Source organism: Fibrobacter sp. UBA7003, assembly GCA_002449765.1.
In the GTDB taxonomy this organism is placed as follows: domain Bacteria; phylum Fibrobacterota; class Fibrobacteria; order Fibrobacterales; family Fibrobacteraceae; genus Fibrobacter.
In genome coordinates this window covers 171,063-228,733 of record DJXN01000014.1, presented here as the reverse complement: position 1 = coordinate 228,733, position 57,671 = coordinate 171,063, and the positions used below count along the sequence as shown (strand labels likewise).

Here is a 57,671-nt window from a genome sequence, read left to right as displayed (position 1 = left end):
TCGCTGGCCCCGCTCATGCAGCCTGCGAAGGAAGTAGGCGGCGACTTCTACGATTTCTTCAAGATTGACGAGAATCACCTCGCCGTTGTGGTGGGCGACGCTTCGGGCAAGAGTGTCCCGGCGGCGTTGCTCATGATGGTGTCCCGCATCGTAATCCGCACCGTGGCCATGCATCTCCAGTCGGTTACGGAAATCCTCGAGGAGACGAACTACGAGCTGGCGCGACGGAACAAGTCCGTCATGTTCGTGACCGCGTGGATGGGAATACTGGACTTGCGTACCGGCCATGTGGACTTTGCATCGGCTGGGCATAACCCTCCGGCGATCCGCCACAAGGACGGAACCGTGGAATATGTGAAGAGCAAGTCGGGACTCGTGCTCGCAGCCGACGAAAAGACGACCTACAAGCAGCAGTCTTTGGACCTTGCTCCGGGCGACATGCTGTTCCTTTACACCGACGGCGTAACCGAGGCGACGAATGCCGAGGAAGTGATGTTCGGAACGGTGGGACTGCAGAAGGCCCTTTCGGAAAGCGGCAACCGTCCTCCTGTTGGTGCATGCCATTTCGTGAAGGAACGTATCGATGAATTCGTGAACGGCGCTCCGCAGTTCGATGACATTACCATGCTTGCGGTGCAGTTCATCGGTTCCAAGGATAACGAGTGGGAAAAGCACGAAATTGTCGTGGATGCGAAACTCGAAAACCAGCCTTCCCTGACGCAGTTCGTGGAACAGGTGCTCGAACCTTTGGGTGGCTCCATGAAGTCGCAGATGCAGATCGATGTCGCTATTGACGAAATCTTCAGCAACATCGTCAAGTTCTCGGGCGCGAACCAGGTGACGTTGACGGTCGAGACATGCAAGTCCCACCTGATGGCGCGTCTCAGCTTTATCGATGGCGGAAGCCCGTACGATCCGACTAGCGCGAAGGAACCCGATGTGACGCTCTCGGCAGAGGAACGCAGCATCGGCGGGCTTGGATTGTTCATCGTGAAGAAGACGATGGACGATGTGGCTTACCGTCGCGATGGAAGCAAGAACATTCTCACCATTACAAAGAAACTTTAAACGGCAACAACTTAGTGAGGTTATCATGCAGATAGTCAAAACACAGCAAGACGCAACCCTGACTCTCGCTCTCGAAGGGCGCCTGGATACGCTGACGTCGTCCCAGCTCGATGCCGAGATCCAGGGAAAGCTGGACGGTATCACGAGCCTCGTGTTCGATTTCGCAAAGCTCGCCTACATTTCTTCGGCGGGCCTCCGCATTCTGCTTGCGGCCCAGAAGGTCATGAACAAGCAGGGCTCCATGGTCATCAAGAATGCGGGTCCGGAAATCCGCGAAATTTTCGACGTGACCGGATTCAGCGACATTCTGACCCTCGAATAGCGGATCGCTCTTCGTGTTTCTTATAAAATAAGGCCCCGGCGGGTACTGCCGAGGCTTTTGTTGCTTGCCGGAAATGGATTCGGCTATGTGGTGCGCTACGGTTTTGCCGGGGGAGGCGGGTTGTCGCCGTGGCGCCGTTCCTTGCGCTCTTCGCGGAACTTTTTCATCTGTTCCTTGCGGAACTTGTTGAACTTTTCGAGCTGTTCCTGGGAGAGAACCTTGCCGAGCGCGGCGACTCCGTTGATGCGGTGCTCGAGCAGGGATCTGTCCGCGTCGAGGACTTTTGCCTTTGCCGCTTCGATGGCAGCGGCGTCATTCTTTTCGAGGGCTTCGCCAAGTGCTTTTTCGGCGTCGTGCTTCTGAGTCCTCAGTTCCCTGAAGATAGAGTCTCCCTTCGCACGGTTGGCGTCGAGAGCGGCTTTCTGTTCCGGGGTCACTTCCAGTACGGAATCGATGACTGCCGGATTCATGCGGCCTTTGAACCTGGGCCCGTCGGGTCTCTTGCCAAAATCACCATGATGTTCGTGCGGCCCCTTGTGGAAGTCGCCGTGGTGGTGCGGTCCGGGAGGCGGCATCTTTCCGTGGCGTTCGCACTGGAATGTTTCGGCCTTGTTGCAGCAAGTGTTGCACCTGCCGCAGAAGTTCCCCAGGAAGAACCCGAGGGAAAGAGCAAGCACGACAAGGCTTGCGATGAAAAGTTTGGATCCTTTCATGGTATTACTCCTTGGTTAAATAGCTGAAGCCGACCGTTTCCTCGAAAGTTTCGAACTCGTCGCTAGTCGAGTTGCCCAAGCTGGAATACCAGCTCAGGACTTCGGACGGGGCCGAACGATCGATGGCGACGATATCGGTAGATTCGGCCTGGTTGCTGATGGCGGGAAGAAGCGCTGTGAGGCCTATAAGCACAAGGCTTGCGGCTATCGGGATGGCGCTGTACCAGCTCTTGATGGAAATGAACTTGGATGCAGAAACGGCGTCCGCTTCCGCGTCCAGTCGCTCGCAGACTTTGGCCCAGGAATCTTCCCTGGGGGCAAGCCTTTCGAACATGGAGAAGTCAAGTTTGTCAGCCATGATTCTTACGCTCCTTTATACGTTCCTTTACAAAGTCCCTTACGAAGTGCCTTGCGCGACTCAGCCTCGCCTTGATGGTGCCTTCAGGCATTTCGTAGATCTCGGCGAGGTCCTTCACGTCGAGATCCTCGGCGTCCTTGAGCCAGAGCATGCTGCGCGTTTCTGCCGGCAGCTGCGAGAGCCCCTTTTCCAGGAGCTCGGCGTCATAGCTTTCGTCTTGCGGGTCCGGCTTGCCGATGGCCTCCTCGATGATGGTGCCGAGCTTCTCTTCTTCGAGATCGCGGTGGCGCTTCTGTGCGCGCAGCTTCATGAGGCATGCGTTTACGGTGAGCCTGTAGAGCCATGTGTTGAGCGCAGCCTGCCCGCGGAACCCTTGCACGGCCTTCGGTACCTGTACGAACACGTCCATGAGGATGTCTTCGGCCTGGTCGCGGTCCTTCAGCATCCTGAAGGCGAGATTCAGTACGTTGCCGCTCTGGTCCTGCCATAGCATGGCCAGGGCTTCACGGCTGCCTTCCTTCAGGTGTTGGAGAATCACTTTGTCGTTCATACCTTATTTTGATGTATGCGGAATGTCGCAGGTTGCAAAAGAATGGTTTATTTTTACATATTAGAAAAAAGAGGGAAAGCCGGCGTGTCTATGGCGAAAAAACGAAAAAATGGGGCGAAATGCCTCGAAAAGCGGGTTTTTGGGCGCTTTTTGTGATGAATGTCATATCGGTTGTGGACAAAAAGTCAATGAAAGATGGATAGGAATGTAAATTTTTCTACCTTGCAATAGGTATTTTATAGTTGATGGTTACTTTTTCGGACATAGCGGACTACCGCGACTTCTTGAAGGACTACTACGAACGCCGCAAGGCGGAGATGCCCTTCTACAGCTACCGCATGATGGGCGACAAGCTGGGACTCGATTCCAGCTACCTCTACCGTGTGCTGCAGAAGAAACAGCACCTTCCCGCCCATGCGTTGCAGGCTGCCAAGGAAATTCTGGCGCTGAGCGGTCGCGAGGCCGAATACTTCGACCTGCTGTTCTCGGCTGCGGTAAGCAAGGACAAGGCTAAGAAAGAAGAATTGATGGCGAAGGCGCTTTCCCTTCGCGACGTGGAACGCCATAGTCTCCAGGCGGCAGAACTCAAGCTGCTTGAGAACTGGTGGATTCCCGCCGTGCGCGCCTACCTGGATTTGAACGGCGGCGTGGTGAACGTGAAGCAGATAGCGAAGGACATCTGCCCCCCGATTACGGAGGACCAGGTCAACGAGGCTATCGAGATTTTGAAGGAAGTTGGACTCGTAAAGAAACTCGCGAGCGGCAGATTGGCGCTTACGGATGCGCACCTCACGGTGGGCGGTCCCGAAAAGGCCAAGGCGGTCCGCAACTTCCAGCGGCAGGTGCTCGCGCTTGCCAGCGATTCCCTGGATAACGTTCCCGTTTCCGAACGCAACGTATCCACACTCACTCTCTCCGTGGACCAGTCCTGCTTCGAGGATTTGGGCGATATGTTGAGGGAATTCCGCAGGTTAGTGCAGAAACGGGTTGACGAATCCAAGAATTCCGACCGCGTTATGCAACTTTCAATGGCATTTTACCCGGTTGCCCGAAAAGGGGGCTTTCCTGAAAATGCTATAATGGGGGAAGGCGCAGGAGATAAAAAATGATGTGCAGGGTGTGGAAATTTGGGATAGCGGCACTGGGTGGAATCCTTGCCGCATGTACTGGCGGATCGGGAGACGATCTCGCCGGTTCTTCGCTTGAAACAGAAAATTCTATAGCGCTTTCTGTACAGCTTGCCGATGGGACTCCCGCGGCGCGCGTAAGCGTTATTGTTCGTCCCGACAGCTACCTGTCCGGGGCCGATTCCGTTGAAGGTTCCTTTGTGGAAGAAAACATGAACTTCGAGACGGATTCGACTGGAACCCTCATCCTGAACAACCTTGGCTATGGCAGCTATATCGTCGAAGCCAGGAATGATTCCCTGAAGGGCGCGTCCAAGTTCAACTACAGGTCGTGGCAGACTGACGGTGGCCGTGTGTCCTTGCACCTGGGTAAGCCCGGTGCCGTTTCCGGACAGGTGATTGTCGAAGACGACGCGGACGCATCCGAAGTGACCGTGGCGGTTCAGGGCCTCGATTATAGCGTCACCGCCGATGGCATGGGCAATTTCGAGTTCGAATCGCTCCCGGCGGGCTTCTTCGAGATGGTCGCCTATGTCCAGTCGGACAGCTCGGTGGTCGACGAGAAGGGCAAGAAGGGCAAGGTCAAGGTCGTTCGCAAGCTCGGGTCTACGGTAGCGGCCGTTTCTGCAGGTCGGGAAAACGTCATTGTCATTGACGTGCGGCCGCACGATTCTCTCCCGTCATTTGTCTTTGAGGATTTCGAAGGGCAAATCGATGCATGGAAGGTCCAGCATTCGGAAGATGCCGATGGAAGCATTGAAATTGTGGATGCCGGCCTTGGCCGGGATGGCAAGGCCGCGCATTTCACATGTGTAAATGATTCCGCATACAACTGGGTGCTGATGGGCCGTGCCCTTGGTGGCATGGTCGACATGAGCAATCTCGATTCCATCGTGTTCTGGGCGCGGGCCAGTGTTCCGACTGATTCCGACAAGTCGCCTTATATCTCCTTCTCGCTTGACCTGAATGTCGACAGCACGTCCGAACTGGAAAGTGGCAAGGCTTGGGTGCACCTGGATGTGGACACTGTTTGGAATCGCTACGTGGTGACTCCCGCAGGCTTCCTTGAAGCCGACAGCAACAATATCGGTGGTAACCTTGGCTGGGATGCGGTGAAGCATAACATTACCGATATCTCCATCTTCGGTGGCACCGGCGGCGAGTTCTGGATCGATGATATCGAGGTTTACGGCTACAGCAAGTTTGTACCCGTGAAACCGGAAGATTGATAGAGCTTTTTTATCAGGAGATGCCCGACGTGCGAATGTGCGTCGGGCTTTCTTTTGACAATTTGTCAATGAGTTCTGCGTTCGGCGGGGCTCCAATTTCTATTTGCAAAGGTATTTTATAAGTGTATGGGATGGCTGCACTGTTTGGATTATGGTGCGGGCTTTCCCCCAAAAGGAGTTGATATGAGTGTGTGGAAAAGCGTGGGCGCGCTGTGTCTTGGGGCAGGTCTTGCAACCTTCGGCCTTGCCGATAATCCGATTTCCTCTTACCACTATCTGGCGGACCCTTCTTGCGCCTCCGATGGTGATACCTTCTACATCTTGACCGATGTGGACGACTATAATAACCAGACGAACTGGAACTACGATATTGTCGGCCTTTACGCCTTCACTTCCGAAGACATGAAGAACTGGACCGACCACGGCATGATTTTCCGCTCCAGGCGCGAATTCGGCAATTACCCGAACAACACCTGGGCATCGGGCATCGCAGTGAAGAACGGCAAGGTCTATATCGTTTACCCCGATGGAGCGAGCGGCGTGGGCATGATTACCGCCCCGGCAATCGATGGCCCCTATACAGACCCGATTCAGGCGTCTCATGGCGTGAACAGGATTGCCGGTGGCGGCAGCAGTGTTATTGGCGGCTGCGATGGCATCGCGCACTGCTTTGACCCGGGCATTTTTTTCGATGATGACGGTACGGGCTACGTGATTTTTGGCGGTGGCGAAAGCAGTCAGCGTCCTTACGGTAACAACTTTGACATCATCAAGTTTACCGAAAGCAACGGCAAGATTACCATGGACAAGAATTCCCTTACGCGTGTCCAGTTGCCGAATTCCTTCGAGGCGCCGTACCTGCACAAGAAGGGAAGCACCTATTACTTGAGTTTCAACAACCGTAGTCAGATTATTGATTACGGTACGTCCAACAAGATCATGGGTCCCTACAACTATGTGGGCCAGGTCATTCCGGGTATCGGTTCCGTGCCCGACGCTCACGGCGAAGGCGGCAACAACCACCACGGTTTTGCTCCGTTCAAGGACAAGTGGTATGCGGTATACCACGACCGTCGCCTGGTGACTTCCGACAACCATCCGGCTGCAACGACTCAGGCGGGCGTGCGTTCCGAAAATCCGAACTACGAAAACCACAGAAGCGTGTCCATCGACGAACTCACCTGGAGTGGCGACAAGATGAACAAGCTCACCTTCACCCGCGAAGGCCCGAAGCAAATCAAGAACTTTGACCCGTACAGGACCTACAAGGCGACCACGAGCTCCAAGCAGATGAATATCCGCAGCCGCACGGACTGGACCAAGGGCCAGCCGGTCAAGCACGTGCTCTTGCCGCTCACGAGCCGTAGCGAATCCTGGATCCGCGTGAGTGGCGTGGATTTCGGTAACGGTGCCGAGAATCTCCGCATCAAGGCCGCGAACGTGGGCGATGGCAACAAGATTGAAATTCGCAAGGGAAGTGCGACGGGTACGCTCGCCGGCACCTGCGAACTGGCGAAGACCAGCAACAACATGACTTTCACGGACAATGACTGTGCCATGACGGGCCTTACCGGCGTTGTGGACCAGCTGTTCTTCGTGTTCAAGAATAATGGCAAGGATTCTACCATGGGCGTTCTTGAATGGGAATTCCAGGGCACCAAGCGCGAGCCCGAACCGCAGCAGCCGTTCGGCGGCAAGGTGTGGGCAATCCCGGGCAAGATTCAGGCCGAAGACTTTGACGTGCCGGGCTACGGCGCGGGCAACGATTCGTACAGCGACAACGATTCCGAGAACCATGGCTATGAAAAGGCCAAGAGTGCTGCGGATTCCGCGAAGGTCGCCTACCGCAAGGACGATGCTCCGTCTGTCGACCTCTATGCGAACGCCTCTGGAATTATCGTAGGCTACAACCAGTCCGGCGAATGGCTTGAATACACCATCGATGTCGCGAAGGATGGCGACTACACGTTCTTTGCCGCCGTGGCGACGGACAACCAGAATGCGGGCTTCGTGATGTCGGTCGATGGCAAGGACATTACGGATACTATCCTTGCCGCCAAGACTGATGTCGAGGGCAGCTTCGATGACTATGCCAAGGTACAGAGGAACGTGACGCTCACTGCGGGTGAACATATCCTGCGTATGACGGTTACGGGCGACTGGTTCGATATCGACTACTTCACCTTCGTGGAAGGCAAGGATGCGACGGACCCGGAACCGATTGGCACCACCGCGATTTCGAATGGGATTAAGTTCCATGTGAGCAGTGCTGCTACTTACCAGGTGTTTGACCTTGCGGGTACGATGCTCGGCAAGGTGGAACTTGCCAGCGGTGCCTCTGTGGCCCAGGTGCTCAAGGCTGCGGGCTACAGGCAGGGCGCCTACATGCTCAAGCAGGTGAACGGAAACAAGAAGTTTATGGCCCGCGTGACGAAATAAAACTGTTCAATCTTTGTTAGTACAAACTCTCTCTTGTGTTTGAAAGGCTCCCGGCAGACTGCCGGGGGCCTTTTTGTAAATAAACGTTAAACGCACCGAAGGTGCCCGTGGACAAAACGTCAATGGTTTTTGTTTGAATGGTTGTTAAAAATGCACGTGGGGATGGTAAATTTTATAATGGTTAGACTGCGGTGTCGCGGTTGAATATGGGATGTTAATATGAAGAAGATTTCCAAGGGAAAGCTTGGTTTGGCTCTTGCGTGCGGTCTCTTTGGTTCTGCACTTGCCGATAACCCGATTTCTACCTACCATTATCTGGCCGACCCCGGTGCCGCTGCCGACGACGAATATTTCTACATCATCACGGACTCCGATGACCCGGCTCCGTACAATTCCAATGGTTACAAGATTTACGCCCTCTATGCATTCCGCAGCAAGGATATGCAGAACTGGACTGACTACGGCATTATTTACGATGCCCGCAAGGTGAACGGCATTAACGATATTTGGGCATCCGGTATTGCGGTGCATAACGGCACGTTCTACATCGTGTTCCCCGATGGCGGTGGCGGCGGTATCGGCTACATCAAGGCGCCTGCAATCGACGGCCCGTGGACAAATGCCGTGGGCCAGGGCAAGGACAAGTTGGTCGGTGGCCGTGGCATTATCGGCTGTGACGGTGTCTCGTGGTGTTTCGACCCGGGTATCTTTATCGATGACGACGGTACGACCTACGTCACATGGGGCGGTGGCGAAAGCAACAGCCGCCCGAATACCGACAACTTTGATATTGTCAAGCTGAACGATGCGAAGGATGCTCCGGTGGGTAACGGCAGCCACGTGAAGGTGAACAACCTCCCGACCCGTAAGATGCTCGAAGCGTCCTACATCCACAAGCACAAGGGCAATTACTACTTCTCTTACAGTACCGGCTGGCAGCAGGGTGCGCCTACCATCGACTACGGTATGTCGAATAACGTAATGGGACCGTACACCTGGAAGGGAACCATTCTCGGCGACCCGAGTATGAACGGCCGCAGCATCAACGGCAACAACAACCACCACGGTATTGCCGAATTCAAGGGCCATTCTTACGTTGTCTATCATGACCGCCGTATTGCCAAGGGCCATAACGGACTTGAAATTATTCCGGCCGATGACGGTCAGCCGAAGCCGAACGAAGGTTACCACCGTAGCGTCTCTGTAGACGAAATGTTCTACAACAACGACGGTACGATTCAGACGGTGAAGGTGACGGACGAAGGCCCGAAGCAGATCGAGAACTTCGACCCGTACGACTGGTATCCGGCGCTCACGAGTTCCAAGCAGAAGGGCATCCGCAGCCGTTCTAACTTTGTGCAGGGCAAGAAGGCCGAACACGTGCTGATTCCGCTTTCCAGCAAGGAATCCTGGATCCGCGTGAGTGGCGTGGACTTCGGTACTGCGGCAACGGGCTTTACTGTCGAGGCTTCGAGTGCTGCTGACGGCAACAAGATTGAAATCCGCACGGGTTCTGCGACGGGTACGCTCGCAGGTACCTGCACGCTCAAGAATACCGGCAACAAGAATACCTATGCCGAAAACAAGTGCGAAGTCGATGGCCTCAAGGGCATCGTGAACCAGCTGTTCCTCGTGTTCAAGGGCAACCAGGATTCTACCATGTACGTGAAGGCTTGGGGCTTCGAGGGCAGTGGCACCACGCCTCCGGAACCGCAGAAGCCGTTTGGCGGCAAGGCCTGGGCTATCCCCGGCAAGATCGAGATGGAAAACTTTGACGAACCGGGTACGGGCCGCGGCGCGGGTGTCGATTCCTACAACGAGAACGATTCCGAGAACCATGGTGATAGCGACTTGCGTGAAGGTACCGGGGTCGACCTGTACAAGAAGGCTACCGGCGTAATCGTGGGTTACAACCAGGCCGGCGAATGGCTCGAATACACCGTGAACGTGAAGGAAGCGGGTGACTACACCATGTTTGCCGCCGTCGCGTCCGCCAATAGCACTTCCGGTTTCCAGCTCTCCATCGATGGCGAGAACATCACCGATGCGATTGCCGTCCCGCAGGCAAGTTCCGGCGAAGAGAACTATGACGACTACAACAAGGTTTCTGCCAACGTGAAGCTCCCCGCGGGCGAACATATCCTCCGCTTCACCGTTACAGGCGACTGGATGGATATCGACTACATCAACTTCGTCGCGGGCAAGGATGCCGAAGATTCCGACCCGCTCGAAGGCACTACCGCGATCAAGACTGTCGCCCAGTTCAACTCGTTCGGGTCTTACACCTACCGCGTGTTCGACCTGAAGGGCAAGCAGGTGGGTACGGTGAATCTCGATGGTGCGCATGTGGGCGATGCGCTCCGTGCGGCCGGATTCAGCAAGGGTATGTACATGCTCCGCTCCCTGCGCGGCGAAAAGAAGTTTATGGCCAGGGTTGCGGAATAAGTCCGTACACGGCCTAAAAGAGTCCCTAAACACCACACATCCAGACCGGCGCCTTTACGGCGTCATAAAGCTCCTCGGGATTAGTCCCGGGGCGCTTTTTTTGCGCTCCCCTCCCTAGTCGCTATTGATAAATAGTCAATGAGAAGTCGGCTCGTGGGTGGGAAAATCGCCATTTTCGGAGGTAGATTATAGTCAAGAAAGGGCAATTTTGCCGTTTTAACATAGGGATGTGTAAAATGAAGATGTCTTTCATGGGAAAATTTGGCCTCGCTGCCGTATGCGGCCTGGCTGCATCCGCACTCGCGGACAACCCGATTTCCAGCTACCATTACCTCGCCGACCCGGGTGCCGCTGCCGATGACACCTACTTCTACGTCATTACCGACTCCGACGACCCGGCGGCAGCCAATGCCAACGGCTACAACATCAAGGCCCTCTACGGTTTCCGCACCAAGGACATGAAGAACTGGACCGACTTCGGCATTATCTACGATGCCCGCAAGGTTGACGGTATCGGCGATATCTGGGCATCCGGCATTGCAGTGAACCCCAACGATCACAGGCTTTACATCGTGTTCCCCGATGGCGGTGGTGGCGGCATTGGCCTCATCGGCGCCGACAGCATTGCCGGCCCCTGGACGAACCCTGTTTCGGGCAACAAGAAGCTCATCAACAACTGGGGTGGCGGTATTTCGGACTGCGACGGCATCGGCTGGTGCTTTGACCCGGCAATCTTCTTCGATGACGACGGTACGGGCTACTTCACGTTTGGTGGCGGCAGCAGCGATAGCCGCCCGGCAAATAACAACAACAACGACATTTTCAACATCTACAAGCTCAACAAGGACATGAAGGGCTTCGATGTGAGTTCCAAGACTCACCTGAAGATCGGTGGCCCGAAGGCGATGGAAGCCTCGTACATCCACAAGTACAAGGGCAAGTATTACCTGTCTTACAGCACTGCCGACCTGCGTATTGCTTACGGCATGTCCAACAACCCGATGGGCCCCTACGAATACAAGGGCATCTTCATGGGTAACCCGAGCATTAACGGGCAGAACATCAACGCGAACAACAACAACCACCATGGCATTGCCGAATTCAAGGGCCACTGGTACGTTGCCTACCATGACCGCCGCATTGCGAACGGTTACGATGGCCTGGAAAAGATTCCTGCCGATGACGGCCAGGCGAATCCGGTACCCGCATACCACCGTAGCGTGAGCGTGGATGAGTTCTTCTACAACAACGACGGCACCATGAAGGAACTGACCTTCACGAAGGAAGGCCCGAAACAGATCGAGAACTTTGACCCGTACGATTGGTACCCGGCACTCACGAGTTCCAAGCAGAAGGGCATTCGCAGCCGTTCCAACTGGACTCCGGGCAAGGTTGCCGAACACCTGTTGCTCCCGCTTTCCACGAAGGAATCCTGGATCCGCGTGAGTGGCGTTGACTTCGGTACTGCCGCGACGGGCTTCGTGGTGCAGGCCGCAAGCACGGCTGATGGCGACAAGGTTGAAATCCACACGGGTTCTGCGACGGGTACGCTCGCTGGCACTTGCACGCTCAAGAATACCGGTAACAAGAATACCTTTGCCGAGAATTCCTGCGAAGTCACTGGCCTCAAGGGAATCGTGGAACAGGTGTTCCTCGTGTTCAAGGGCAGCAGGGATTCTACCATGGCTATCAAGGCCTGGGGCTTTGAAGGCAGCGGTACGACTCCGCCGGAACCGCAGAAGCCGTTCGGTGGCAAGGCCTGGGCTGTTCCGGGCAAGATCGAGGCCGAAAACTTCGATGAACCGGGCACGGGTCGCGGTGGCGATGTCGATTCCTACAACGAATCCGATTCCGAGAACCACGGCGACAGCGACCTCCGCGAAGGCACCGGCGTTGACCTCTATAAGAAGGCGACGGGTGTCATCGTGGGCTACAATACTGAAGGCGAATGGCTTGAATACACCATCAACGTGGCGAAGGAAGGCGACTACACGCTCTATGCCGCAGTTGCTGCCGCCGGTAACACCTCCAGCTTCAAGTTCTCCCTCGATGGAACGGACATTACCGAAGAGATTTCCGTGCCTGCGGCTAGCGAAGGCGAGGAAAACTACGACGATTACAACAAGGTCAAGGCGAACATCAAGCTCCCCGCGGGCGAACATGTCCTGAGGCTTACGGTTGTCGGTTCCTGGTTCGATATCGACTACTTCAATATCCTCGAAGGCAAGGATGCACCGGATACGGAACCGATTGGCACGGATGCCATTGGGAAAGCCGTCGCGTTCAAGGCAGTACCGTACGAAACCTACCGTGTGTTCGACCTGAAGGGCGCCATGGTCGGTAAGATCCGCCTGGACGGTGCGACTGCAGGCGAGGCCCTTCGTGCGGCTGGCTTCAACCAGGGCGTGTACATGCTCCGTTCCCTGACCGGCAACAAGAAATTCATGGTGAATACGGCAAAGTAATACCATAAAAGAGTCCCTAAACACCACACATCCAGATTGATGCTTCTCAAGAGCGTCATGAAGTGCCCCGGAGCCCCGCTCCGGGGCTCTTTTCACGCACCGAAGGTGCCCACGAAGACACTTGTGTCGAGTGTCGGGAGGGTCTTAGGGAGGGTGAGCCGTGCGAAACCCTCCCTATTTTTTATTGCCAAAACGTAAATGGAAAAATTTGTCCGGCATGGGGAAAAGTTGCTTTTTGTGGATAAATTTATAGCGTAGGGATGGCAATGTTGTCATTTTTGGTGTAAAAAGGTGTTAAAATGAAAAAAGTTGCGACTTTTGCAGGTCTTGTCAGGACAGCCGCTTGGGTTTTTGGTTGTGGAATCCTGACACCGATGGCCATGGCGTCGACCGTGAATGTGAACCTGGATGAAGAGCATCAGGTCATTCGCGGCTTCGGCGGCATGGTCCATAACCAATGGCAGGGCGGAGGCGGACTCTCCGAAGCCGATGCCAAACTTGCTTTCGGTACGGGCGATGGCCAGATTGGCCTCAATACGCTGCGCATTCCCGTATATGCAAGCTCCAACGACTTCAATAAGGAAGTGCAGGCTGCGAAGTACGCCAAGAAATACGCTGGCGATGACTTTATCTTGTATGCAACTCCGTGGACTTCCCCGTATGCGGGGGCAAACCAGCATATGGCTTCCTCGAACTACCAGAAGTACGTGGATCACCTGAATAGCTTTACGGCCTACATGAAGAATCAGGGAGTTCCTTTGTACGCAATCTCCATCAGCAACGAACCGGACTGGTGCGGCGAATGGGCTTGCTGGAGCGCTGACGAAATTTACAACTTTACCAAGGGCTACGCCGATCAGATGCGCAAGAACGGCACCAAGGTGATTTCGACGGAATCTTTCCGCTACGACAAGAACCTTTACAACAAAGTCTTGAACGATGCTTCTGCCCTCAAGAACTGGGACATTCTCGGTGCGCACTTCTATGCAAGCGACAGAAACACCGGGGACAATTTCTTCCAGTATTCTTTGGCTGACCAGAAAGGCGTGGAACGCTGGATGACAGAACACTACACCGAAAGCCAGGGCAGCGGCAACTACTGGCGTACGATTACGAATACGGGTGACCAGGCGAACCAGAACAAGCGCGATACCGTGAACGCCATGGACGTGGCTTACGAAATTCACCGCGCGATGGTTGTAGGCAACTTCAATCAGTACACCTGGTGGTACATCCGCCGTTGCTACGGCCTGATCATGGAAAAGGACTTCGGCAACAAGCTCCAGGTTTCGCAGAACGAAATCGGTAAGGTCTCGAAGCGCGGTTACGTGATGAGCCAGTTCGCACGCTTTATCCGTCCGGGTGCAATCCGCGTGGGAGCGACTGACAAGCCCGAATCGAATCTGTTTGCCAGTGCCTACAAGAGTTCAGAAGGCGACTCCGTGATTGTGGTGCTCGTGAACCGCGATTACAAGAATTCCAAGACCGTAACGGTGAACGTGAAGGGTGCCGATGTGGAAACATTCCACGTGTACACCACGAGCCAGGCGAAGAATGCCAAGTATGAAGGTGAAGTCGAAGTGAAGAACGGCTCCGTGACTATCACCATGGATGCGGGTAGCTCGGAATTCAAGGACTGCATCGTGACGCTCGTGGGCGTGGGCACTCCTGCTGACCCCGTACCTCGTGAACCGTTCGGCGGCAAGGCGATTGATTTGCCGGGCAAGATCGAGGCCGAAAACTTCGACATCCCGGGTACCGGCAAGGAAAACAAGACCTATAACGAAAATGACTCCGATGATCACGGCGAGACCAACTACCGCGAAGGCACGGGTGTCGATATCTACAAGAAGGCGACCGGCTACATCGTGGGGTACAACCAGGCTGGCGAATGGCTCGAATACACGGTGAACGTGAAGGAAGCGGGCGACTATACCTTCTTTGCCGCTGTGGCATCTGCCAATGCGACTTCCGGTTTCAACATGACCCTCGATGGCAACGAGCTCACGGGCGATATCTCTGTCCCCAAAAACGATGGTGAAGAGAACTACGACGACTACAACAAGGTGCAGAAGAACGTGACGCTCCCTGCGGGTGAACATATCCTCCGCTTTACGGTGGTCGGTGACTGGATGGACGTGGACTACTTCACCTTCGTGAAGGGCAAGGACGCGGATGACCCCGAGCCGATCGGTGGCGATACTACGCCGATTGCGGGCGCGAAGTTTGCCGCGGATAACGCTCCGGTCGCTTACGGCATTTACGATGTGAACGGCATGTTCCTTGGAAAGGTCGAAGCTAGAAGCGCATCCGATGTCAAGGCGAAGACGGCGGAACTTGTCCGTAATGGCGGCATGTTCATTGCAAGGCCTGTCCGTGGCGGCAAGACGTTCAGGTTCACCTTGACGAAGTAAAAGTTTTCCTTAGATAAAATCAAGTCCCTCGGGAATGTGTTCCTGAGGGATTTTTTTGTGACCTGGATTTGCGGGGCAAAGGCCTTTTCGGAATCTATAGCCCGGAAATCTCGACGACTTTCTTGTTGTTGGTCGACCCGATGACGACTTTCACGTCGCGCTTGTGGACTTTGTAATAGGAGGCGAGCAGTTCGCAGATGGCCTCGTTCGCGGCGCCCTCGACGGGTGGCGCCTTGACTTCGACCTTGAGGGTGCCGTCGGGTTGCGGAGTCACGCTTTCGCGCTTGCTCTTTGCGTGGACCTTGATGTTGACTCGCATGTGTTGAACGGGGAGGCTAGGCGAGGACGTTGCCTACGGGACCGAGGGGCGCGCTGGCCGGCTTGGGCTGTTCACGCTGGGGGGCGCTCCGGAGGTCGGACTGGTCGTTTTCCATGGCGGAGAGGAGTTCTTCCTGGCCGCGGATGAGGGCGCGGCAACGTATAAAGTAGTTGCTGCGGAGCTGCTTCAGCTGTTCGATTTCGGCGCGGAGGTCTTCGGCCTGTTTCTTGGTGGTCTCGACTTCGCGGACGGCCCTGGCCTTCGCTTCTGCAACAATCAGTTCGGCTTCTTTTTCGGCAGTGGCCTTCACCTCGTCGACGGTGCGCTGCATGGTGATGACGGCGTCCTGGATGGTCTTCTCGATTTGACGGTAGTAGTTTACGCGTTCTTCGGCGATTTTCAGCCGTTCGGTAAGGTCCGTCCGGTTCCTGGAAAGTTGTTCGAAGGCGTTTGCGGCCGTTTCCAAGAAAGCTTTTACCTCCTCGGCGTCGATTCCCCCGAGGGATTTCTTGTGGAAAGTCTGGTTGCGGATGTCTAGCGGAGTGAGTTCCATGGATGCCTTCCCGGATATTCTGTTTAATTCCAACTTAAAATATAATAAAAGGAGAAAAATTTTTTGGTGCTTTTTTTTCGGTTTATATTATGGAGACAAGGTTATAGATATGTTTGCTTTTTTTCGTGATTTTTGGAAGGCCCAGGACTCGGTCGAAAAGCGCCTCTTTTGGATCGTGTTCCTGGTCGAAATCGTCGTAACGGTCGCCTCCGCTGCGGTTACGTATCTTGAGGGCCAGAGTGTCTGGGGAGCCCTCGCTTGCGTCGTTTCGGGGCTCTTGCTGCTGGGTATAGGCCTTGTTTCCGTGAGGAGCCGCCGCTACGATGTCGGTTACATGGCGATGTTCTATGTGGTGGGACTGCTGCTTGTCCCGGCCATATTCTTCTTTTGCGGGGGAATCTGGAGCGGCATGCCCATGTATTGTTGCGCCGTCATGCTTGTAGACGCCGTGGCGCCGGTGAAAGCGCGGCACAAGTGGATTGCCTTCTGGATAGTCATGCTCTGGATCGCGGGCGTAATGGTTGTTTCGCTCATGGACGTGGACCTTATCCGGAAGTTCCTGAATGTGGTGCCGACGTCCATCTACGCTGTTGACGTGGTGCTTTCGTACGTCATCGTCTCCTTTGCCATCTTCTGCATCGGGACCTTTGTCGTGAACGCCTTTACCAAGGAGAGGGCCAAGACGGAATCGCTGGTAAAAAAACTCGATTACCTTTCCAAGCGCGATCCCTTGTCGGGGCTCTACAACCGCCGTTACGTTATCCAGTATTTTGAGAATATCGTCTGGCACAATAGGAGCCGTTTCTACCTGTTTATGTTCTGCGTTGACGGTTTCAGGGGTATCAACGAGGCCTATGGTCATGTCTTCGGCGACAAGGTGGTCTGCGACATCTCCGTTCTCCTGCAATCCACGGCCGACGAGGGGGAGGGCGAATGCGCGGCGCGCTATGGGGAGGATACTTTCCTCTATGTGCTGTCCTCGGATTCCGATGTGGATGCCTTCATGAAGGCGGACCAGTTCCGCGAGAGGGTGTGCGCTCTCATGTGGAAGGAATTTCCCCTCCTGAACGTGACTATTAGCGGTGGGGTCGTCTCCTGTCGTGATGACAACGAATTCGACCACGAGAGGCTCCTGAAAAAGGTGGACGACCTGCTTGATAGTATCAAGTCCCGGGGCAGGAACCAGGTTCGAAGCATGGTCGGCTAGGCCGGCCCGTTTTTCGACAATGTTAATAAAATGTTGATTAGTTGGGGAAGTCTAGGGAGTTATCCTCCCTGGCCGTTAAAAAAGGAGCCAAAGCGGCTTCCCGCCCTTGATTTGTGCAGATTTTTTGCTATTTTTGGAACTCAAAATTTTGCATTTTAAAAAGGTTTTATCATGAAAAGAACTTTCCAGCCTCACAATCGTAAGCGTGCCAACAAGCAGGGCTTTATGGCCCGCATGGAAGACCGTTGGGGTCGCGCCGTCCTGAGCCGTCGTCGTGCCAAGGGCCGCAAGCGTCTGACTGTCAGCGATTCCATCTACAAGAAGTAAGTCGGGGTGGCCTCGTGGCCGCACTGCGTTCTTACCGGCTGCCGAATCAGCCAGCCTACCGGCAAGTAGCCGTCCAGGGAAAATTCGTCCGCTCTCCGTCTTTGTCGATGCGGTGGATTGAAAGCCCGGACGGTTCTTGTCGTTTTTGCTTTTTGGCCAAAAAGAAGAACGGGAATGCGGTTTACCGCAACCGTTGCCGCAGGATCCTGCGTCCTCTCTTCTTCGGGATGATTCCCGCGATAGAAAAGCCCGTGTGGGCGATGGTCATCGTGAACGATAGTTCCGAAACGATGACTGCCGAGAGGCTTCGGGAATCTGCGGCCAAGATATTCCGCAAAATGGAATGGGGTGCGGCAGGGAATGCGGAAGGTTATGGAGAAGGTTAGCTGGGCGTTTTCGCAGGTGCTCATCGCGCCGATCCGCCTCTACCAGTTGATCCACCCGTATTTCTTCCACGGGGTGTGCCGGTTCCGGCCGACATGTTCGCAGTATGCAATCGAGGCGATCCGCATTCACGGCCCCTTCAAAGGTTTCTATCTTGCGGTTTTTAGAGTTTTGAGATGCAACCCCTTCTGCAAGGGCGGCTACGACCCGGTGCCGCCTAGAAAGGAAAAGAGATGAACAAGAATACGATTATTGGCTCCATCCTCATGGCGGTGATTGTCATTTGGTGGATGACTATGAATTCCGCAAATGCCGAGGCACAGGCCAAGGCGAAGGCCGAAGCCCAGGCGAAAGCGGCTGCCGCCCAGGTCGAAAGCGCCCAGAATGGCGCCTCCGAACTGGTTCTCCCTGCGACCGCACCGGAGGAGAAGGCTCCTCCCGTACTCGGCGCCGTTCAAGACGATTCCGCCAAGGCTTCTGACGCTGTGGCGTCCGACTCTGTGACCGCAGCAGCCGACAGCGCCGCTCCGGTGGTACCCGCGGTTGCTCCGCGTACCGTGACCGTCGAGACGGACAAGTTCATCATGACGCTTTCCAACAAGGGCGGCAAGGTGCAGAGCGTCATCGTGAAGGCGCTGAAGGATACCGCCGGCAACTATCCCGAACTCATCCAGGATACGGCGCTCGGCGCCCTCGACCTGAAACTCGGAGCCGCCGACCTGACCGACGCCCTCTTTGCGGTGGATGCTCCCGAATGGATCGTGGTGGATTCCGATACGAGCGTGCAGTTCACGTTCACGGATGCGAACGGCAACAAGGTTATCCGCAGCTACGGCTTTACGAAGGATGGGGCCGCCGTGCGCCAGGTGAATCGCTTTGTCGGGTTCAAGCCTGCCGCCTACGAACTTTCCTGGAAGGGCGGCATGAGGGAAACTGAGGCTATTCCGAAGGGCAAGAGCCTTGGCGGTGCAAGCTACTTCTTCAGCGAAGTCATCTACAGGGATAACGAGATGACCGAACGAGAAACGTTCTCCGATGCGATGACGTTCGACGATGCGAACTACTACTGGGTGGGCATGCGCCGCAAGTATGTCGCCATGTCGGTCCAGTTCGACAAGCCTGTCCCTGCCAAGGTGAACGCGAAGCATGTCGAGGTCCCGACCGAAGCGAATACGGATCCGGGGACCTACAGGCTCACTATCGCGGACGAGACCCGCGGCGCAGATTCCGTGGCCTACAGTTTCATGGTGCTCCCGCTCCAGTGGGACGAAGTCGAATCGCTCGGTCAGGGCTACGAGAAGGTAATCGTGACGGGTTCCAAGTGGTTCCCCGGTTCCAGCGTCTGGTTCGTGTGGATTTGCAAGTGGCTCCTGAAACTCCTCAAGTTCTTCTATGGCCTTATCCCGAACTACGGCGTGGCGATTATCCTCATTACGTTCGTGGTGCGCGGCCTTACGACTCCGTTTATGGTAAAGCAGATCAAGTCTACCCGCGGTATGGCTTCGCTCAAGCCGCAGCTGGACGAAATAAACGTGAAGTACAGGACCGATCCGCAGAAGAAGCAGGCTGCGATTATGGAACTCTATGCGAAGAACGGCGTGAATCCGCTTTCGAGCTGCACGGGCGGTTGCCTCCCGATGCTCATCCAGATGCCGATTTTCATGGGCCTCTTCTTTGTGCTCGGCCGTGCCATGGAACTGCGTGGCATGCCCGCCTTCCTCTGGATTAGCGACCTCAGCCGTAGCGATGTGGTGTGGAGCGGATTCTCTATCCCGTTCATCATGCCGTCCGGCCTTGCAATTCTTCCGTGGATCATGGTCGCGACGACCTATTTCCAGACAAAGGTGACGATGAGCTCCAGTGCCGGCATGGATCCTGCACAGCAGAAGATGATGGTGTGGATGATGCCTGCGATGATGTTCCTGTTCAGTGCCGTGATGCCTTCGGGTCTCGTGCTCTACTGGATTGTCGGCAATATCTGGAGCATTATCCAGTACAAGGTTATCCACAAGAAGATGGACGCCCCTGCCACCGTTTCTGACAAGCTAAAAGGCAAGGACGTGAAAGACGCCGAAATCGTCAGGAAGAAATAAATGAACTGTGCGCCGGCCGGCGCACTGTTTTCGGCGCCTTCATTGACATCCGATAGTGAATAATCTAATTTACGGACATGAAGAAAATCATGTCCATAATTTTTTTGTGTGCGGGCTTCGCCCTTTGCGATGAGATTGCGGAAGAATCTTCTGCCGATGTTGTGGAAAATGCTGCAACCGAAACGGCGGCAGTGGAAAATCAGACACAGGCGCTAGCTCCGACAGAAAAAACGGAATTGGGCTCGAGGTTCCGGGCCTTCGGTGAAATCGGTGCCGTGATTTTCGGTGCAGGCGTGCGCTACTACATGAACGAACCCAGGACGTTCTACGTGCAGGGTAGCCTTCAGTACGACGCCTTCGTTGCTTCCTTTATTCGAATTCCGGTACTCTTTTACTTGGGCGGAACCCATTGGCATGGGATTGTCGGTTTGACGATTAACATTGCCGATAACTACAAGACCGGGCAACTGGTGCATGCTGCCGCTGGTATCAACTACGATATCAACCGCCATGTCGGAATTAACATAAAGGTTCTTTCTCCGCTCAGTTGGCCCTCGGAAGTTCCCGTCTCCCCGTCTATTGGAGTACAGCTGGCTTATTAAAAATAAAGTCGCGCAAAATCCTGTGACTTTGTATACACGATTCCTGCAAGGCGAAAATTGCCTGTTTTATTTTATCCGAAACAAATTATATTTTGGCCAGTGAAGTGGTGCCCCAAGGTTCAATTATTGCCTGATTGAAAGCAATAACACGCTAGAATTAGATACTACGGTTACCTGGACTCTGGAATATACTCGATATGAGGGGAAACAGGAGGAGAAAGATTCCATCCAGGTAACCACTTTGTTTAAAGTAAAGTGACGGGCTACTTGTACTCGTCGCCTTCGAGCGGCCTGCCGAGCAGCTTGTACTTGGCCTTGATGGCCGTGCGCAGCAGCGGCCACCCGAACTTGTCGAAAGCGCCTTCCCATACGAGGTCGGCCTTGTGCTTTACGCTGGAATCCACCGGTGCGGGCAGCCACTCTTCCTTGAAGTCCGGCGCGAGTCCGGCCTGCTTGACGAGCGATGCGTAGTCGGTGTTGAGCGCGTCCTTGGCGCCCATGCGGATAAAGTGCTTTTTCTCGTCGAAACTGAAACGGCGCTGCAGGAGCTTGCGCTTGATGAAGCCCTGTTCGAGCAGTTCCCCGTATGCAAATATCGGATTGCGATCCGTCGGGAAGAGGGCTTCCATGCGGACTTCTGCTTCGATAAACTTTTCGCTCAATCCCACTTCCATGTGGCGGACTGTCGCTTCGAAACTTTCCTGCTCGGGAGTTTCGAACAGGTGCATGAAGAATGCGCCGAGGGCGGGTTGTTTCAGATAAAGGAAGAATGATTGCAGGTGCGGACAGAACTCATCACTCCGGGTGAGCGAGACTACATCGGCGTTACTTCTTTCCGCTTCGGCGAAGAATTTCTCGAAGTTGTCCTGGAAGTAGACGATGGAATCGTTCAGCACGAGGAGACGGTCAAGGCTGCCCATGGCGCTCTGCGTGCCGTTGGCTACCGGGCTGTTCACCTTGAGCTTGAGATAGCGGTGCCACATACCGAAATCGAACCCGTGATTTTGCGTGAGGAACAGCTCGATATCGTTGTCGGCGATAAATTCGAGCGATTCCTGCGAGAATTCACGCTCGTTTGTCAGAAGCACGACATGGAAATCGGTTCTCGCGAGATGCGAAAGTGCAAAGCGGACGTAGCCGGGAAGGTCTTTCCCGGTCTGGTAGCTTGCATAGAGCGCGATTTTCTTGTAGCTAGACATCCTACTCCTTGCATCTGCGGTTATCTTCTGCCGCTTCTGCCCCTGCCTCCGCGCTTGCCTGCGAGCTTTTCGCCGAAAGCCTTGGGACCTTTGGCGCCCTTGGTCTTGCGCGGTTTGCTTGCGACATGGAAGTTGTCGTCGTCGCGGTTTCGGGCTCCGCGTCCACCACGGTTGCGGTGTCCGCGTGCCGAGATATATTCCGGGGCGTCGTCATCGAAGTCGCGGTCATCGTCGGGCTGGCTCACGTAGCCGAGGGCTTCCGCCGCGGCGGCGCGGTCCGCGCGTTCATGAACGTCGCGAGATTCACCCTGACGGCGGCGCTTCTTCGGTTCGCTAGAGAGTTTTTCGATAATGCTGAAGTCCGCCTGACCGCGCAGCGGGTCTACCCGCAAAAGGCGCACCAGCACCTTGTCGCCGCGCCGGAACGTACGCCCGCTCTTCTTGCCAAAAGCAAGACCCTGATCCGGGTTGAATACGTAGAAGTCATCGCCGGCAATGTCGCGGAAACGCACCAGGCCTTCGGCAATCGGGTCTGCGATAGAAACGTAGATTCCCCATTCTTCGATGCCCGTGACGGTTGCCTCGAAGTCGTCGCCAATGTGGCTCTTCAAAATCCAGCAGCTGCACACCTTGATGGCTATGCGTTCGGTCTTCTGGTTCTTGACTTCGTTTGCCGAAATCAAGTCGCAGACTTCAATCACGCTATTCTTGCGCTCGGCGGTAATTTCCTTGCCCTTGCGCGCGAGTTCACGGTGACACCACAAGTCGGCGTAACGGCGAATCGGGCTCGTAAAGTGGGCGTAATCCTGCCAATTCAGCGCGAAGTGTCCGAAGCTGTTGCTGTCGTAATGTGCCTTCTGCATGCTGCGTAGAATGCGGTTGGTCAAAGTCTCGTCGCCCGCGGCGCGCTTCACCAAGTGTTCGTACAGCTTGAATGCCGTCGGGTTCAGGTTCGTGTCGCCGCTGCGGGGTTTGCCCAGGTCGCGCAACATCACCGGAGAATCCTTGAACAGATCCGGGTACATGTAATACAGTTCCATGATGTCCTTGGTATCCGGCGCTTCATGGATACGGTAAATGCCCTGGAGCTTGCGCTTCTTGAGTTCCTTGGCGCAGCAGTTGTTCGCGATGAGCATGCATTCTTCCACCCACGAATTTGATTCGTCGGTTACGCGCGGGTAAATCTTTTCCGGTTCACCCTTTTCGTTGAACTTGCAGCCGAATTCGGTGCTCTGGAATTCCAGCAGGCCATCCTTGGTGCGGTTCTGCTTCAAGAGTGCGGTCACCTCGGCGAGCGCCTTGATATCGTCGTCGCCGTTCTTCATCATTTCCATTGCCTGCTCGTAGGTGATGGACTTGGTAATCTTCACGATACTGCGGTGGAAATCCCAGCTGAGCACGTTCGCGTGCTTGTCGAGTTCCATCATGCAGGTGAATGCGCAGCGGTCCACGCCCTGGTGCAAGCTACAAATATTGCTCGAAAGCTTGTCCGGGAGCATCGGCACGGCGGTCCACGGCAGGTACTGCGTGTAGCTCCTTTCCAAAGCCTCTTCGTCGAGTTCGCTCCCTTCGGGTACGTAGTAGCTCACGTCGGCAATGTGCACGCCCAGCCTGTAGCCCTTTGCGGTGCGTTCCACGCTAATGGCGTCGTCGTGGTCCATGGCGCCATCGGGGTCGATACAGAGAATCGTGAGCTGCCTGTAATCCACGCGGCCCTTGAAGTCCTTGCCGCACGGTTCCTTGACGCTGTCCACATATTTCTTGATGGCGGGGCTGAAGTCTTTGGGCAAGTTCGCGTCTTCCATGAACTTTGTCTTGACTTCGTCCCAGCTGATATTCATCGCTTCGGCGCTGCGGTCGACCTTTGCCAAGTAGCTGTGCTTGAGTTTCGGGTGCGGGTACAGCGTAAAGCTGATGGTCTCGCCTTCCTTGCCCGGGGCCTGCCTGCGGTGGCACATCTCGTATACCTTGCCGGTCTCGAGTTCGTGCACTTCCCATTCTTCTTCGCCCGTCTGGTGCAGAATGCCGCGCTTCACGCGGGTCTCGTTTTCCTTGCCCGTCTGGCGGCGGCTACGTGCGCCCAGGCGGCGGTTGTCTTCGGGGTACTGTTCCGCAATCTTCTTCACGCGCTTCTCGCGCTTTTCCTCGACGGTTTCCCCGTCTCCCAGCTGGTATTCCTTGTGGCTGGTGCGCTTCAAGAGGCCTCGGTCCACCATGTCGGCGAGCAGCTGCTTGAAAGCCATCTTCTGCTTTTTGGGCAGCCCGAGTGCGCTGCGCAGGCGGCTACCGACCATCGGTTCGTCGCGCAGAATGGCAATAATCTGATCTTCACTAGGTAAATGCTGTGCCATTTTAGGCCTCCTTTGCGCCGGTATCGGCGTCTAAATTCTTTTGGGCAATTTCTTGCTGCTTGTACGGCAATGCGGATTCGATTAGGTCGTGCATCTCGTCTCGCAAGTCGTTCATGGGTGTGTTCTCGAAACTTTCGGGTGTCTGGAGCGGGTGGACGACAATGCGGACTACGCCTGGATTCATGGTCCACTTCACCTTCGGGAGGCATTCGTTGGTGCCGATGAGCGTTATGGGCAGCAGGGGAAGCTTGTTGTCCTTGGCCATACGGAAGATGCCGTTCTGGAACTTGAACATGCGGCCGTCCTCGCTGCGGTGGCCTTCGGGGAACACGGCGATGTTGTACTTGTCATCGAGGCGCTTCCGGACGAGTTTGCCCATGCCGGCATTCATGCGCGGGTTCTTGTGCACGGGAATGCAGCCGATGCTGTTGAGTACCCAGCCGAATACCGGGGCTTTCCAGAGGGCGGCTTTCGCGATGAAGGCGGTGTTGCCGAGTGCGGGCCAGATGACGTTGATATCGAGAAAACTCGCGTGGTTCGCGACGATGATGAATCCCCTTTCCTTGGGAATGTTCTCCTTGCCTTCAACGACAATCTTGATTCCGAACAACTTGAAGATGACATTCTTGAAATAGAAACTGCAGACGTTCGTGATTTCGGATTTGCGTCCGCAGATACTCTTGTAGATGATATAGGGCGTTCCGAGAATGATCATCCCGGTGAATATGGTGAGGTAGTAAAGAATAGCGCGAACGAATCCCATAAAAACCTGTAGGTTGGTAAATCCTTCCATAATGTATATTTTTTAAGGCGAGCGAAACATTAAATTCAAAATTTAATGCGATATAAGCAAAAAGACAGCCCCTAAAAGGGCTGTCTCCAAACTCGGTCGATTCTGTTAGTGCGACTTTATTTTCCAGTCGAGCGTCTGGCCGGCGGCGAGGGGGACGACTCCGTTGACTACTTCAGGAACGGTCCACGATTCTTTCACGACTTCAATCTGCTTTGTGGTCCGCGGGATTCCGTAGAAATCGGCGCCGAAGCCGCCGATGAAATTGGCGAGTTTGTCGAGGTGGCCTGCGCGTTCGAATTCCTGTACCAGGAGCGGGACGGCGACAGGTGCGCTGTAGACGCCCGCCGCACCGCAAGGGCATTCCTTTTTGCCCTGCTGGTGCGGGGCGGAGTCCGTGCCGAGGAAAAACTTCGGGTTGCCGCTGAAGGCTGCCTCGCGGATGGCGGCACGGTCTTCTGGTCGCTTCGGAAGCGGCTTGCAGAAGTGGTGCGGCCTGAGCGCGTCTCCGACGACGTCGTCGAGAGTCATCATCAGGTGGTGAACCGTGAATGTCGCCGCCACATTTGCGGGGAGCTTCTTGACGGTTTCGACCGACTTTGCGGAACTCAGGTGCTCAAAGACGATTTTCAACTTCGGGAACTTTGCCGCAAGCGTCTCGACGCGCTTGATAAACGCAGGTTCGCGGTCCAGGCAGAATTCGCCCGGTTCTTCGCCGTGTACGCACAGCACGAGCCCGAGCTTTTCCATCATCGCAACTACCGGGAAAACCGCTTCGAAGTCGCTGATGCCATCGGCACTGTTCGTGGTGACGCCTGCGGGGTAGTACTTCCCCGCGATAACGCCCACCGCCATCATGTCCTTCAAGTCCTGTTCCGTGTAGTTCGGGTTCAGTTTGAAAGTCATGAGCGGTTCAAAGTCGGGGCGCACGTCCTTCGCGGCTTCGAGAATTTGCTTCTTGTAATCGCTTATCGCCTTCGCGCTTGTCATCGCGGGAACGGTGTTCGGCATGATGATGGCGCGTCCGAATTGCTGCACGAGGTCGCGCACGTATCCGGGCATGAGTTCGCCCTGGCGCAGGTGCGCGTGAAAATCGTCGGGAAGGGGGAGAAACATTTTGAAATCCTTTTGTAAAATGTGTAATGTGTAGTGTGTAATGTGTGAAGGCTAATTATTCATTTGGCATTCCACACTCCACATTGCCGCGTAGCGGCTTTACCCGCTTGCGCGAAGGTCGCGGAAGAGTTCTTTTGTAATTTCGGTGTCCCCGTGAAGCCACGTGTCGAAGGAATGGGGCTCGGTCAATGTCTTTTGGGCAAGGAAGGTTATCTTGCAGCCTAGTTCCTTTGCTACCATCAAGTCGTGGGTGACAATGATGATGGACGTCTTGAACAGGGTTCGCATGTTGTCGATCAACGGCAGCAGGTTTCGGCGGTTGTAGTTGTCGAGGCCTGCAGTCGGTTCGTCCATGAGCAAGAGCTGCGGGCCCATGGCCCAGCTGCGGGCGATTGCGACACGCTTCTGCATGCCGACGCTCAACTGGTGCGGGAACATGCCGGCGCAGTCGCGGACGCGCATGAGGTCCATGGCCATGTTAATCTTGTCTTCGATTTCCGTCGGGGTGCCGACTTTGTGATAACGTAACGGAAGGGCGATGTTGTCTCGGACGCGGAGGTTCGAAATGAGGGCGCCGTTCTGGAATACGAACCCGACCTGGCGTTTTGCCACTTCGAGGGCCGTAAGTCTCTCGGGCGGGATGTATTCCCCGAAATAGTAGAGTTTCCCAAGGTTCGGGCGGGCAAGTCCTGCGATGACGCGGAGAAGCGCGCTTTTGCCCTGTCCGGAGCCGCCGCCGATGCACAACGTTTCGCCTTTCTTGAGGACGAGGTTTGCACCAGAAATCAGTTCCTCTTCGCCGGGCTGGATGCCGGATTCGAAAAAGCCGAGCGCCCTTGGCTTGGAAAAAGCCGTCCCGATCAGTCCCCGGTAGGACAGGTGCAGGTTGTCAATTCTGAGGGCCTCGTCAAACATCAGATTATCTTCGAAATCTCGTTGAAATAGTCGATGAAATAGAACAGGGAAAGGAATACGTCGGCGCAGACAATGTAGAAGAACGACTTGATGACGGACTTGCCGGTGGCTTTGGGCACCTGGCGGATGTCACGGGGAATGTTCATTGCCTGGTAGCAGGCGTTGGTGGTAATGATACTTCCGAAAACGAGCGGCTTGATGACGATGAAGATGAAATCCATGAATGTCATGGCGTTGAGGATTTCGGTCGACAGGTAGTCCCATGTGAGCTGCAGGTTGATGGCGTTGCCTGTGATGGCGATGGCAATCTTCGTCATCAGGAATCCGGCACAGATAGCGCTTGCGCTGAAGACTATGGTCATGATGAAGGTTGCAACGGCGCCGCCGATGAGTCCCGGCATTACAAGATAACGGATGGGGTCTACGCCCATGGATGCGAGTGCGTCGACCTCGGAGTTGATGACCATGCCGCCGATGTAGGTAGTGAGCGACGAACCGCTACGGCCTGCAATCAGGAATGCCGTGAGGATAGGCCCGAGTTCACGAATGATGACGACGACCATGAGGCCGCCGACCACGTCCGAGAATCCGACCTTGCCCATCATGGTAATGACTTCGACAATGACGACGGTTCCAAAAAGGGTTGCGACGACAAACAGGATGGGGAATATTTCGACACCGGTGAAGAAGGTCTGCAGGATGATGTTCTTCGAGTCGGTCTTGAAGCTGCGGCTCCTGGAAAAGAGGGACATGAACGCACGGATGAACAAGGCAACCTGCTGCCCCGCAGTCTTGCGCAGCAGGAAGAGTCCCAGCGAGTGGAACATCTTGCCGATGACGGTTAGCTGTTCGTCCTTATTTGTTTCCATCTACTATGTTCGTCCCGTTTATCGCACTCAGTATGTCTTGCCAGAGCGTTGCAATCCCGTGGCCCTTGACGGCACTTACGCACAGGGGCTTTTCGGGTAGGGAGAGACGTTCCTGAATCTGCCTCAGCCCTTTCGCCAGTTCCGACTGGTTCACCTTGTCCCGCTTGCTGGCGATTACCAGCACCGGGCAGCCCGTGTTACGGATGCTCTCCACCGTATCGATGTCGGTGGGGGAGCCTCCGTGGCGTATGTCCACCAGGTACACAAGCCCGCGCAGGTCCTTGCACTTTTCCACGTACTCGCGGATAAATTCGGACATCTGGTCGCGCTTCGCGTTGCTCACCTTGGCAAAGCCTACACCAGGTAAATCTACAAGAAAAAACTGGTTGTTGACTTTGAAGAAATTGATTTCGCGGGTCTTTCCGGGGGTAGAACTGACCTTGACCAGCTTTTTTTGCCCCATGAGGGCGTTCATGAGCGATGACTTGCCCACATTGGAGCGTCCGAGGAAGGCTACCATCGGGAGTCTTTCTTCGGGGAGGCCCTTGAGGTTTACCGCCGCCTTCACGAATTCCGCGGACGTGACGGTGAAATCGCCGAACTTTACCGGGTTCACAGGCTTACCCTCCCTTCGAAGGCTCGGAGCATGGTGATTTCGTCGACGAATTCGAGGTCGGAACCCATTGGGATTCCACGGGCAAGCCGGGTTCGCTTGACGCTTGATCCGGCAAGCATGCGGTCTATCATGAGGGCGGTGCTGTCGGCTTCGGGGCTAGACCCGAGCGCGAGGACGAGCTCTTCGATGCCTTCGTCCTTGATCCGCTGGACCAGCTGCGAAAGGTGCAGCTGCTCGGGGCCAATCCCGTCGAGCGGGGAGATGACATTCCCGAGCACGAAGTAGAGGCCCTTGAAGATGCCGGAGCGTTCGAAGGGCAGGATGTCGGAACTCTTTTCCACGACGCACATGGCCTTCGCGCCCTGCCGTTCACTGCAGATGGGACATTGCTCCTCGTCGGTAAAGGCGTGGCACTTGGGACAGGGATGGACTTTCTCGATGGCGTTCGTGAGGTTGCCCGCGAAGCGCTCGATGTCGCTTTTGGGCCGTGTCAGTACGTGATAGGCGAGACGGCGTGCCGTCTTTTGGCCTATCCCGGGAAGGCCTGCGAATTCGGCGATGAGCGCCTCGAGGCTTTCCGGTTCAACGCTCATGGGCCCACGTGTATGCGTCATTGACGCAACGGTTGAGGAGTGCTGCGGAAATGTTCAGTTCCTTGAGGAGCGCGACGATGGCGGCCTGGTCGTCCTGTTCCACGGCATCTGCTAGTCGGAGGAGTTCCCCGAGACGTCCGGAACGCTGCAATAGCGCTATCCGCATTTCTTCGTCGGCAGGCGAATCGGTGAGGATGGACTCGAGCGGTGCGCCGAGGAGAGCATCCATGCGGCTGATGAGACCGACCATGAAGGCCTTTGCGGGCAGGTCGTCGTCGGTGCCGCGGACCACGCGTGCGAGGAGTTCCAGGAACTTCGCGCGGTGGCTCGCGTTCTGGAACAGGGGCGAACTCTGAGGCGTCATGCCCATCTCGGGTCGCGCGTAGAGCATGAGCATCAGCCATTCCTGAATGTTCCTCATGCCGATCCAGATGATGGCGTCGCGCACGTTCGCGATGCTGTGGCTCCTGAACTGGGCGTCCGAGTTCACGAAGCGAAGCAGGTTCGCGGCCACGTTGCCGTTCTCGGAAAAACATTCGCAGAGCTTGTCGAGGGTCGGATGCGTGCGGAGCAAAAGCAGTATGCGGAGAATCGCGGCGGAGGTCGCGTCGATCTTTCGGCCCGTCACGAGCTCGGGCTTTGCGAAGAAGAACCCCTGGAAGTAGTCGTATCCGTCGGCGAGGCACTTCTTGAAACAAGCCTTGGTCTCGACCTTCTCGGCGAGGACCTTGATGTTTTTGGCCTTGAAGAACCTGGCGGCTTCGGCTAGCGCATCCTCGCTGTTCTCGACGATGTCCATCTTTACGTAGTTGACATAGGGGAACAGTGGCTGGCAGCGGGCAAGGAACTGCTCGTTGTAGATGAAGTCATCGAGCGCGATTTCGAAGCCGCGGGCCTTGTAGCGCTCAACGGCTTTTACCAGGGCGTCGTCGACTTCCACGTCTTCGAGAACTTCGAGCACAAAGCAGCGAGGGTTCAACAGCCCGAACAGGTTGTCGAGCAGCATCTCCCGGCTGCAGTTCACGAACGCCTTGTGGTCGCCGATGAGCTTCGGGAGCCCGATGTTGTTGAGCACGTTTTCGAGGACCTGGGCGGTCGCGAGGACGTCGCTTGCGATGACTGCGGTGTCGCTCGTGGGCGAATCGCGGAACAGGAGCTCATAGGCGAATATTTTCCCATCGCGGTCGAGGATGGGCTGGCGTGCTAGGTATGCGAGAGATTCCATGGTCTAGATGCGCGCGCTCTTGATACCGAACAGGAGGATGCTGCGGGCGCCTGCGTCCCAGAGCTTGTCCATGATGGCGTTCGCCTCTTCTTGCGGGACCATCGCCTTCACGGAGTACCACTCGCGGCCGTGCAGCTTGGTCACGGTCGGGGCGTCGAGCCCGGGCGTGAGTTCGCATGCTTTCTGGAGCAGTTCTGCGGGGCAGTCGTACTCGATCATCATGTACGACTGGGCGACGAGCTTGCCCTCGATGCGGCGGATGAGCGTATTGACTTCTTCGAGTTCCGTCTTCTGCGGGTTGCAGAACAGGGCGGCGTTGCTGCGGAACAGCGGGTCGCCCACGATGCGAAGCCCGGCCTGCTTGAGGGTCGTGCCGGTTTCCACCACGTCCACAATCGCGTCTGCCACGCCGAGGCTCACGGAAATTTCAACGGCGCCTTCAAGCACCACGAAATCCATCGGCTTCTTGTAGAAGCTTTCCACGATGTTCGGGAAACTGGTGGCGATGGTCTTGTCCTTCAGTTCGTCGAGGCTCTGCACCGGGCTGTCGTTCGGGACGGCGGCGCACATCTTGGAAGCGCCGAAGGGGAGGTCCAGAACCTTCACCGCGGGGCTCTTCGCTTCGGCGTTGAAGTCGATGCCGGTGATGCCTGCGTCGATGATGCCGCGACCCACGTACATCGGGATATCGCTGGGGCGGAGGAAGAAGAATTCGATGCCGTTCTTCGTGTCGAGCTGAGTCAGAGTCTTGTAGGGCTTGGATGCCTTGTAGCCGCAGGCCTTCAGGAGTTCCTGCGTGGGTTCGAAAAGCATGCCCTTGTTCGGGAGAGCTACCTTGATCATAGTTTAGCGTACACCTCTTCGAGAGTTAAGCCCTTTTCGGCCATCATCACGGCCACGTAGTAGAGCACCTGGGAAAGTTCGAGACACTGCGCGTCGCGGCTTTCGAAGCGGGCGGCCTGCCAGCTTTCGGCGGCTTCTTCCACGAGCTTCTTGCCGATGGCGTGCGGACCCTTCTTGAAGAGTTCCGTGGTTCCCTTGCCTTCGGGCATTTCCTTTTTGCGCTGGCACGCCAGTGCGTACATTTCTTCGAACGTCATGATAGACCTCTTTATGTTTTTACTCAGTAAAAGATAGTTTTTTAGAAGTGCTGCGAAGGCCGCACGGGCCGAAAATCAAGTTATATTTTGCATGTGCAGAAGAGAAAGAAGAAAATTGTCTGTGTTGCGGTTTTGGCTTGCGTGACTGTGGCAGTTGCCTTTGTGGTGTTCTGCTGCCGCGATGGCGGGGAAGGAACATCGCACGAGACCAGGCCGCTTTTCGATGTGCTCGACAGCGCGAACATGATGCTCGTGACGCCGGTAGGTCTTGGTGACCATGCGAAGGGCAAGGTGATTAGCGGTCGTGCCTACCAGAACTTCGTTCAGTTGCTGCGCCTTGCCGATGCGAAGGAAACGCTTCTCGATACCTTCCATACGGAATGCGCGACGGGTGTGCGTGTACAGCTCTTTCATGATACTTTGTCTGTAGCGGAACTGCGTGTTGCCGACAAAATCGGGCGTGTCGGTGACGATATCGGCGTGTGGGAACCCGAAAAGCCTGTGACGATGCGGAAGGTAAACGCCTTTTTGCGGAACCAGGGCGTGAAGTTCCGGCCATGCCCCATAGGGTCGGCCGATGTGTCGGAGGATCCTGACTTTGCGCTGAACGGAATGATTCTTGACCGCGATACGGCAGTCGGGAAGCCCCTTTACGATTTGCTGAAAGATTCAGAACACGCGATAGTCAGTTTTACAGGAATTGCCTTACCGAAGAACGTTACGCGCAAGAATAAGAAAAAGACAATTGACGTTGTTGCCCAAGAATTGCAGAAACATGGGAATGTTGAACTCGATTCCAGCCAGTTGCAGGAACTCCTTTCGCTGTTACGCACGCCCAAGCGGGAATCCTTTTCCGGTGGGTGCCTGTGCATCTCCAGGGCGACGATCTCGTTCTACCAGGATTCCGTAAAAACGTTTAGGCTGCATGTAATCGGAAGTGACTACGGAACTTTCGAAAAGCATGACCTCCTGTCGGGCGTCGGTGCGAGCGGCATATGGGAAAGTGCAAACCCACAGGCGCTCAAGGCGTTCTTTGACCGCATCAGGGCCCCGCTGGAAGAAGCGGAGCGGGGAAAACTCCCGATAGAGACGCCAGTACTGATACTAAAGTGAATCCTTGCAATTTTGCTGCCGTTTAATGCAAAATTGGATAAAAGTGCCCGTTTTTTTACAAAAAAGGCTGTTTTGTACATTTTTTTACACACTCTTATTGACTTTTTGTCCATGAAAAAGGGTTGTTTTGCAGGAATATTCCTGTTTGTGGAAAATAATTTTATGGAAGACAAAGGAGTGTGTTATGGATGTGAAGAAGTTTTCGGAGATTTTGACCATCGTGCTATGGCTGGTGGGGGGAATCCTGATGCTTACGACGCTTGCCAATGCGGCCCCGAACCCTAATTTCCATATTTATATTGCCTACGGGCAGTCCAACATGGCGGGTAACGGCGATATCGTTCCTTCCGAAGACCAGGACAAGTACAAGGACAAGTTCCTGATGCTCGCCTCGCATAACGCAAACGCGAGCCAGCGTAGCGGCAAGACGAATCAGTCTATCAAGACTGGCGAATGGTACACGGCTATCCCCCCGATGTTCCACCCCTTCGAGAACCTCTCCCCGGCGGACTACTTCGGCCGCGCGATGGTGGATTCCCTGCCGGGCGTAACCGTGGGCATTATCCCGGTCGCTATCGGTGCGGTGAGCATTCGTGCCTTCGACAAGGACCAGTACGAAAGCTACTTCAAGGGCGACGGCAAGGACATTATGAGCTGGGGTTGGCCCAAGGATTACGACAACAACCCTCCGGGACGCATTCTGGAACTCGCCAAGAAGGCTAAGGAAGTGGGCGTCATCAAGGGCTTCATTTTCCACCAGGGCGAAAGCGACGGCACCGACGACAACTGGCGCCGCACCGTCTACAAGACTTACAAGGATATTATCGACGCGCTCGACCTCGACGAGAACGAGGTTCCGTTCGTTGCCGGCGAACTCCTCCAGGAAGGCAACAACTGCTGCGGAAGCAAGAATGGCGGAATTGCGCAACTCAAGAACAACTTCAAGAAGTTCGGGCTTGCATCCTCAAAAGGTTTGCAGGGTAACGGCAAGGACCCGTACCACTTTGGGCGCGCGGGCGTGATTGAGCTCGGCAGGCGCTACTGCTCCGAGATGCTCAAGCTTATCGACAAGACGATTGACCCGGATGCCCCGCCGGTAAACCTGGTGGACCCGAGCCAGTCTACGGTTCCTGACGAACCGCCCGAAGAATATGGACCCTACACCGACCCGATCGAAATCCCGGGCAAGGTGCAGGCCGAAAACTACAACAAGGGTGGTGCGAATAAGGCCTATTACGACCTGAACAAGGGTAACGAGGGCGGCAAGCTCCGCAAGGACGACGTGGATATCTACCAGCCGAACATGGGCATTGTCGTGGGGTACTGCCAGAAGGGCGAGTGGCTCAAGTACACCGTGAACGTGGCTGCCGATGGTGAATACGAGATTTCTGCCAACGTGGCGGGTGAGAACGGAACCGGTAGCTTGACGCTTTATATGGACGACCAGCCTATCGGTACCGAGATGGCCAATACCGGGAAAGGCTTTGATGCGTTCGAAGTTGTAAGTGGTGGCAAGGCTTCGCTTAAGGCGGGCGAGCACGAACTGAAAATTGAAATAACCAACGACTGGATTGATATCGACTACGTGGAATTCAAGGCGGTGTCGGCTGGTACTGACGGTCTTGCGCTGCCCCTGAACTTGATGACCGAAGCCGAAAGCAGTTTTGCGATAATGGACCTGCAGGGGCGCGTGATCTCTGTCATAAAGGCTCGTAATATGCGCGAGGCGGTCGAAAAAATGAAGAATAATGTGATGTCCGACATTGCCCCGAAGGGTGTTTATTTTGTAGTTTCCAATCCAGGAACAAAAAACCAGAAGATGCAAAAGGTGGTACGGTATGAATAAAGGCGAACTCGTAATTGTCAAACAAATAGTCTTTTTTATGGCTATTGCCGTCACTCTCGGCTTCATCTACGGATAGACTTTCTCCTAATCACATATCGGGCCCCGGCAAACGCCGGGGCTTTTTTGCGCGCCCCTCCCTAGTCTCCTATTGACAAAATATCAATGGAAAACATATCGGAAGCATATAAAAAAGCCTTTTTAGAGGGTAATTTTAGGGTTATAAGGAGTTTCTGTATGGGATGTTTCAAACTTCTGGCTCGCGCAGCCCTCGCTGCTGCTGCTTTTACCGGCATTTCCTTTGCCGTTACGGTCAATAACCCGATTATGTACGTCGATAGCCCGGACCCCTCGATTGTCCGCGTTGACGACGCTTACTACATGGTGACGACGACCATGCACTTTGCGCCTGGCGTGCCCGTCTTCAAGAGCACGGATTTGGCCCAGTGGCGCACGGTGGGCTATGCCTACCAGACGCTCACCAACAACGACCAGCAGAACTTGAATGGCGGCAAGGACGCCTACGGTAAGGGCTCTTGGGCTTCGAGCATCCGTTACCACAAGGGATTTTTTTACGTGTTGACTCCGTCCTACACGACAGGCAAGACGCATTTGTACAAGACCGCCGATGTGGAAAGCGGCCAGTGGAGCGAAGTCCAGCTCCCGTTCTATCACGATCCGTCCCTCTTCTTCGATGACGACGGCACCGTTTGGGTGTTCTACGGCAGTGGCGACCAGATTAGCTACGTGCAGTTGAACGACGACGCAAGCGGTGTAAAGGCCGGCGGCAAGAGCGGCAAGCTCGGCGGTGTTAGCATCAACCAGGTGACCGGCACCAGCAACTACTACGTGCAGCAGGAAGGCTCGCACATGGAAAAGGTGAACGGCGAATACTACCTGTTCACGATTTCCTGGCCGGCGGGCAAGAGCCGTAGCGAAATCGTTTACCGTTCCAAGAGCCTGCTCTCCGGATTTAGCGGAAGGTATTTCCTCTCCGATAACGGTGTTGCGCAGGGTGGCATCTTTGATACTCCCGATGGCAAGTGGTATGCCCTCCTGTTCCGCGATTCCGGCCCGGTCGGCCGTATGTCGCACCTGGTCCCGATGGAATGGAAGGACGGCTGGCCGGTTCCGACCAGCGGAAGCAAGGCTCCCTCCACGATTGACCTGCCGGAATCCCCGCTCCCGGGCTATGGCATGGTCACCAGCGATGATTTTGAATCCAGCGAACTTGCTCTTGAATGGCAGTTCAACCACAATCCCGATAACAAGAACTGGAGTTTGTCTGCAAATCCGGGATTCTACCGCATTACTACGAGCCGCACCGATAGCCGCGTGGTGAATGCGAAGAACACCCTGACCCAGCGTTCCTTTGGCCCCAAGAGTTCTGGCCGTACGCTTGTCGACGGTACCGGCATGAAGGATGGCGATATGGCCGGCCTCGTTGCCCTGCAAGATGACAAGGGCTTTGTGGCGCTTGCTAAAGATGGCGGCAGCTACAAGGTGGTGATGTACACCGGAAACAAGGACGGAGAAAGCTTGAAGGATAGCAAGGCGATTTCGGGTTCCAAGGTTTACCTGCGTATCGATTTCGACCTGCCGATTGACCGCGGTACCGCATACTTCTATTACAGCACCGATGGCAATACCTGGACAAAGATTGGTAGCGACGTGAAACTCAATTACGACCTCCACATGTTCGTGGGCGTGCGTTGGGGCCTCTTCAACTTTGCAACCAAGCAGGCCGGTGGCTATGCGGACTTTGACTGGTTCAAGGTCGGTGTTGACGCGAATGATGAAATCTACCTCGATGGCGCAGGTTCTGAACCTGTCCCGCAGACTCCGTTCTGTGCCGCCGGTGAAAACTGTCCCGCCGTTGCTCTCCCGGGCAAGATCGAAGCCGAAAACTTCGATGTTCCGGGTAAGGGCAAGGATGGTACCTCTTACTATGATGGCGATTCCGAGAACCACGGCGATAGCGATTACCGCAAGGGCACCGGCGTTGACCTCTACGAGAAGGCGACTGGAATTATTGTGGGCTACAACAGCGAAGGTGACTGGCTCGAATACACCGTGAACGTGACGGAAGCGGGCGATTACACCATGTTTGCGGCTGTCGCTGCGGCAGGCAACACCTCGAGCTTCAAACTCTCTCTGGATGGCAAGGACATTACCGAAGAAATTGCGGTGCCTGCGGCAAGTTCCGGCGAAGAAAACTACGATGATTATAACAAGGTGCAGGCCAACGTGACGCTCCCTGCGGGCGAACACGTGCTCCGCTTTACGGTTGTAGGTTCTTGGCTCGATATTGACTACTTCACGTTCGTGAAGGGCAAGGATGCAACGGATCCGGAACCCATTGGAACGGACTTTGCAAAGACAGTCCGCTACAATGTGCAGGGCTCGCAGACCTATCGCGTGTTCAGTCTGAACGGCACGTTCGTTGGCGCGGTTGATGCAGTCAGCACATACGAGGCCCAGTCCAAGGTCCGCGCGATGGTTTCTGAACAGGGTGTTTACCTGATTAAAAACCGAAATGGCCTTACGCGCCGCGTGATGGTAACGAAGTAATTTCTTGAACAAATTGTCAATGCTTTATTTCCCCTGCGGCATCCCGCGGGGGACTGTTCGATATATCTTTAGATATGGTGTAGTATGTCTCTCAAAAAAGGAGAAGAGATGTTTGGAAAAAGATTTATCCCTGCGAAGGCGATTTCTGCTTTTGCATTGATTGCCGCGACTGTTTTCTCGGTTCCGGCGCTTGCAGATAACATAACGGTAGACGGCAAGAGCCGTAGCATGCTTGTGTATGCGCCTTCGGGCATCGAGAAGAACCGCCCGCTCATCATCCAGATGCACGGCATGAACCAGGATGCGCCCTACCAAAAGAACGCTGCGAAGTGGGAATCCATTGCCGATACCGCGCGCTTCGTGGTGGTGTTCCCCAATGGCGAAAACAAGGCCTGGGATATCTCCGGCAACAAGGACCTCAACTTTATCAAGGCCATTATCAACGAGATGTATAGCAAGTACGGTATCGACAAGAACCGCGTGTACGTTTCGGGCTTCTCGATGGGAGGCATGATGAGCTATCACGTGGCAAACAAGATGGGCGACCAGATTGCGGCCATCGCGCCTGTTTCGGGTGGCGGCGGTGTAAACTCGCCCAAGCGCGCCATGCCGATTATGCATACGCACGGTACCACCGACGACGTGGTGAACTACAACAGCACCGTGAATACCCTCAAGGGCTGGGTCAATGCGCAGAAGTGCTCCAGCAATTCGCAAAAGATCAAGCCGTATCCCTCGACTAAGCCGGGTTCTGCCGCATCGCTCGAAATCTGGAGCGGCTGCACCGATGGCGTCGAAGTTCGCCTGCTGACGATTGACGGCAAGGGCCACTGGTATTCCATGGACGAGGCCGTGAGCGTCAATACGAGCGTGGAAATCTGGAACTTCGTGAAGAACTATTCGCTCGATGGCTCAAGCATCACGCCTCCGCCCCCTGCGATTGTGGTGCCCACGAACCGCGACAGCATCTTTAACGGTGGCTTCGATTCCACCTCCGTGGCTTGGGACCTGCAGGTGCACGGTGACGCGCAGGCGACGGGCGAGGTCAAGAGCGGCAAGTACCAACTCGATATTTCTGCCATCGGTACCGAGAATTACCAGGTGCAGCTTATCCAGCACGACCTGCACCTTGAAAAGGGGCAGTGGTACGAAATCAGTTTTGACGCGAGCGCGGGGGCCTCCCGTACGCTCGAGGTGAACGTGGAACAGCACAACGACCCATGGGCATCTTACCTCAAGGAAAAGCAGAACTTTGAACTCGGCACCACCTCGAAGACATTTACGTTCAAGTTCCAGATGACGGCCGCGACCGATACGAACAGCCGCCTGAGCTTCAATGCGGGCGCCGCCACCGGCACGCTTACGCTCGACAACGTGAAAATCGCGAAGACGGAAGCCCCTGCCGATACGGGAACGACCGCCCTGCGCGGGGTGCAGTTTGTGCGCGAACAGCCGGCTGCGTATGCCGTGTTCGACTTGCGCGGCCACAGGCTCGGGACTATCGAAATGCACGATGCGACCGAGGCCGAAACACTCCTACGCGCGGGCTATACGAAGGGAGTCTATCTCCTACGCGGCCTGAAGGGTGAAAAATCGCTCCTGGTGCCCGTTTCCCGCTAAAAAACGCTGAAATCGCTGTCATTCTGGAGACCCCGAAGGGGGCGATAGAATCCATAGCGCGCCATTGACAAATAATCAATGGCGTCTTCCTTTTGAATGTGTATTTTATGCCTTTTGGGGAGTATTTTTAAATCAACAATTCAATTGTGGAGTGATGAAGATGTTTGGTTTAAAGAAATGCTCGCTCGGCGGGGCTTGTGCCCTTGCCTTTTTGGGTATGGCCTCTCAGGCCTTCGCGCATCCGGATAGCCTGGTGCTTACGCCACCGCTGGGGTGGAACAGCTGGAACGTGTTCCACGAAAACATCAACGAGAAGCAGATTCAAGAAATTGCCGATGCGATGGTCAATTCCGGCTTGAAGGACGCTGGCTACATTTACCTGAACCTCGACGACAACTGGATGGATACCAAGCGCGATGCCCAGGGCAACCTCCAGAACAACCCGAAGACTTTCCCGAGCGGCATGAAGGCTATTGCCGATTATGTGCATAGCAAGGGCCTGAAATTTGGTCTTTACGGCGATCGCGGTAAACGCACCTGCCACCATTACAACAGCAACTGGGATAGCCAAAGCGGTTCCAATGGTCACGAAGAACAGGATGCCAAGAAGCTCGCCGAATGGGGTGTGGACTACTGGAAGTACGACAACTGCGATTCCGATCCGAGAACCCAGGAAAAAGATTACACTGCCATGTCCAACGCACTCCGCAATTCCGGACGCGATATTGTGTTCAGCATTTGCATGTGGGAATACAAGGATTGGATGCCCAAGATTGCCAACCTCTGGCGCACCACTTTCGATATCGGTCCCGAATGGATTTCTACCTCCTGGTACCGCGGCGTCTACGAAATCATCGATGCGAACAACAAGTATTGGCAGATTGCAAAGCCCGGCCACTGGAATGACCCGGACATGCTCGAAGTGGGCAACAGGGGCCTCTCTTACGAGGAACAGCGCTCCCAGATGACGATGTGGTCCATCATGGCGGCTCCCATCATGATCAGTTCTGACGTGCGCAACATGAGTAGCGAAACGAAGGACCTGTACCTGAACAAGGACATGATTGCCATCAACCAGGATTCTCTTGGCGTTCAGGGCCATCGCGTCTCCGACAAGAATGGCAAGCAGATTTGGACCAAGCCCTTGAAGAATGGCGACATTGCCGTGGCGCTTCTCAACAACAATACATCTACCCAGACCGTTGAATGCAACTTTGCAGACATTGGCGTAGAAGGTGAAGTGGAAGTCCGCGATGCCTGGAAAAAGAAGGACTTGGGCCCGGTTTCTCACGTTTCTATCGAGCTTCCGGCTCACGGCTCGGCGCTCCTCCGATTGGTTCTCAAACCGGTTCCTCGTAAGCCGTTCAAGGGCGAGGCTCTCGCCATTCCGGGTAAAATCGAAGTGGAAGATTTCGACATTAACGGCGTAGGTCAGGGCAACACCACCTACAACGAAAACGATACCGAAAACCACGGCGATAGCGACTACCGTCCGGGTACCGGCGTGGACCTTTACAAGAAGGCGTCTGGCATCATCGTGGGCTACAACCAGGCGGGCGAATGGCTCGAATACACCGTGAAGGTTGCTAAGACGGGAACTTACACGATGAACGCTTCTGTGGCTTCTGCGAACAACACTTCTAGCTTCAAGCTCTCCATGGACGGCAAGGACATCACTGAAGAAATTGCTGTGCCTGCGGCAACTTCGGGTGAAGAAAACTACGACGAATACAATACGGTCGAAGCCAAGGTGGACTTGACCGAGGGCGAACACATCCTCCGCTTTACCGTTACCGGCGACTGGATGGATATCGACTGGATCAAGTTCAGCGAACCGGGAAGCACCGAACCGGGCACGGATGCAATCCGTCAGGTGATGCCTGCCATTCGTGGTGATGCCTCTGCGCCTCGCCTCGTCAAGAAGGGCAACACGCTCTTCATCGAGAAGAACGGCAATCGCTTCGACCTGACGGGTCACCGCCTCCGCTAAAAAATCTCCTCCTAACCCCCAAATACACCCCGCCAGTAATGGCGGGGCGTTTTTGCTATTACTTGACGATGGAAAAGGTGGACTTTGACGCGAAAAAGAAATATGACAATGCCAAAAGCTCCCGTGATCAATTCGCCAAAAGGGGAAATGACGATGCGGTACAGATGATTGAAGAAGAAATGCAGGCGTATGCCAAGCGGATGCCGCGCGAAAAAGCATTTGTCCGCTGTGTATGGAAAGGAAACTGACCTTATCGGCGAGCAAAAAGAATGATTCCTGTGCCCGAAATGGCTAAAAAAGGGCGTTTTTGACATTTTTTCAAAGGAAATTTCAGTATAGGTGCTCCTGGCGGTGGTGGAGAGATTATTTTATAAATGGGATGAATGTCTTTTCGAGAATGCGCCTATGTTGAACATCAACGAAATCAGTGATTACAGGGACCTGCTCAAGAATTACTATACCCAGCGCAAGCTGGAGATGCCGCTGTATTCCTACAAGATGATGGGTCAGAAGCTGGGGCTTGAGACGAGCCAGATCTTTCGCGTGTTGAACAAGGAACTTCACCTGCCGAACCATAGCATTCCCCTGGCGAAGGACCTGTTGGACCTGAAAGGGCGAAATGCCGAAATTTTTGAGATCCTGGTGGCGGCGGCCAAGGCGAAATCGCAGTCGAAGAAGGAAAAGCTCTATAAGATGGCGCTTTCGCTACAGGATGTGGACTTGCGCAAGTTCAGCGCGAGCGAATACCTGTTCTTGAGCAAGTGGTGGATTCCCGTGGTGCGTGCGCTGATCGAGATGAACGGAGGCCATGCCGAAGTTCCCCGCTTGGTCAAGCAGATTTCTCCCACCGTTTCTGAGGACCAGGTACGCGAGGCCATCGCGGTACTCAAGGACTTGAAACTGATTACGCCCTTGGCCCCGGAACGCTATGCGGCGACAACGGCAAACTTTACATCGGCGGGGTCAGCCACGAAGACCGCGGCCATCCGCAGTTACCAGAACCAGCTCCTGGCGCTCGCCCAGAATGCCCTGATAGCCGTGGAACCTGCAAAGCGGAATATTTCTTCGTTGCTGGTGGGCGTGGACGACGAGTGCTTTGATGACTTGAATGAAATGACCCTCGAATTCAGGCGCCAGGTGCAAAAGAGAGTTGCCGAAGTGAAGGAAGCCAGTCGCGCCATGCAATTCGTGTTCGCCTTTTATCCGGTTGCCGAGATTTCTAAGGAGCCCAGGGGCTCGCAGTCTAAAAAGGTGGGGGTGAAAAGATGAAAAGGCTGCTTTTACTCCTTGCTGTTTTCTTTGCGTTCTGGGCGTGTTCCAATGAAAAGGATATTGCCGGAATCAGTACCGTTGAAACGGAAAACGCCTTCTTGATTCAAGTTGTTCGTGAAGATTCGTTGCCGGCGGCAAACGTGGTGGCGCGTATGCGTTCCGCCGATTTTGTCCGGAGCGTAGATGCGGATTCTGCGAAGGCGGAATTTTTCAATGAATATGTGACGGATTCCTTGGGCTGTATCCGTATCGGTAGCCTTGCGGTCGATGTGGCGACCCTCGAAATTGTGGATAGGGGAGAAGGCCTGTTTAGGAAGATTTCTGCGGAAGATGTGCAGGACGGGGATTCCGTTCGTTTCGTCATGGAAAAGACGGGAAACCTGCGGGGAAAAGTGTATTTGCCCGAAGACGTCGATTACGCATGGGTTCAGGTGTATGGAACGGATCGCCTTGTAAAGACCGATAGCGAGGGCTTCTACGAGATGGATTCGCTTCCGCCATCCGAATACGGCCTGCGCGTCATTGTGGGCGATAGCGTTGTTGAACATTCGGCGAAAGTTGTTGCCGCCGAGGAGATTCGCGCGAATGTCTGCGCGTTTGAACCGGATTCTGTCAAGGTCCTGGACTTCGAATATGCGGATGCGCAGTTTGTTATCAAGGAACTCGGTATCAGCGATGCGGGCTACATGTCCGCTACGGATACGAGCGTGAAGGTAACCCCCGAAGTGGCGACTGTGCCCGAGACTCGCGAGGATATTGCGGAATTTATCGTGGAAGCCGGAGCGGGTCGCGAAGGGAACGCCATCCACTGGGAATCTTCGGCAAAGCACGGCAACTGGTCGTTCTATGGAATCTGGGTTTGCAAGGAGGAATCTCCGTGCGACCTGTCTGCTATTGATTCCATTGTCTTCTATGCCCGTGGAACCGGGGTCATCTCGATTGCCCTTGAAACCTTGGGAAGTTTGAACACAGAAGGAAAAACCTTGGCGTATGACACGCTTGCGACAGACGATGAATGGAAACGGGTCTGCATAAAACCGTCAAATTTTAAACCCCGCGATGACCTATATGGAAATCTCGGTTGGGATGTCATCAGCAAGGCGGTGACAACCATTTCGATTGCCGCCTACGACGATACGGAATTCTGGATAGATGACATAGTGCTTTATGGCGTAAAGCCTAGCGATTTTCGTCCCTGACTTCGTTTTTCCCGGTTTTACACCGGGAATTTTTTTACGCATTTTTGAAATTTTGTCAAAAGAAAAAGGATTGGAGGGGGTGAAATCCATAGGGTATGGATTTAATTTTTGATTGGTTGTCTGGATATAGGGAAAGGATGGTATAAGATGTTTGGTTTCAAGACGAGGCGGCTTGCCTTCATTACATTCGCTGCAATGTGCGGCTTCTTTACACAGGGCTTTTCACAAGACCTGCTTTACCCCGACATGTTCGCTCTGGGCGACGTGCAGCTGCTTGACGGTCCACTCAAGGAACGCCAGGACCTGAATGTGGAAACTCTCCTGAGCTACGATGTCGATAAGCTGATAGCCCCGTTCTACGAAGAGGCGGGAATGAAGCCGAAAGCGTCCAAGTTTTCGAACTGGGCGGGGCTTGACGGGCACGTGCTTGGACATTACTTGAGCGCCCTCGCGATGCACTATGCCGAAAGTGGCGACGAGCAGGTGAAGGAGCGTCTGGAATACATTTTGAGCGAACTCAAGACCATCCAGGACTATAATTCTAGGGATAACGATTTCAAGGGCTACATCAGCGGCGTGCCCAACGGCAAAAAGATGTGGCTCAGCATGAAGGGCGGGAATGCGGGCGCGCAGAACGGCTATTGGGTACCCTGGTACAACATCCACAAGCTCTATGCGGGCCTGCGTGATGCCTACATCTATGCAGGCTACGAACAGGCGAAGACGATGTTCCTGGCGCTTTGCGACTGGGGCCTTACCATTACGGGTGGGCTCAACGACTCCAAGATGGAATCGATGCTCGGTACGGAACACGGCGGCATGGCCGAGGTCTATGCCGACGCCTACGCGCTTACCAAGAATGCGAAGTACTTGAACGAAGCCAAGCGCTGGTCGCACAAGTGGCTTTTGAACGCGATGGCCGCAAATAACGACAACCTCACGAATGTGCATGCGAACACGCAGGTGCCGAAGGTGGTTGGTTTTGCCCGCGTTGCCGAACTCACGGGAGACCAGACTTATGTGAAGGGCTCCGAGTATTTTTGGGACCGCGTCGTGAACAGGCGTAGCATCGCGATTGGCGGCAATAGCATTTCGGAACATTTCCCGGCGCTTGACAACCACAAGAAGTATGTGGAAGAACGCGAAGGACCGGAATCCTGCAATACCTACAACATGCTCAAGTTGACAGAACGCCTGTTCAGCATGGATCACGATGCCAAGCAGGCGGATTTCTACGAACGCGCTCTATTCAATCATATCCTTTCGACTATTCACCCGAAACACGGCGGATACGTTTATTTTACGCCGGCACGTCCGCGCCATTACCGCGTCTACTCGAAGGTGAATGCTGCCATGTGGTGCTGCGTGGGCTCGGGCATGGAAAACCCGGCCAAGTACAGCCAGTTTATTTATACGAAAGACGCGGACAATCTCTACGTGAACTTGTTCTCGGCATCGCTTCTGAACTGGAAAGACAAGAAGGTGACCATCAAGCAGGAAACGGCATTCCCGAAGGGCGAAAGTGCGAAGTTTACCATTACGGGTAGCGGCAGCTTCGACATGAAAATTCGCCATCCGTATTGGGTGAAGGAAGACGCTTTCAAGGTGATTGTGAACGGCGATACCGTGGTCAAGAAATCCGACCCGTCGAGCTATGTGTCTGCGGGCAAATCCTGGAAATCCGGTGACGTAGTCGAGGTGCTGTTCCCGATGTACACGCATGTGGAAGACCTTCCGAATGTCTCTGACTACGTGGCTCTTTTGCATGGTCCGATTGTTCTCTCCGCAAAGACGGGGACGGCGAATCTGAACGGCCTTGTGGCCGATGACGGACGCTGGAGTCATATCGCATCGGGAGCGCTTGAATCTTTAGATCAGGCGCCCATGCTTGCGAGTAAAAAAGAAGACATCCCCTCGAAAGTGGAACCCGTGAAGGGAGAGCCGCTGCACTTCAAGGCGCCCTACCTGTTTGCTGCCAAGAAAGATGCAAACCTATTGCTGGAACCTTTCTACGAAGTGCACGATGCCCGCTATATGATGTACTGGATGGTGCTTACCGACCCCTCTGTTCTGGAGCGTTTGAAAAAGGAACAGGAAGAGGCTTTGGCGCTCGACGAGAAGACGGTCGACAAGGTGGCGCCTGGCGAGCAGCAGCCTGAAGTGGACCACAAGATGAAAATCGAGAATTCTACGTCGGGAACGGCTAACGGCGAGTTCTACCGCGATGCGGGCAAGTGCAGCGGTGGCGACGGCGGCCTGATTAGCTACGAGTTCGAAACCAACAGCGAGGATTCCCTAAGCCTGATGGTGCGCTACTGGGGCAACGAGGGCTGCACCCGCATATTCGATATCAATATCGACGACGAGAAACTCGTGACCGAGACGATTTCGAATCGCTGGAACAAGAACGAGTTCGTGAACGTGACTTACCCGATTCCGGACAATATGGTGAAGGGGAAGAAGATTGTGCGCGTCTCGTTTACGGCTAGTTCCGGCATGGTGGGCGGCATTTACGGCGTGCGACTGCTCCGCAACAAACCGAAGCCCGAACCGGTGTCTATTGCTGCGAAAAAATCTGTCCGCCCCGACCTGAAAGCGCGCGTGATGGGTGGAGAATTGCAGATTGCTTCCGGAACAGCGCTTTCTCAGGGATTTGCTGCAAGGATCTATTCGATGGATGGCCGTCTCGTAAAATCCGAGGCGCTCCCTGCAGGGCAGAGTACCTTCAGTATTGGCATCTCCGACATGAAAAGCGGCATGTATATCCTAAAAATCCAGCGTGACGGCTATAGCTACGCTTCTACGATTTTCCGGAAGGAAAAGTGAGGAAACCTCACTGCTTGATGATTACCTTGCGCAGGGTCGAACCTTCCTGCACGAGGTAGGCGCCGGGGGCTTTCATCGTGCTGATGAGACGGCCCTGTAAGTCGAAAATGAGCGCGGCGCTGCGGCCGGTGCGCAATGCGGGCGAATGGTCTTCGCGGGGCATGGCGATGGAGGCGGCACTTTCCGCGGTGCTGGAGGAACTCATCCCGTATTCGAAAGCACCCAAGTCAGGTGCTTCGCCCACAAACGGGAATCCGAGATCTTCGCCCTTGTCGATGGCGCGGCTCCCCTTCTTGAGTTTCAAGAAGCCCACGTCGGGCAAACTTCCGTCGGCGTTGCGCGGGCCCAAGATTCCCGCGATGGTCGAGAGGTCCTTGCCGGTCACGGTCATGCTCGGGTCGTCAAGACTTTCAAAATCGTCGACCGTCAGGTCGAGTTTCAGGTTCCAGGTGTTGTTCTCGCCGGCGGGGCATTCCACGTAATGGTCGATGTTCTGGCTCGGTATATACTCCCAGCACTCCCCGACTTGAGAATTCTTGTTCGGGAAGGCGATGTTGTTCTTGAGCACGTGCGCGTTGTCGCCGGTGAGGGGTGCCACCTCGGCAATGCGGTTCCCTTCGGAATCGAAGAGCGTCGATGCCATGGCAAATTCGCGGTCCTTGTTCATGTACGACGTGTTGTTGAGCCACTTGCTGCCCACACCGGTGTAATTCGCGTAAAAGCCCGTCGCCTTGTTTTTCCAGGCGGCGCAGAACTTGATGGTATGCCGCCCGCCGCCGAGGGTGCTTTCGCCCATCTTGATGCCGTGCCCGTTGCCGTTCTTCGGGTTACCTAGCCCGTAATCGCTGTAGCCGTTCCCCATGGCGTAGCAGTTCTCCAGCACCACGGGGAATTCCTGGTTGATGAAGTCGAAACCGTCGTCGCTGTTCCACCAGGCGCGGCATCCGATGAACTTCGTGGTATCGCCCTCGCCCGGCTTCTGGTAATGCGCGCCGAAGCCGTCGGCATTTTCGCCATCGCCCTGCCAGCCCAAGGGGTCGTAGTTGTCGTGTGCATCGCAATTCAAGAAGATGTGCCCGCCGCCATCCGGTGCGCCGTCGTTCGCGAAGAATCCGGGGCCCGCATTATGGTGGCTGTCCATATTTTCCAAAAAGATATGCTTGCTCGCATAGAGGAAAACGCCGGAATTGGAATTGTGCTTCATGGGCGTGTTACGGACATCAAAACCCTTCAAGTGCAGATACTTCGCCGAAATCACGATGGGCGACGTGTACATCGCTCCCTCGGGCGTGCCGTCGCTATGGTCCGTGCCTGCGGCCACGGGGAGGTTCGCACCGTCAAAAATCGGACGCTCGCCCGGGTAGGCCAGGTAATGGATGCGTTTATCGTCGCTCTCGCCACTTGCAGTAAGGACGATTGCCGCGGTCATCCTGTACCGCTCGAAAAAGACCGTATCGCGCAGGTCATAGATGCCACCGCGAATCCACACGGTATCGCCCGCGTGCACCACCTTGTTCGCCTTGTTGAGCGTCGCGAAGGGTTTGTCCTTTGTGCCCGCCGCACTGTCGCTTCCGTCGGTCGCCACATAATACACGGCACCGAACGCCTGAGCCGCCGCGAATGCGAGCGCGAATGCAAATGCGTAACTGTTCACTTTTTTCGAGCGCATGTTTCGCTTCCTTTTTTTGAGTCCGCCTGAACTCCGATGCGAATCCCTATGCATCTAAATATATACTATTCTACGGGCGTCTTCTGCTCTTTGCGATATGTCCGGTTAAAAATCGGAAAAATTTATCGCAACGGGTGTTGTCCTGCTTGTTTCGGCGTATCGTAATGACGATGTCTCGCTTGAATTCTGCATCGGTTATCCGGAGCAGGCGAATGCGGCGGTTGTTTACGTGCCCCCACGAGAACTCTGGCCAGAATCCCACGCCGATTCCGCCTGCGATTGCGTCTTTTACGGCAAGCGCATTGTCGCTTTCGAAAATGATGTGTGTCTTGAATCCGACGCGTTCGCAGTATTCGTTGCAGATATTTCGTAGTTGCTTTGAACCATAGAGCCCGATGAAGTTTGTCCCGGAGAGTTCACGCAGCGAGATGCTGTCGCGCTTGCGGTATTCGGCCGTGTTGGGGACGGCGAGGTATATTTTTTCGGTGCAGATGAAATTTTCCTCGTTTTGGTTTGCTTCTTTCGTGATGGCGGGGGCTTTTGCGTAGGTGCGTACGCAGATATCGTATAGGGTTGTCTCTTCGTTCTGCACGAGATTGAATCTCAGGTCGGGATTGCTTTTTTTGTAGAGGATCACGGCGTTGGTAACGAGTGTCGAAGCGGCGAGGACATTTAGATTTATGGTGAGGGCGTCTTCGTTCGCCAATGCGCGGAGCTGTGCGGGAAGCGCCTCGATGTCGTCGTAGAGGGGCTTGACTTTCCGGTAAAAGTATTCCCCTGCTTCGGTGAGCTTGATGTTTCTTCCTTGCGTCCTGAAAAGTTTCACGCCGATTTCGTCTTCGAGTTTGTGAAGGGCGTGGGTGAGTGCCGGTTGCACGATGCATAGTGTCTTTGCGCTCTGCGTCACGTGTTCGGTGCGTGCGACTTCCAGAAAGTAGCGGATGTGCGTAAGTTCCATAATTCGGTCCTTTGGAGGTCTTCTTGTCGATTCATCAAAAAATTTGATGAATTAAATATAAATAATCTATTAGACAATATGAATTGTCTATTCTAATTTTGAGCCCGAAAACAATAAAACCCGCCTTCGGGCGGTAACATCCGCCTCCATGCGGTAACAACATAAGGAGTTGTATCATGAAAAAACTGATTGCCGTCACAGCCATTGCATGCATCGCTATCGCCATGAGCGCCTGCCAGGACAATCGAGATTGCACCTATAGCGCAGACAGGCACACCCTCGCATGCCCCGAAAAGACCTATGCCACTATTGACAGGGGAGGAAAGACCTGGATGGCAGAAAACCTAGATGTCTATAGCCCAGACTCCAGCGTCTGCTACGACAACAATCACGACAACTGCGTGTCCATGGGCCGCCTTTACACCTGGAAGGCGGCTTCGGGGTCTGTATGCCCTGTTGGCTGGCGACTGCCGACTCAGCAGGAGTTCAAGGATGGATTTGGCGATGCGTCTGTGGATGATCTCAAGAAGGCGGATGTTTTCAACATGCAGTTCGCGGGCTTCGAATACTATGATGGCAAGTTCGCCGACAAGGACGCAAGTGCTAGCTTCTGGACGGCCGAAGCCTATGATGATTCCAGGGCATACATGGTGCGTGCTACCGATTCGGGTGTCGCCTACGAGCACTTCAACAAGAACATCTTTGCTTCTGTCCGCTGCGTAAAAAACTAATCTTCGCATAACAAACCATCAACCGCGAGTTCCCAATGACCTGGTTAATAGACCTATTTACAAAGCCTTCGGTAGGGCAGCAAGTTGTAGTAATCGCGTTTACCGCCGCTATCGGCCTCATGGTCGGAAAAATCAAGGTCAAGGGAATTAGCCTTGGCGGTGCGGGGGCGCTCTTTGTCGGTATCCTCCTCGGGCATCTCGGGCTCCGCGTAGAAGGAAACGTGCTCCATTTCATTCAGGAATTCGGCCTGATCCTGTTCGTCTACACCATCGGCATGCAGGTGGGGCCCGGGTTCATGGATTCCATCCGACGTCATGGTCTCGTGCTGAACGTGCTTTCGGTCGGAATTGTGCTGCTCGGCGTGCTTGTGACTCTTTGCCTCTACTTCTTTACCGGCATGCATGACAACGTCCCTGTGCTTATCGGGATGCTCTGCGGTGCCGTGACGAATACGCCGTCGCTCGGTGCTGCGAATTCTGCATTTGCTGCGGCCGGGGTGGATACCTCTCTTACGGGAATTGGTTACGCGGTTGCCTATCCCTTTGGCGTCATCGGCATCATCTTGGTGATGATTCTGATGCGCGTCATTTTCAGGCAGGACCCGAACAAGGCTGCCGAACGCTATACCGCCGATATCGCCGCGAATAGCAAGGAAATAGTATCGTGCAGCCTCACAGTCGATAACCAGAATTTGTTCGGAATACAGCTGAAGGAAATTCCGGACTTGATTTCGAGCGGCGTCGTGGTGACGCGCTTGCTGCGAGGCGAGAATATCTTTACCCCGAACGGGAAAACGGTGATAGAGCGTGGCGACAAGATGCATATTGTGGGAATGCCGGAAGCGGTCGCTGCCATGGAAAAGATTATCGGCCGGCGCCTTGAAACTCCCATCACCAAGTTCGCATCGGATCCGGCAAAACCGATTCAGGTGAAGACGATTCTCGTGACGAACAAGAAGGTTCTCGGGCGTACTATCGGTTCGCTTGCTCTTGCCGAACGCTACGGCGTGAATGTGAGCCGTGTGACCCGCGGGGGTATCAAATTTACGGGTCGCCTCGACTTGCGCATCAAGTTTGCAGATAAGTTAATGATTGTCGGTTCCGCCGAAGGTATCGAGGCTGTTGCGAAGGAACTGGGCAATTCTCTCACGGCGCTGGACCATCCCGAAATTTTACCGGCGTTCCTTGGAATATTCCTTGGCGTCATTGTCGGGAGCATCCCGCTTGCGATTCCGGGAATGCCTACGCCATTGAAACTCGGCCTTGCGGGTGGTCCGCTTGTTGTTGCAATCCTCCTGAGCCGCAAACGCAAGATTGGTCCCCTGAATTTCTTCATGGCGAACAGCGCGAACCTCATGCTCCGCGAATTTGGCCTGACTTTGTTCCTCAGCTGCGTGGGTCTCAATGCGGGTATCCGGTTCTTCGATGTGCTGTTGAACGGTGATGGCCTCTATTACATGGGGCTTGCTGCCCTTATCACGTTCCTTCCGCTCGCGGTAATGGCGTGCGTCGGGCATCTTGTGTTCAAGGTGAACTACCTTTCGCTCTGCGGTGTGCTTGCTGGAGCCACGACCGACCCCCCGGCACTTGCTTTCGCGAACAGCCAGGCGGACAGCGAGGCTGTAAATATCGGCTATGCGTCCGTCTATCCGTTGACCATGCTGTTGCGCATTCTAAGCGGTCAGGTGCTTGCGATTCTGCTCCTCGCCGCTTGATAAGACCTTATTTCGACCCGTTTCGCAAGGGACGGGTTTCCTTGTTTACGATAATTGTGTATTTTTCACGAAAAAGGCGCTGCACCGCGAGGTGCGGTTTTTGAGGTATATATGCAAAAACTAGTTATCGTGACTTTTGTGCTTCGTGCGCTTGGATTTGTGCTCGTTCTCCTGAGCCTGTTCGGGCACGACCTGATTCTGAACGTATTCCCCGGTCTTGAGGGAATGTCCATCAACCCGATCTTCTATTCGGGTATCGGTGTGTATTTTGTGGGTGCGCTGATTTACTTCTTTGTGAACAAGAAGCGCCGTGCCGACCGTCGCCGCGAAGAAATCGCGGAAGCCGAACAGCGGGCCTTCCAGAGTTCCGCCAGAGGACAGGACCAGGACGGTGGTCAGGACGCATAGGTGAATTATGGGTGATTTGATGATACAGATAGAACATTTGCACAAGACCTACCGCAGCGGGTTCTTGATGAAACCGAAGCCTGCGCTCAAGGACGTGAGCTTCAGCGTGGAACCTGGCCAGGTCTACGGCTTTATCGGGCCGAACGGGGCCGGCAAGTCCACGACCATCAAGGTGCTGACGGGTCTTTTGAATTTCGATTCGGGCAAAGTGCTCGTGAACGGAATCAGCCCCCGCGATGTGAAGAGCCGCCGCTTTATCGGCTATTCTCCGGAGCAGCCCTATTTTTATGATTACCTCACGGGCCGCGAACTCTTGCGCTTTTACGGAACGCTCGTCGGACTCGATGGCGCAGAACTTGACAAGCGCATCGCCTGGGCGCTCGACCTCTTGCACGCGAACAAGGACTGGATTGATCGCCGCCTGCGTTCTTACTCCAAGGGCATGATGCAGCGCGTGGGCATTGCACAGGCGATTCTCGGCAAGCCGAAACTCTTGATTCTCGACGAGCCGATGAGCGGGCTCGACCCGATGGGCCGCCGCGACGTGCGCGAGGCCATACAGCAGCTGAACCGTGACGGGGTGACCATTTTCTATTCGAGCCACCTGCTGAGCGACGTGGAAAGCATTAGCCACAAGGTCGCGATGATCGTGGATGGCAAGATTGTGCGCGAAGGTACGGTCGACGAGATTACCGAGTCGTGCGGGGTGGAATACCACGTGCGCACCCGTAAGGCGATTCTCGAGAGCGACCTGCCGCAGGGAGTCTCGCTTACGGGACACCCCGAAGAATTTGTGTGCGAAGACGATAGCGCCCGCGACCGCCTGCTTGCCTTCTGCCTTGCGAACGGGATTGCGGTCGAAAAGATGGACCACAAGCGTCCGAGCCTCGAAGACATTTTGACGGAGGAAATTGCCCGTGCAGACGCTTAAGCATATTGCAATCATTGCGCACAATACGTTCCGCGAATCCATACGCGACAAGATCCTTTACAACATCGTGTTCCTCGCGATTGCGCTTACGCTTTTCAGTATCGTGCTCGGTGAATGGTCGGTGTTCGACCGCGCCTACGTGATCAAGTCCACGACGCTTTCGGTGATGAGCCTTTCGGGCCTCCTGATTTCGATATTCGTGGGCATCAGCCTCGTGCAAAAGGAAATCCAGCGGCGCACGGTGCTCACGCTGCTTTCGAAGCCGATTAGCCGCGTGACGTTTATCGTGGGCAAGTACTTCGGTCTTCTGGCGGTGGTGGCGGTTCATCTCACTTTGCTGACCGTTATCTACTATGTGATGCTGTTCCTCACGAACGCGGAGCCCACAGCAAGCCTGCTCCTTGCCATCTACCTCATCTTCTGCGAGATGGCGGTGGTGATCGCAGTGGCGCTCCTGTTCAGTAGCTTCAGCAGTACGGTACTTTCGGCGCTCTTTACGCTTGGCGTGTATTTCGCAGGCCACTTGAGCAACCAGCTCCTGGAACAGGTGCGCTTTGCGAGCCGCATGGGCGAGATGGGAGATGCCTCGACGGCGCTCTTCGAAAAGGCGGCTGTCGTGATTCACGCGGTTTTCCCGGGACTCTATCGTTACAACGTGACGAGTTACGTGGTGCATGGGCTTGCACTCCCGGATCTGTATTTGTTCTGGAACACTGTATATGCGGTTGGCTATGTGGGGCTGTTCCTCGCAATCGCTAGCTGGTGGTTCAGCCGGAGGGATTTCTTATGAGAAACCAGTATATGGCAAAGGTCCTCGTTCACAACAAGGTGGTGACGCAGGAACAGGTTGATGCTCATTGGGCCGAAGCGAACGACCAGGTCGATATCGGCCAGGTGCTCGTGAATGCGGGGCTCTTGCAACAGGCGATGTATGAGAAGGTCCTTGCTTTCGTGAAGAACCTGGAAGCAAAAAATGCGGCTGCGGCTCCGGCAAAACCCACGCACGCTGCACCTGCGGCTCCCGTACCTCCGGTGAAACCTGCGGCGTCGGCTGTCGCGAAACCGGCTGCTCCTGTCGCTCCGGAATCTGCTCCAGAAGAGCCCGCCCTGCAGATCGAGGGCAATAATATCTACGGCGAATCGTCTTCTTCGAATATGGTGGTCGAGAAGGTATCGGGCCTCGAATCGACGAGTATCTCGAACATCGGAATCTTGACAGAAGCCGAGGCTATGGCGGCTGAGGGCGAAGATGGAGAGCTGCCGTCGCGCTTTGCGGTTGTTTCAGGCGAAGGAAGCGAAGTGTCGGCGCCCGAGACTCTGCTTACAACGATGAGCCTCAAGAAGGTGATGGCGTATGCGCGCAAGTTCGGCGCCACGGACATTTTCCTCTTCGCGGGCCGTCAGGTGATGATGCGCCAGTCCGGTTCGTTGTTCCCGGTGACGGAACAGTCGCTCGACAAGACGCGCGTGACGGAGTTCCTTACGGAGGCTTCCTCCGGTTTCGCCGATGGGTACCAGGTGGTTGCCGGCAAGAATTTTAGCAAGACGTTCGGTCTTCCGGGCGTTGGCCGTGGCAGGATTTCGGTTACGTGGGATGATGTGAATCCGAGCGTGTCCATCCGCGTAATCCAGAACGAAGCGGTGTCGTTCGATAATTTGTTCCTTCCGCAGTTCTGCCAGTCTTTTGCTGACTTGCCGAGTGGTCTGGTCCTGATTGCGGGGCCTTCGACAAGTGGGCGGTCTACGACGATTGCGACTTTTGCCGAGATGATTGCGGAAAGGCGCCCGTGCTATATCCATACGGTAGAACGCCCCATAGAACGCCTGCTCAAGAATCCGAACGGAGCACTTGCTCAGAAGGAAGTCGGTCTCCACGTGAAGACGGGCGTCGCGGGTATTGAGCTTGCTCTTCGCGATGGTGCGGATGTCATCTGTTTTGACCATCTGGAATCGATGGAGGAGCTGGATCTGCTTCTTCAGGCAGCCAACGCGGGCGTACTCGTGTTTGCGGTAACGGGCGGAAACAACATTCACGCCCTGCTATCCAAGCTGCTCGTCTCTGTCCCTGAATCGCGGAGGAATTCCTTTGCCTGCACGCTTGCCGACCAGCTGAAGGGAGTTATCGTGCAACATTTGGTGCCGGTGGTGCAAAATCAGGGACTTGTGCTTGCGTGCGAGGCGATGCGTGTCACGTCTACGGTGGCGAACATGATCCGCAAGGGAGACCTTTCTCAGCTGGCGCAGGCGATTAGCAGCCAAAAGGACCAGGGCATTACGCTCGATGATTCTTTGCAGATGTGTGTAGAATCGGGCTATATCGATGGCGCAGAGGCATGGAAGCGTGCCTACGATAGCCGCCGTTTTGCGGCGTATAAGCCGGCTTAAGGAGATTGTGTTATGGCTACAGAAATCGAACCGATTTTAGATTATGTTGTCAACATTGGCGCAAGTGAGCTGATTGTGACAGAAGGTGCCGCTCCCGCTGTTCGCCTTGCTGGCAAGGTGGGCGTTGTTCCCGATGCTCCCGAGGTGGAATTCGGTTCTCTTCGCGAGTTCCTGGGCGCAATGGAAGGCGATACGGGTTTCATGGTTTGCGGCCCGTGGGCTGGATGCAAGTGGCGCGTCCGGTTTTTCCGTGCGGCCCTCGGAAACGCAGCCGTGTTTCGCCCGCTGATTGCGGAATGTCCGTCTTTTGATTCCTTGGGCGCCCCGCAATCTGCCTCGAGCCTTTTGGCGCTAAGTTCGGGATTGGTCGTGTTTGCAGGGCCGGCATGCTCGGGCAAGACGACGACCGCGACGGCCTATGTGAGCTCTCTTTGCGAGTCCCGGGTGTTGCGTGCAAGCCTTCTGAATGGCTTCGAAGAAATTCCCGTGAATATGGGCGGTAGCCTTGTCCTGCGTGATTCCTCGGGCTCGGTGGCCGACCGTATTTCGCAGGCGCTCCGCAGTGGTTGCGATCTTATATGGCTTGGCGATTTCAGCGGCGAAAACCTGTTGCCGATGTTGCGTGCCGCAGAAGCGGGTGCGCTTGTCGTGTGCAATGTGACAGCGGGCAATTCTGCCGGAGTGATGGATGCCCTACTTTCGATGGTCCCCTCCACGGAGCGTGACCTTTGCCGCACGATGCTTGCCGCCTATCTCAAGGCAATTGTTGTACAACGGCTGCTTCCCGGTGCTTCCGATGGAACTCCGGTGTCTGCCTGGGAAGTGTTGTTCAATACGCAGAAGGTTGCTACGCTTATTCGTAGCGGCGAATTTTTCAAGCTTTCATCGATTATCGCCGCTTCGGGTTCGGAGGGGATGCTTCTGATGGATGATTGCTTGGCCGAACTTGTGAAGGCGGGGTACATTGCCCGCGATGTCGCGGAGAGGTATGTCTCTAACGTCGCGCTTCTCGGCTAGGTTGTTTAGAACCGTTTGCACGGCGGCCCTTGCCGCTTTTTCGCTGCTGCCCGCCCAAGCTACGGATTCCACGCAGGCTCTGGTTGCTGATACACTGTCAGGGCAGTTGCCGGAATCGCCCGGGAATGTCGATTCGCTCGCGGATGCCGCTGCGACCCTTGAAGCCCTGAGCACGGTTCCCGATTCGGTTCAAAATCGGAATCCCGATCCGGAAAAGGATTCCGCGGTTTCCTCTCGCCAGATAAAGTCCGTTCTTTATTTGGGAGGCGGGGAGAATTCTCCGTGGTTCCACCTCGGCGTGCTTTATGCGGTTGAAGCTTATTCTGTGCCTGTAGATTCCGTTGTAGGGACTTCGTGGGGAGCCTTTGTCGGATACCTCTGGACGAAGGGCGTCTCGCTGGATGACATCCAGCGGATTTTGCGCGACGAGGATTTCTCGAGAATACTTTCTTCTAAAGAGGGTTTTGCCGGGGAGCCCCGCTACAGGCTTCCTGTTTCGGAGTCCGGCATGCCGGCTCTTCGCGAACGGTTTTCGTTCTATGTCGATTCCTCGGGAAATGTTCACAGGCGACAGAAATTGCTTATCCCCGATTCGGGTAACGTGCAGTCGTCTCTTTCTTATCTCCGCCTTCAGGAATCGATTTTGCGCCATAGCGGAAAATACAGAATCCCGTTTTCCGTTTTGGGTTGTGACGGCTCGCTCGGAAGTTCGTTCAAGGAAGTCATGGGGAGCTTGCCTGTGAAGGGAAGCGAAATGCCGGGAGACTTTTGCCCTTACCTTGCGCTCCCTGCGGAAGATTCTCCCGACGAAATGGCGATTATTGCGGTTGCGGCCCCTCTCCGCGGAGAACTTCGTGTCTCGGGACCGCAGAAGGCGATTGCGTTGAATACTCTAAAAAATCTTGGGTCGCAGCCCGGAATCGTAGTGCGTCCGCATACGGTGTCGGATACTTCGCGCAACGGCTGGATCCAGGCGGGATTCTCTGCGCTCGAATCGAAACTCTCTCAGATGGCTCCCATCGGCATGCGCCGAGGCGACTACGGTTCGGCTCACGTGGCGTCCATTCCGTGGTTCAAGTTCAAACCCTCGTTCGATAGCCTGTCCGCCGAGACGCATTCCCCCGTGAAATCCTACTGGAGCGAAAGCGATACGGGAATTGTCGCTCCGAGAAATTTTGCATACAGCCTTTTGCGGTTCCCTGCGATTGATTCCGTGGCTTTCGACATGCAGCCTGATGGGGATGTCCTAGTGGATGCCGAAATCAGGCCGACTTTCGATGTGGCTGTTGGCGGGTTCGGGTCGAATGTCATCGGTCCGAATGCCTATGCCGAAATCGATTTTTACCATGTGGATCAGATGGAAATCCAACTGATGTTTTCCGGTTTTTGGGGCGGAACCTCCTATGGCTTTGCCCCGAAGGCTCAAATCGGCCGGCTCTGGAGTTTGGATTGGGGAATGGAAGTCGGGTATACCTGGCAGAAACTCCAGCCGTTAAAAACCTTTGCCGAAGACGTTCCCGGATATTACAGGATCCGTTCCGAAAAGAAGAGCGATATCTTTGCATCCATGTTCTACAGGTTTGACAAGCACCAGAAGGTTTCTGCGGATTTCCTTTTTGCGGATCGCGTCTACGAACTTGAACGCCGCTACTATCCGGGCGGGGAATTCGAGATGTATCCTGCGTCGCAGAAACTGCGCTATGAATATGTCTCGGGCGATGGACGGGCCTGGTTCTCGGAAAACGGCTTTGCCTTCCATGGCGATATTGGCCTTACGTCCATCGGCTACGACTTCGGATTCGACGAGATTATTCCGACATTCATCACTTCGTATTTCGATGCGCAGTATGCCATTTCGCCCAAGCCCTTCGTGACATTGAATGCGCTTGCCGCCTTCGCGATGAACAAGTACCATAAGCATGGTTACGGTTACGTATATCCGGAATCCTTCGAGATTGAACCCCTCGACAACTGTATCCGCCCCCGCATCGCGGCGACGCCCTGGAGCATGGAATGGATTAATCCGGATTTGGT

The 57,671-nt window shown here is 55.0% G+C and carries 49 protein-coding genes (2 of these 49 cut by a window edge); 31 read left to right on the top strand and 18 right to left on the bottom strand.

Going from position 1 to position 57,671, the window contains the following annotated elements; genetic code table 11:
- On the top strand, window positions 1–1,068 hold the 3' end of the coding sequence (locus tag B2952_RS11810) for a SpoIIE family protein phosphatase (RefSeq protein WP_290734179.1). 1,272 nt of this gene lie to the left of the window's left edge; the window shows 1,068 of its 2,340 coding nt (coding positions 1,273–2,340); its start codon lies beyond the left edge, outside the window; it ends in the stop codon at window positions 1,066–1,068.
- A 25-nt stretch (window positions 1,069–1,093) separates the two neighbouring features.
- The gene (locus B2952_RS11805) at window positions 1,094–1,390 is read left to right on the top strand and encodes an STAS domain-containing protein (protein WP_173366542.1); all 297 of its coding nucleotides are present in this window, start codon (window positions 1,094–1,096) and stop codon (window positions 1,388–1,390) included.
- A gap of 95 nt (window positions 1,391–1,485) precedes the next feature.
- On the opposite strand, the gene B2952_RS11800 is transcribed toward B2952_RS11805, so the two are convergent.
- From B2952_RS11800 to B2952_RS11790, 3 genes are read right to left on the bottom strand one after another with little or no spacing between them, the layout of a single operon-like run.
- Complete coding sequence (locus tag B2952_RS11800; RefSeq protein ID WP_173366541.1) at window positions 1,486–2,103, bottom strand: hypothetical protein; 618 nt, start codon at window positions 2,101–2,103, stop codon at window positions 1,486–1,488.
- 4 nt (window positions 2,104–2,107) lie between these two features.
- Window positions 2,108–2,461: a hypothetical protein gene (locus B2952_RS11795; protein ID WP_290734181.1), complete on the bottom strand. Its 354-nt coding sequence runs from the start codon at window positions 2,459–2,461 to the stop codon at window positions 2,108–2,110.
- Window positions 2,454–3,011, bottom strand: a complete 558-nt coding sequence (locus tag B2952_RS11790; RefSeq protein ID WP_173382189.1) for an RNA polymerase sigma factor — start codon at window positions 3,009–3,011, stop codon at window positions 2,454–2,456. Before B2952_RS11790 ends, B2952_RS11795 begins: the two co-directional genes overlap by 8 nt.
- A gap of 245 nt (window positions 3,012–3,256) precedes the next feature.
- On the opposite strand from B2952_RS11790, the gene B2952_RS11785 reads away from it, so the two are divergent.
- The 6 genes from B2952_RS11785 to B2952_RS11760 all read left to right on the top strand — a co-directional run bounded on the left by B2952_RS11785 (window position 3,257) and on the right by B2952_RS11760 (window position 15,130).
- Window positions 3,257–4,120 (top strand): DUF4423 domain-containing protein, encoded by an 864-nt coding sequence (locus B2952_RS11785; protein ID WP_173366538.1) that lies wholly within the window; start codon window positions 3,257–3,259, stop codon window positions 4,118–4,120.
- Window positions 4,117–5,367 (top strand): hypothetical protein, encoded by a 1,251-nt coding sequence (locus B2952_RS11780; protein WP_173382190.1) that lies wholly within the window; start codon window positions 4,117–4,119, stop codon window positions 5,365–5,367. Before B2952_RS11785 ends, B2952_RS11780 begins: the two co-directional genes overlap by 4 nt.
- Window positions 5,368–5,550: 183 nt before the next feature.
- Window positions 5,551–7,806 carry a family 43 glycosylhydrolase gene (locus tag B2952_RS11775; RefSeq protein ID WP_290734183.1) on the top strand — a complete coding sequence of 752 codons (2,256 nt, stop codon included), beginning with the start codon at window positions 5,551–5,553 and terminating at the stop codon, window positions 7,804–7,806.
- A gap of 219 nt (window positions 7,807–8,025) precedes the next feature.
- Window positions 8,026–10,251, top strand: coding sequence for a carbohydrate-binding protein (locus B2952_RS11770; protein WP_290734185.1), 2,226 nt, complete (start codon window positions 8,026–8,028; stop codon window positions 10,249–10,251).
- Window positions 10,252–10,487: 236 nt separating this feature from the next.
- Window positions 10,488–12,716: a carbohydrate-binding protein gene (locus B2952_RS11765; RefSeq protein WP_290734187.1), complete on the top strand. Its 2,229-nt coding sequence runs from the start codon at window positions 10,488–10,490 to the stop codon at window positions 12,714–12,716.
- 299 nt (window positions 12,717–13,015) lie between these two features.
- A complete protein-coding gene (locus B2952_RS11760; protein WP_290734190.1) occupies window positions 13,016–15,130 on the top strand; it encodes a carbohydrate-binding protein in 2,115 nt (704 codons plus the stop codon).
- 94 nt (window positions 15,131–15,224) lie between these two features.
- Here B2952_RS11760 and B2952_RS11755 read toward each other — a convergent pair whose 3' ends face one another.
- Window positions 15,225–15,449 (bottom strand): DUF167 domain-containing protein, encoded by a 225-nt coding sequence (locus tag B2952_RS11755; RefSeq protein ID WP_173382192.1) that lies wholly within the window; start codon window positions 15,447–15,449, stop codon window positions 15,225–15,227.
- 16 nt (window positions 15,450–15,465) lie between these two features.
- Complete coding sequence (locus B2952_RS11750) at window positions 15,466–16,002, bottom strand: DivIVA domain-containing protein (protein WP_173382193.1); 537 nt, start codon at window positions 16,000–16,002, stop codon at window positions 15,466–15,468.
- Between the two features lie 109 nt (window positions 16,003–16,111).
- Here B2952_RS11750 and B2952_RS11745 point away from each other — a divergent pair, with 109 nt between their 5' ends.
- From B2952_RS11745 to B2952_RS11720, 6 genes are all read left to right on the top strand, one after another.
- Window positions 16,112–17,209, top strand: a complete 1,098-nt coding sequence (locus tag B2952_RS11745; RefSeq protein ID WP_290726160.1) for a GGDEF domain-containing protein — start codon at window positions 16,112–16,114, stop codon at window positions 17,207–17,209.
- A 171-nt stretch (window positions 17,210–17,380) separates the two neighbouring features.
- Window positions 17,381–17,536 (top strand): 50S ribosomal protein L34, encoded by a 156-nt coding sequence (gene rpmH, locus B2952_RS11740; RefSeq protein ID WP_173366331.1) that lies wholly within the window; start codon window positions 17,381–17,383, stop codon window positions 17,534–17,536.
- Between the two features lie 14 nt (window positions 17,537–17,550).
- Window positions 17,551–17,922, top strand: coding sequence for a ribonuclease P protein component (locus B2952_RS11735; RefSeq protein ID WP_290728391.1), 372 nt, complete (start codon window positions 17,551–17,553; stop codon window positions 17,920–17,922).
- Window positions 17,909–18,157: a membrane protein insertion efficiency factor YidD gene (yidD, locus tag B2952_RS11730; RefSeq protein ID WP_290728393.1), complete on the top strand. Its 249-nt coding sequence runs from the start codon at window positions 17,909–17,911 to the stop codon at window positions 18,155–18,157. Before B2952_RS11735 ends, yidD begins: the two co-directional genes overlap by 14 nt.
- The gene (locus B2952_RS11725) at window positions 18,154–20,013 is read left to right on the top strand and encodes a YidC/Oxa1 family insertase periplasmic-domain containing protein (RefSeq protein WP_290734192.1); all 1,860 of its coding nucleotides are present in this window, start codon (window positions 18,154–18,156) and stop codon (window positions 20,011–20,013) included. The genes yidD and B2952_RS11725 overlap by 4 nt, the downstream gene beginning before the upstream one ends.
- A gap of 89 nt (window positions 20,014–20,102) precedes the next feature.
- Window positions 20,103–20,615 (top strand): hypothetical protein, encoded by a 513-nt coding sequence (locus B2952_RS11720; RefSeq protein WP_290726166.1) that lies wholly within the window; start codon window positions 20,103–20,105, stop codon window positions 20,613–20,615.
- 263 nt (window positions 20,616–20,878) lie between these two features.
- Here the strand turns inward: B2952_RS11720 and B2952_RS11715 are convergent, their stop codons facing one another.
- The 11 genes from B2952_RS11715 to hisE form a co-directional block, all read right to left on the bottom strand.
- Window positions 20,879–21,814, bottom strand: a complete 936-nt coding sequence (locus B2952_RS11715) for a hypothetical protein (protein ID WP_290726168.1) — start codon at window positions 21,812–21,814, stop codon at window positions 20,879–20,881.
- 20 nt (window positions 21,815–21,834) lie between these two features.
- Window positions 21,835–24,165 (bottom strand): ribonuclease R family protein, encoded by a 2,331-nt coding sequence (locus tag B2952_RS11710; RefSeq protein WP_290734196.1) that lies wholly within the window; start codon window positions 24,163–24,165, stop codon window positions 21,835–21,837.
- Between the two features lies 1 nt (window position 24,166).
- The gene (locus B2952_RS11705) at window positions 24,167–24,958 is read right to left on the bottom strand and encodes a lysophospholipid acyltransferase family protein (RefSeq protein ID WP_290781623.1); all 792 of its coding nucleotides are present in this window, start codon (window positions 24,956–24,958) and stop codon (window positions 24,167–24,169) included.
- A gap of 105 nt (window positions 24,959–25,063) precedes the next feature.
- Window positions 25,064–26,071, bottom strand: coding sequence for a dihydroorotase (gene pyrC / locus B2952_RS11700; RefSeq protein WP_290734198.1), 1,008 nt, complete (start codon window positions 26,069–26,071; stop codon window positions 25,064–25,066).
- A gap of 99 nt (window positions 26,072–26,170) precedes the next feature.
- Window positions 26,171–26,986: an ABC transporter ATP-binding protein gene (locus B2952_RS11695; protein WP_173382202.1), complete on the bottom strand. Its 816-nt coding sequence runs from the start codon at window positions 26,984–26,986 to the stop codon at window positions 26,171–26,173.
- On the bottom strand, window positions 26,986–27,855 hold the full coding sequence (locus B2952_RS11690; RefSeq protein ID WP_290728410.1) for an MlaE family ABC transporter permease: 870 nt from the start codon (window positions 27,853–27,855) through the stop codon (window positions 26,986–26,988). The genes B2952_RS11695 and B2952_RS11690 overlap by 1 nt, the downstream gene beginning before the upstream one ends.
- Window positions 27,842–28,471: a ribosome biogenesis GTP-binding protein YihA/YsxC gene (yihA, locus tag B2952_RS11685; protein WP_290728412.1), complete on the bottom strand. Its 630-nt coding sequence runs from the start codon at window positions 28,469–28,471 to the stop codon at window positions 27,842–27,844. The genes B2952_RS11690 and yihA overlap by 14 nt, the downstream gene beginning before the upstream one ends.
- Complete coding sequence (gene recR, locus B2952_RS11680; protein WP_173366323.1) at window positions 28,468–29,064, bottom strand: recombination mediator RecR; 597 nt, start codon at window positions 29,062–29,064, stop codon at window positions 28,468–28,470. The genes yihA and recR overlap by 4 nt, the downstream gene beginning before the upstream one ends.
- Window positions 29,054–30,289: an EAL and HDOD domain-containing protein gene (locus B2952_RS11675; RefSeq protein WP_290728414.1), complete on the bottom strand. Its 1,236-nt coding sequence runs from the start codon at window positions 30,287–30,289 to the stop codon at window positions 29,054–29,056. The genes recR and B2952_RS11675 overlap by 11 nt, the downstream gene beginning before the upstream one ends.
- A gap of 3 nt (window positions 30,290–30,292) precedes the next feature.
- Window positions 30,293–31,132 carry an ATP phosphoribosyltransferase gene (hisG, locus tag B2952_RS11670; protein WP_290726182.1) on the bottom strand — a complete coding sequence of 280 codons (840 nt, stop codon included), beginning with the start codon at window positions 31,130–31,132 and terminating at the stop codon, window positions 30,293–30,295.
- Window positions 31,129–31,389 carry a phosphoribosyl-ATP diphosphatase gene (gene hisE / locus B2952_RS11665; protein WP_072812962.1) on the bottom strand — a complete coding sequence of 87 codons (261 nt, stop codon included), beginning with the start codon at window positions 31,387–31,389 and terminating at the stop codon, window positions 31,129–31,131. The genes hisG and hisE overlap by 4 nt, the downstream gene beginning before the upstream one ends.
- A 93-nt stretch (window positions 31,390–31,482) precedes the next feature.
- On the opposite strand from hisE, the gene B2952_RS11660 reads away from it, so the two are divergent.
- From B2952_RS11660 to B2952_RS11620, 9 genes are all read left to right on the top strand, one after another.
- Entirely contained in the window at window positions 31,483–32,502 is a 1,020-nt protein-coding gene (locus B2952_RS11660) for a hypothetical protein (RefSeq protein ID WP_290728416.1), read from the top strand.
- A gap of 184 nt (window positions 32,503–32,686) precedes the next feature.
- Complete coding sequence (locus B2952_RS11655; RefSeq protein WP_290728418.1) at window positions 32,687–34,348, top strand: sialate O-acetylesterase; 1,662 nt, start codon at window positions 32,687–32,689, stop codon at window positions 34,346–34,348.
- Window positions 34,349–34,582: 234 nt separating this feature from the next.
- Complete coding sequence (locus B2952_RS11650; protein ID WP_290728420.1) at window positions 34,583–36,916, top strand: family 43 glycosylhydrolase; 2,334 nt, start codon at window positions 34,583–34,585, stop codon at window positions 36,914–36,916.
- Window positions 36,917–37,024: 108 nt separating this feature from the next.
- On the top strand, window positions 37,025–38,536 hold the full coding sequence (locus B2952_RS11645) for a carbohydrate binding domain-containing protein (protein ID WP_290728422.1): 1,512 nt from the start codon (window positions 37,025–37,027) through the stop codon (window positions 38,534–38,536).
- A gap of 154 nt (window positions 38,537–38,690) precedes the next feature.
- Complete coding sequence (locus B2952_RS11640) at window positions 38,691–40,526, top strand: carbohydrate-binding protein (RefSeq protein ID WP_349679637.1); 1,836 nt, start codon at window positions 38,691–38,693, stop codon at window positions 40,524–40,526.
- Window positions 40,527–40,594: 68 nt separating this feature from the next.
- On the top strand, window positions 40,595–40,774 hold the full coding sequence (locus tag B2952_RS11635) for a hypothetical protein (RefSeq protein WP_173365212.1): 180 nt from the start codon (window positions 40,595–40,597) through the stop codon (window positions 40,772–40,774).
- Between the two features lie 157 nt (window positions 40,775–40,931).
- A complete protein-coding gene (locus B2952_RS11630) occupies window positions 40,932–41,795 on the top strand; it encodes a DUF4423 domain-containing protein (RefSeq protein ID WP_173382563.1) in 864 nt (287 codons plus the stop codon).
- Entirely contained in the window at window positions 41,792–42,997 is a 1,206-nt protein-coding gene (locus tag B2952_RS11625) for a hypothetical protein (RefSeq protein WP_290726194.1), read from the top strand. Before B2952_RS11630 ends, B2952_RS11625 begins: the two co-directional genes overlap by 4 nt.
- Window positions 42,998–43,144: 147 nt before the next feature.
- Window positions 43,145–45,823 (top strand): beta-L-arabinofuranosidase domain-containing protein, encoded by a 2,679-nt coding sequence (locus B2952_RS11620; RefSeq protein WP_290728424.1) that lies wholly within the window; start codon window positions 43,145–43,147, stop codon window positions 45,821–45,823.
- 7 nt (window positions 45,824–45,830) lie between these two features.
- On the opposite strand, the gene B2952_RS11615 is transcribed toward B2952_RS11620, so the two are convergent.
- Window positions 45,831–47,492 (bottom strand): right-handed parallel beta-helix repeat-containing protein, encoded by a 1,662-nt coding sequence (locus B2952_RS11615; RefSeq protein WP_290728426.1) that lies wholly within the window; start codon window positions 47,490–47,492, stop codon window positions 45,831–45,833.
- A gap of 70 nt (window positions 47,493–47,562) precedes the next feature.
- Window positions 47,563–48,450 (bottom strand): LysR family transcriptional regulator, encoded by an 888-nt coding sequence (locus tag B2952_RS11610; RefSeq protein ID WP_290728428.1) that lies wholly within the window; start codon window positions 48,448–48,450, stop codon window positions 47,563–47,565.
- A gap of 176 nt (window positions 48,451–48,626) precedes the next feature.
- Here B2952_RS11610 and B2952_RS11605 point away from each other — a divergent pair, with 176 nt between their 5' ends.
- The 8 genes from B2952_RS11605 to B2952_RS11570 all read left to right on the top strand — a co-directional run.
- On the top strand, window positions 48,627–49,181 hold the full coding sequence (locus tag B2952_RS11605; protein WP_290728429.1) for an FISUMP domain-containing protein: 555 nt from the start codon (window positions 48,627–48,629) through the stop codon (window positions 49,179–49,181).
- A 35-nt stretch (window positions 49,182–49,216) separates the two neighbouring features.
- Window positions 49,217–50,896, top strand: coding sequence for a putative transporter (locus tag B2952_RS11600; protein WP_173365205.1), 1,680 nt, complete (start codon window positions 49,217–49,219; stop codon window positions 50,894–50,896).
- Between the two features lie 111 nt (window positions 50,897–51,007).
- Window positions 51,008–51,304, top strand: a complete 297-nt coding sequence (locus B2952_RS11595) for a hypothetical protein (protein WP_173365204.1) — start codon at window positions 51,008–51,010, stop codon at window positions 51,302–51,304.
- Window positions 51,305–51,323: 19 nt separating this feature from the next.
- Complete coding sequence (locus B2952_RS11590) at window positions 51,324–52,235, top strand: ABC transporter ATP-binding protein (RefSeq protein ID WP_173382566.1); 912 nt, start codon at window positions 51,324–51,326, stop codon at window positions 52,233–52,235.
- A complete protein-coding gene (locus B2952_RS11585) occupies window positions 52,222–53,025 on the top strand; it encodes an ABC transporter permease (RefSeq protein WP_173365202.1) in 804 nt (267 codons plus the stop codon). Before B2952_RS11590 ends, B2952_RS11585 begins: the two co-directional genes overlap by 14 nt.
- Window positions 53,022–54,620, top strand: coding sequence for a type IV pilus twitching motility protein PilT (locus B2952_RS11580; RefSeq protein WP_290728433.1), 1,599 nt, complete (start codon window positions 53,022–53,024; stop codon window positions 54,618–54,620). Before B2952_RS11585 ends, B2952_RS11580 begins: the two co-directional genes overlap by 4 nt.
- A gap of 12 nt (window positions 54,621–54,632) precedes the next feature.
- A complete protein-coding gene (locus tag B2952_RS11575) occupies window positions 54,633–55,637 on the top strand; it encodes an ATPase, T2SS/T4P/T4SS family (RefSeq protein WP_173365200.1) in 1,005 nt (334 codons plus the stop codon).
- On the top strand, window positions 55,609–57,671 hold the 5' portion of the coding sequence (locus B2952_RS11570) for a patatin-like phospholipase family protein (RefSeq protein WP_290734200.1). It continues 280 nt past the right edge of the window; 2,063 of the gene's 2,343 nt are visible here — the first part of the coding sequence; it begins with the start codon at window positions 55,609–55,611; its stop codon lies beyond the right edge, outside the window. Before B2952_RS11575 ends, B2952_RS11570 begins: the two co-directional genes overlap by 29 nt.

Coding starts and splice junctions, on each gene's coding strand:
- B2952_RS11805 (WP_173366542.1), top strand. CDS start 1,094: ATGCAGATAGTCAAAACACAGCAAGACGCAACCCTGACTCTCGCTCTC.
- B2952_RS11800 (WP_173366541.1), bottom strand. CDS start 2,103: ATGAAAGGATCCAAACTTTTCATCGCAAGCCTTGTCGTGCTTGCTCTT.
- B2952_RS11795 (WP_290734181.1), bottom strand. CDS start 2,461: ATGGCTGACAAACTTGACTTCTCCATGTTCGAAAGGCTTGCCCCCAGG.
- B2952_RS11790 (WP_173382189.1), bottom strand. CDS start 3,011: ATGAACGACAAAGTGATTCTCCAACACCTGAAGGAAGGCAGCCGTGAA.
- B2952_RS11785 (WP_173366538.1), top strand. CDS start 3,257: ATGGTTACTTTTTCGGACATAGCGGACTACCGCGACTTCTTGAAGGAC.
- B2952_RS11780 (WP_173382190.1), top strand. CDS start 4,117: ATGATGTGCAGGGTGTGGAAATTTGGGATAGCGGCACTGGGTGGAATC.
- B2952_RS11775 (WP_290734183.1), top strand. CDS start 5,551: ATGAGTGTGTGGAAAAGCGTGGGCGCGCTGTGTCTTGGGGCAGGTCTT.
- B2952_RS11770 (WP_290734185.1), top strand. CDS start 8,026: ATGAAGAAGATTTCCAAGGGAAAGCTTGGTTTGGCTCTTGCGTGCGGT.
- B2952_RS11765 (WP_290734187.1), top strand. CDS start 10,488: ATGAAGATGTCTTTCATGGGAAAATTTGGCCTCGCTGCCGTATGCGGC.
- B2952_RS11760 (WP_290734190.1), top strand. CDS start 13,016: ATGAAAAAAGTTGCGACTTTTGCAGGTCTTGTCAGGACAGCCGCTTGG.
- B2952_RS11755 (WP_173382192.1), bottom strand. CDS start 15,449: ATGCGAGTCAACATCAAGGTCCACGCAAAGAGCAAGCGCGAAAGCGTG.
- B2952_RS11750 (WP_173382193.1), bottom strand. CDS start 16,002: ATGGAACTCACTCCGCTAGACATCCGCAACCAGACTTTCCACAAGAAA.
- B2952_RS11745 (WP_290726160.1), top strand. CDS start 16,112: ATGTTTGCTTTTTTTCGTGATTTTTGGAAGGCCCAGGACTCGGTCGAA.
- rpmH (WP_173366331.1), top strand. CDS start 17,381: ATGAAAAGAACTTTCCAGCCTCACAATCGTAAGCGTGCCAACAAGCAG.
- yidD (WP_290728393.1), top strand. CDS start 17,909: ATGGAGAAGGTTAGCTGGGCGTTTTCGCAGGTGCTCATCGCGCCGATC.
- B2952_RS11725 (WP_290734192.1), top strand. CDS start 18,154: ATGAACAAGAATACGATTATTGGCTCCATCCTCATGGCGGTGATTGTC.
- B2952_RS11720 (WP_290726166.1), top strand. CDS start 20,103: ATGTCCATAATTTTTTTGTGTGCGGGCTTCGCCCTTTGCGATGAGATT.
- B2952_RS11715 (WP_290726168.1), bottom strand. CDS start 21,814: ATGTCTAGCTACAAGAAAATCGCGCTCTATGCAAGCTACCAGACCGGG.
- B2952_RS11710 (WP_290734196.1), bottom strand. CDS start 24,165: ATGGCACAGCATTTACCTAGTGAAGATCAGATTATTGCCATTCTGCGC.
- B2952_RS11705 (WP_290781623.1), bottom strand. CDS start 24,958: ATGGAAGGATTTACCAACCTACAGGTTTTTATGGGATTCGTTCGCGCT.
- pyrC (WP_290734198.1), bottom strand. CDS start 26,071: ATGTTTCTCCCCCTTCCCGACGATTTTCACGCGCACCTGCGCCAGGGC.
- B2952_RS11695 (WP_173382202.1), bottom strand. CDS start 26,986: ATGTTTGACGAGGCCCTCAGAATTGACAACCTGCACCTGTCCTACCGG.
- B2952_RS11690 (WP_290728410.1), bottom strand. CDS start 27,855: ATGGAAACAAATAAGGACGAACAGCTAACCGTCATCGGCAAGATGTTC.
- recR (WP_173366323.1), bottom strand. CDS start 29,064: ATGAGCGTTGAACCGGAAAGCCTCGAGGCGCTCATCGCCGAATTCGCA.
- B2952_RS11675 (WP_290728414.1), bottom strand. CDS start 30,289: ATGGAATCTCTCGCATACCTAGCACGCCAGCCCATCCTCGACCGCGAT.
- hisG (WP_290726182.1), bottom strand. CDS start 31,132: ATGATCAAGGTAGCTCTCCCGAACAAGGGCATGCTTTTCGAACCCACG.
- hisE (WP_072812962.1), bottom strand. CDS start 31,389: ATGACGTTCGAAGAAATGTACGCACTGGCGTGCCAGCGCAAAAAGGAA.
- B2952_RS11655 (WP_290728418.1), top strand. CDS start 32,687: ATGGATGTGAAGAAGTTTTCGGAGATTTTGACCATCGTGCTATGGCTG.
- B2952_RS11650 (WP_290728420.1), top strand. CDS start 34,583: ATGGGATGTTTCAAACTTCTGGCTCGCGCAGCCCTCGCTGCTGCTGCT.
- B2952_RS11645 (WP_290728422.1), top strand. CDS start 37,025: ATGTTTGGAAAAAGATTTATCCCTGCGAAGGCGATTTCTGCTTTTGCA.
- B2952_RS11640 (WP_349679637.1), top strand. CDS start 38,691: ATGAAGATGTTTGGTTTAAAGAAATGCTCGCTCGGCGGGGCTTGTGCC.
- B2952_RS11635 (WP_173365212.1), top strand. CDS start 40,595: ATGGAAAAGGTGGACTTTGACGCGAAAAAGAAATATGACAATGCCAAA.
- B2952_RS11630 (WP_173382563.1), top strand. CDS start 40,932: ATGTTGAACATCAACGAAATCAGTGATTACAGGGACCTGCTCAAGAAT.
- B2952_RS11625 (WP_290726194.1), top strand. CDS start 41,792: ATGAAAAGGCTGCTTTTACTCCTTGCTGTTTTCTTTGCGTTCTGGGCG.
- B2952_RS11620 (WP_290728424.1), top strand. CDS start 43,145: ATGTTTGGTTTCAAGACGAGGCGGCTTGCCTTCATTACATTCGCTGCA.
- B2952_RS11615 (WP_290728426.1), bottom strand. CDS start 47,492: ATGCGCTCGAAAAAAGTGAACAGTTACGCATTTGCATTCGCGCTCGCA.
- B2952_RS11610 (WP_290728428.1), bottom strand. CDS start 48,450: ATGGAACTTACGCACATCCGCTACTTTCTGGAAGTCGCACGCACCGAA.
- B2952_RS11605 (WP_290728429.1), top strand. CDS start 48,627: ATGAAAAAACTGATTGCCGTCACAGCCATTGCATGCATCGCTATCGCC.
- B2952_RS11600 (WP_173365205.1), top strand. CDS start 49,217: ATGACCTGGTTAATAGACCTATTTACAAAGCCTTCGGTAGGGCAGCAA.
- B2952_RS11595 (WP_173365204.1), top strand. CDS start 51,008: ATGCAAAAACTAGTTATCGTGACTTTTGTGCTTCGTGCGCTTGGATTT.
- B2952_RS11590 (WP_173382566.1), top strand. CDS start 51,324: ATGATACAGATAGAACATTTGCACAAGACCTACCGCAGCGGGTTCTTG.
- B2952_RS11580 (WP_290728433.1), top strand. CDS start 53,022: ATGAGAAACCAGTATATGGCAAAGGTCCTCGTTCACAACAAGGTGGTG.
- B2952_RS11575 (WP_173365200.1), top strand. CDS start 54,633: ATGGCTACAGAAATCGAACCGATTTTAGATTATGTTGTCAACATTGGC.